Genomic DNA, 57,671 nt, shown 5'->3' with positions numbered 1-57,671 from the left:
TTATCTTTATAAGCTGAAACAATATCATTAGGGTTTTCTTCTGATGTTTTACGGATCAGTTTGAAAAGAGAAGTTGGTTGCTCAACGCCATCGATAACAAATTTACCATTAAAGATTTTGTGACGGCAGTGTTCTGAATTTACCTGAGAAAATCCAAATACTTCCGAGTCGGTAAGCGCTCTTCCAAGTCTTTGAGAAAGATTGTTAAGGTACTCTACTTCATCGTCACTTAATGACAAACCTTCCTGTTTGTTGTAAGCAGCAATGTCGGTAACCTCTATAATAGGTTCTGGTTTTATATTAATTGTATAAATTTCCTGATTAAGTTCCTTGTATTTTTGAGATAACATTGGATCGAAGTCAGAAAAATCTTCTTCAACTTTATGAAATTCTTCAATCCTGATGATGCCCTCGATGGCCATATTCTGTGTAATCTCTACAGCGTTTGTACTCCATGGAGTTACCATTGCAGCGCGAGGTCCAACAAAAAAATCTGTTAATACGGTTTCCTGGTTTAATTTTGCACCGCCAAACAGCCATTCTAGTTTTGTAATATCAGTATCGGATAAGTTTTGCGCGGTTTGTAAAGCGAAAACTGTATTGGATTGATTGGAGAAGAAATAAATCATTATAGTGTTTTGAGCCGCAAATTTAAGGTTAAAATTTTAAAACCACGAGGTTAGAATGTAATATATTCGCAGAAGCGTATGGGAAGTATTTTTAAATTTAAGCAGTTTGAGGTAAATCAGGCAGGTTGTGCTATGAAAATTAATACCGATGGGGTATTATTGGGGGCAATTGTTAAAAAAAATGACGCTAAACAAATACTTGATATTGGAACCGGAACAGGTGTTATTGCATTAATGCTGGCACAGCGGTTTCCGAATTCACTCGTTGATGCGGTAGAAATAGATGAATCTGCAGCGTTAACTGCTGCTGCTAATTTTAGTAATTCTGGTTTTTCTGCCAGGGTTAAGGCTCATCATTGCGCCATAGTATCGTATCATACTGATGTTAAGTATGATTTGATTGTTTCAAATCCTCCTTATTTTGTTAATGATCTTAAGAATCCGGAGCAGAGAAAGGGGATTGCAAGGCATGCTGACCAGGATTTTTTTGAGTTATTGTTATCGAAAACTTCGGCACTGTTAACTGATGATGGATGTATTTGGTTAATACTGCCGGTTAAGCAGGCAGAGTTTGTAGTGGCGCGGGCGGGGGCATTTAATCTATCGCTAGGTGAAAGAATAAATGTTTGCTCTGATGAAAGTAAGCCGGTTTTTCGCCATATCATCTGCCTTCAGCGCAAAGTAGATGAACCTAAAAACAGTAATTTCTTTATTTACAAGGCCGAAAAAGTATATACTGAAGATTATAGGCGATTGCTTAAAGATTTTCTTCTGGCCTTTTAACGGTATAAATCATTATCCATAGCTTTGTTTGGTAGATTATAAAGAACATATATTTTGACTAAAATAGGCCTAATTTCTGATACGCATGGATTTTTGGATCCAGCGGTTTTTAAACACTTTGCGGATTGCGATGAAATATGGCATGCAGGAGATTTTGGACCTAATGTTGCTGAAGAACTTGCAGCCTTTAAACCACTAAAGGGTGTTTATGGAAATATTGATGGCAAAGAGATTAGAAGTCATTACCCTGAACACTTGCGTTTTAACTGCGAAAGCCTTGATGTATGGATGACGCATATTGGTGGCTATCCAGGAAAATATGCTCCACAGGTAAAGAGTGAAATATACACTAAGCCCCCAAAATTATTTATCACCGGACATTCTCATATTTTAAAGGTAATGTTTGATAAGAAAATCGATTGTTTGCATATAAATCCAGGTGCGGCAGGAAATTCGGGCTGGCATAAAGTTAAAACATTAATTAGATTTTCTGTTTCGGATGAAAAAATCCATAACTTAGAGGTTATAGAAATAGGCGTTAGATAACGTATTAAATACACTAAGTATATGTCAGGTATTAAAACTTTAGGCCAATTCATAATAGAAAAACAGGCCGACTTTCCCTACGCAAAAGGAGAACTTTCCCGATTGCTTCGAGATATTGGCATAGCATCAAAAATAGTTAACCGGGAGGTTAATAAAGCAGGCCTGGTAGACATATTAGGGGCCGCCGGAACCATGAATATTCAGGGCGAAGGGCAGCAAAAGCTGGATGTGTTTGCTAATACCCAATTTATAAGCGCATTAACCAGTGGCGGTGAATGCTGTATTGTTGCCACTGAGGAAGAGGATGACTTTGTGAAAATTGATTCGCCAGTTTCTAAAAACGCCAAATATATAGTATGTATTGATCCCTTAGATGGTTCTTCTAATATAGATTGTAATGTCGCAGTAGGAACTATTTTTTCGATATACAGAAGAAAATCGACAAATGGGAAGGCTACTTTGCAAGATGTATTACAAAAGGGAACTGAGCAGGTAGCTGCAGGTTATGTAATTTATGGATCATCAACCATGTTGGTATACACTACAGGTAAAGGTGTAAACGGATTTACTTTAGACCCTTCTATTGGTGAGTTTTGCCTGTCTCATCCAAATATGAAGATACCGCCAAATGGAAACATTTATTCCTTAAATGAAGGTAACTACGTGCATTTTCCTGAAGGAGTAAAGAAATATTTAAAGTATGTTCAGGTTGAAGATAAAGCTACTAACAGGCCGTATACATCGAGATATATTGGATCGATGGTAGCAGATATCCATAGAAACTTAATTAAGGGAGGAATATACATATATCCAACCACTGCCAGATCTCCAAAGGGAAAGCTAAGGTTGTTGTATGAATGCAATCCAATGGCTTTTATAGTTGAACAAGCAGGAGGGATCGCTTCAGATGGATTTAACAGGATATTAGAGATAGAGCCCACTGAACTCCATCAGCGTACAGCTATATTTATCGGATCGGAGCATATGGTACATGTTGCTGAGTCATTAATGCTAGAATTCTCTTCTGAAAGAAAATCAGAATCTCGCTATATTTCTGGTACTGAGGCTAAACTAGAGCAAATGGGAATAGTAGGTGGTATAGATTAATTGAGGCATTTGTTTAATGGAAATATATTAATATTTAATATGTTTGTGTATAACGGTGCCTGATTCTAATTGTTTATTAATGATCTGGTACTGCTGTGTAACCAAATTAAACAATGAACATCTTGAAACCTAAATCCGTTAAATTCATTAAAGGCAGTTTTATACTTGCCTCCATATTTTTAAGTTCTTTAGTACAGGCTAAAGTAACATTGCCTTCTGTATTTAGTGATAACATGGTTTTTCAACAGAAAACCAATGTTGCAATTTGGGGTAATACCGATGCTGGAAAGATAGTAAAGGTTAATGCTACCTGGAATAATAAAACCTATACCGCCAAAGCCGATAGTGATGGAAAGTTTAAGGTTTTGCTACCTACACCTTCCTATGGAGGGCCATATAATGTCAGCATCTCTGATGGAGATGTTACTAAGTTAAGCAATGTGTTAATTGGCGACGTATGGGTGTGCTCTGGACAATCTAACATGGAGATGCCATTAGCAGGATGGGGTAAAATTAATAATTACGAACAAGAAATAAAAGAAGCAAATTATCCGAAAATCAGACTGTTACAAGCGGTTCATGTAACAAGTAATTCTTTGCTGGATGATGCTAAAGTTGATAATGGTGGTTGGCAGGAATGTTCTCCACAATATGTTGCAGGTTTTTCATCGGTGGCTTACTTTTTTGCACGTGAGATCAATAAAAAAACAGGCATTCCTATTGGTTTAATTCATACTTCCTGGGGTGGTACCATTGCTGAAGCCTGGACTAGCGCAACTACACTTAAAACTATCCCTGATTTTGTGGAGGCAGTAAATGTAATTGAAAATGCGAAAACTGACGGCTCTGGTTTTAAAAAGAAATTAAGCGCCTGGAATGAATTAGTAATAGCAAAGGATGCCGGAGTACAGGGAACGCCGCCATGGATTGCCAGTAATCTTGACCTTTCATCATGGAAAAGCATGGCTTTGCCTTCGTTATGGGAGCAGGCTGGGATGCCTGGCTTTGATGGGGTAGTTTGGTTCAGAAAAAATATAACTATTCCACAATCGTGGGCAGGCAAAGACATAAAACTTAATTTAGGTACTATAGACGATAATGACGTTACTTATTTTGATGGCGAAAAAATAGGACAAACAGAAGGATTTAATGTGCCACGTTCTTATACTATCCCCGCAAATAAAGTAAAAGCCGGTACATTTACTCTGGTAGTAAGAGTGTTTGATGGTGCTGGCGAAGGGGGTATTTATGGTAATAAAAATGTGCTGTCATTGGTGTCTGCAGGTGGGGAACATTTGTCGCTTGATGGTGAATGGCAGTATAAGGTTGGATTGAATTTGAAGGATGTACCTCCAATGCCGGTTCCAAATGATGGCCCTAATAGAACTACTGTGTTGTACAATGCAATGATTAACCCCTATTTACAATTTCCAATTAAAGGGGCCATTTGGTATCAGGGAGAAAGTAATGCAGGTCGTGCACATCAGTATCGTAAACTTTTCCCGGCTATGATTAATGATTGGAGAAAGAGCTGGAAACAACCTGATTTTCCATTCTATTTTGTTCAGTTAGCTAATTTTATGAAAGTTGATAATGATCCTGTATCTTCTGAGTGGGCTGAACTAAGAGATGCTCAGCGCGAAACCCTTTCACTTCCAAATACTGGCATGGCGGTTTCAATTGACATAGGTGATGCATTGGATATTCATCCAAAAAATAAACAGGATGTGGGAAAGAGGCTGGCTTTTATTGCGCTAGCTAAAAATTATGGTATTAAAATTCCTTATACAGGTCCGATATATCAATCGCAAAAAATTGCTGGAAATGCCATTGAATTAACTTTTAAAGCTACTGAAGGCGGTTTGAAAGCTAGCGATGGAGGAGAGTTAAAGGGCTTTGCTATTGCAGGTTCTGATCAAAAATTTCATTGGGCTAAAGCTGTGGTAAAAGGGAATCAGATTACTGTTAGCAGCTCAGAAGTAGCAAACCCCGTTTCTGTAAGATATGCATGGGCGAATAACCCGATCTGTAATTTTGTTAATGGGGCAGGTCTCCCGGCATCGCCTTTTAAAACTGATAACTGGCCTGATATTACATTAGGTAGAAAATAATTTAAGCAAATCCAAGAAAAGCGTCCCTGGGTTCTGAAATTATTTCAGAACCCAGGGACGCTTTTTTATTATAATAAAAAATAGGTTTTTTGCGTGAACTATGTATTTACATTCTTAGAGGTTTTTAAGCCTTTGTAATCTGTATGTAGTGATTTTTATAGCTTTCAGGCACCAGTTTCCCTAGTTTTTAGATTTTTTTTAAAATAATTTGATTATTTCAAATTAATATGTAACTATGTATGTACAAATGTTATTAGGCTATTGATGCTGAATAACATGATTAACCAAATAAAAAACCAGTCAAACTAAACCAATTACTATGTATCAAAGAAATTTTACTTATTTAAGAGTGAAATACCTTTGTTGTTTCTTACTGTTAACCATTGTAACCTTATCAACAATGGCGCAGTCAACAGTAACAATAACGGGTAAAGTAACAGATGCAGGGGGAGGGACGCTACCGGGTGTGAGTGTTATGTTAAAGGGAAGCAATAATGGTGTGGTAACTTCAGCAGATGGAGTATTCACAATTAATGCTAGTGAGGGAAAAGGGATTCTTGTTTTCTCTTTTGTAGGTTACAAAAAACAAGAGATTAATATTAATGGAAGGAAAACAGTTAATGTCACACTCGTTGAAGACAATAACGTTTTGGAAGATGTTGTTGTTGTGGCATATGGACAACAGAAAAAGGAAAGTATGGTTAGTTCTATTACTGCCATTAATCCAAAAGAACTAAAAGGTCCAACAAGTAATTTAACTACAATGCTTGCCGGAAGATTGTCTGGTGTAGTTGCTTATCAGAGAAGTGGAGAGCCAGGGGCAGATAATGCTCAGTTTTTCATCCGTGGAATTACCACCTTTGGCTCAGGTAAGGTTGATCCCTTAATCTTGATTGATGGCATGGAGTCTACATCCACTGACCTTGCAAGATTACAGCCTGATGATATTGCTGGATTCTCGGTTTTAAAGGATGCTGCTGCTTCTTCACTTTATGGCGCAAGAGGAGCAAATGGGGTAGTCCTTGTTACTACTAAATCAGGTGTTGATGCTACGATCAAATTTAATGTCAGATTTGAAAACTCATTATCAACCAATACCCAAAATTTCAAGCTTGCTGACAATATCACCTATATGAATATGGCAAACGAAGCAGTATTAACAAGAAACCCTCTTGGTGTACTCCCATATTCTCAAACGAAAATTGATAGGACAGCAGCCGGAATGAACCCAATGTTATATCCAAATAACAACTGGATAGATATGTTGATAAAAGACTATACGATGAATCAGCGGTTTAATATGAATATGACGGGTGGCGGAAAGGTCGCTCAATATTATATCGCAGGAACATTTAATCAAGACAACGGTGTGTTGAAGTCAGAGAGCGGGAACAATTTTGATAATAATGTAAATCTAAAAAGCTACCAGGTACGTTCAAATGTGAATGTAAAATTGACCCCTACTACGGAAGGAATAGTTAGGACTTCAGGAAGTTTTGATGATTATAATGGGCCGGTTGGTGGTTATGATCAAAATGGTAACAGGATTAATGGCGGATCAGTAGTGTTTGCAAGCGCTCTGGCTTCTAACCCGGTATCTTTTCCTGCAATTTTTCCTTCATCAGCCTTATCAAAAGTAAGCCACCCTTTATTTGGTAATGCTACTCTATCAGGAGAGGGGCCGGGATATGTAAATCCATACGCAAGAATGGTTTCTGGATTTCAGCAATACAATACTTCGACACTTAATGTTCAGCTGGAGATTAAGCAGGATCTTAAGTTTGTAACATCAGGACTAAGTGCAAGGCTAATGGCTTATACTCAGAGGTATTCATATTTTGATGTAAGCAGGGCGTATAATCCTTTCTACTATTCAGCAAGCCCAACAAGTGCTGATGGCAAGAAATACAACATAAGTCTGCTTAATGAAAAAGACGCTACAGAATACCTGAACTATCGCGAAGGAAATAAGGTGCTTAATACAACTACCTATATGGAAGCTGCGGTAAACTATAATAAAACGATTGGGCAAAAGCATGTAATTACCGGACTTTTGGTAACTATTTTAAGAAATTATCTTAATGCCAATGCCGGCGACCTACAGCAATCGCTTCCTTTTAGAAATCAAGGTCTTTCGGGTAGGTTTACTTACGGGTATGATAATAGATACATTCTTGAAGCAAATTTTGGTTATAATGGTTCTGAACGTTTTGCGCAGAATCACCGATATGGTTTTTTCCCTTCTATCGGACTTGCCTGGAATGCTTCTAATGAGAAATTCATGGCCTCTATTAGCAAGGTTGTTTCTAAACTAAAATTCAGGGCAACCTATGGTTTGGTAGGTAACGATCAGATCGGAGATAATGGCTCAAGATTTTTCTACTTATCCAATGTGAATCTGAGTGATCAAAATAGGGGAGCCTGGTTTGGTACCAATTATGGTTTTAACAGAAATGGAATATCCATATCAAGGTATGCAAATAATGATATTACCTGGGAAAAGGCAAAAACAACTAATTTGGGCATGGATTTAGGATTGTTTAATAACATGAACCTGATCGTAGATGTCTATAAGCAGCATCGCACCAATATCCTAATGACAAGAGCTTATATCCCTAATACAATGGGTTTAAGCGCCGGTATCCAGGCAAATGTTGGAGAGGTTAAAGGGCAGGGTATTGATGTATCATTAGATTATAATAAGAATTTTGGCGACCTGTGGCTGCAGGGCAGAGGTACATTTACTTATGCTACCAGTAAGGTTATTGTAAATGAAGAGCCTAAATATCCAGGTAACCTTTCCTATTTGTCTAAAGTAGGAAATCCACTTAGTCAGACTTATGGACTAATAGCTGAAAGACTTTTTGTTGATGATGAAGAAGTAAAAAACTCTCCCTACCAGAATTTTGGAGAGGTTAAGGGAGGAGATATTAAATACCGTGATGTAAATGGAGACGGGCAGATCACATCACTAGATATTGTTCCCTTAGGCTTGCCCACTACTCCTGAAATTATTTATGGTTTCGGTTTATCTATGGGTTATAAAAATTTTGATATCAGTGGATTTTTTCAAGGGTCCGGACGATCATCATTCTGGATTGATCCTGCCAGGATTACTCCATTTGCTTTTAACGGAGGCGCACAAAACGGATTGCTGGATGTAATTGCCAATAACTATTGGTCAGAAGATAATAGAAATATCCAGGCATTCTGGCCACGTTTAGATCAGAATATAAGTTCAAATAATACACAAATATCCAACTGGTGGATGAGGAACGGTTCTTTTCTAAGGTTAAAAACCGTTGAAATCGGTTATAACATACAAGAAAAAGCTTTGAAAAGGTTACATATCGGTGGTATTAGGTTGTATGCAAACGGTAGCAATCTGTTTGTTAAAAGCAGCTTTAAACTATGGGATCCGGAGCAAGGAAGTAACGGGTTAGGATATCCTGTACAGAAGGTATTCAACTTTGGGCTCAACGTACAGTTCTAATTTAAAAGGAATTAATATGAAAATATTTAAGATATATCTTATTTTATCAGTTGCAGCTTTAACGGTTGTAATGCCCTCATGTAAGAAAAGTTTTCTTGATGTAGTGCCTGATAATGTGGCAACCATTGATAATGCATTTGCCAATAGAAACGAGACAGAGAAATTTCTCTTTACCATTTACAATAATTTGCCTCAGGAAGGTCATCCTGAGACTAATCCAGGTATGAATACCGGTGATGAGTTCTGGATCTACTGGCCCATAAGTGGCGAGGATTATTGGTCGCTTGATCCATACAGCATTGCGAGAGGGCTTCAAAATAAGGTTTCACCAAAAATGAATTATTGGGATTCCTTTGATAGCAAATCTATGTGGCAGGGAATTAGAAACTGTAACATTCTACTAGAGAATATAGATAAACCTGTGGATCTTGAGCCTTATGTGAAAACCAGATGGATAGCTGAGGCTAAGTTCCTGAAAGCATATTTCCATTGGTACTTATTCAGGATGTATGGACCTATACCAATAATTGACAAGAATTTACCAATTACTGCTTCAATAGATGAAGTAAAAGTGACACGCCAGCCGGTTGATTCTGTTGTTAACTATATTTCTAAATTACTGGACGAGGCTGCAGGTGATGGTAATACTGGATTACCTGATAAAATTACAAGTTTGGCGACAGAGTTAGGAAGAGTAACCAGACCTGCAGCACTTGCCATTAAAGCCCGATTATTGGTTACTGCAGCCAGCCCTTTATTTAATGGAAACAGCGATTTTAGTAATTTCAAGAATACTGATGGTTCAGCTTTGTTTAACCCTACCTTCGATCAGAATAAGTGGGTTAAGGCAACCGCTGCATGTAAAGCGGCAATAGACGCGGCGAATACGGCTGGTATTAGTTTGTATCGATTTGTTCCGGGAGCAATTTCTGTGGATGAGGATACAAAAATTGAAATGAATATAAGAAATGCTGTATGTGAGAAATGGAATAGTGAGTTGATTTGGGGTAATACAGCTTACGGTGCACCAACAACGCCATTGCAATTGTATGCATGCCCTCAATTACAGTCAAATTTTGTGAATCTGAGTTTGAAAGGCCAACTGGCTCCAACAATGAAGATGGCTGAATTATTCTATACAAAAAATGGAGTACCAATAAATGAGGATAAAACCTGGGACTATACCAATAGGTTTAATTTAAGATCGACTACGGCAAACGATAAGTCACTTCAGGAAAATTACCAGACGGTAGGTTTACATTTCGACAGAGAACCACGTTTTTATGCCGATATGGCCTTTGATGGTTCAAAATGGTTTATGCAGGATGGTATGCATCTTATTCAAAGCAAATCGGAACAGCCTACTGGTAAAAAACAAAGTCGACTTTACTCTGTAACAGGCTACTACACAAAAAAACTAGTTAACTGGAATTTGGTAGAAACACAAACTGCAGTAAATGTTGAGTCTTATCCATGGCCAGTAATGAGGCTGGGTGATCTTTATATGCTTTATGCAGAAGCAGCAAATGAAACAGATGATCCTGCTACAGCATTAACTTATATGAATCTTATTAGAGATAGAGCAGGTTTGAAATCTGTAGAAAGTTCATGGACTAACTTTTCGAAAACTCCTACAAAATATACTACAAAGAATGGGCTCAGAGATATCATACAACAAGAAAGATTAATTGAAATGGCATTTGAAGGTAGTCGTTTCTGGGATTTAAAAAGATGGAAAAAAGCATCTCAGGTACTTAATCAACCAATATACGGATGGGATATCATCAGGGCAAGCTACGAAGATTATAATAGAAGAGTGCTGTTATTTAATCAATCTTTTGTTAGTCCAAGAGATTACTTCTGGCCTATTAGTGAAAATAATTTCCTCGCAAATCCCAAGTTGGTGCAAAATCTAGGATGGTAAATAATTGAAACGATCAATTTAAAATAGAGTTAAAGCTGATGAAAAGATTAATATATATATTGTTTGCAGGTGTAATTTTCTTTATCGCACCCGGATGCAAACAAACCGAGCTAACCACACTTGTTAGTGATGGTGTAGCTCCAGGGCCTATTACTAATGCGGTAGTCGAAAATTTAAGTGGTGCAGCCAAAATAACTTATAAGCTGCCACCTGATCAGGACTTGCTGTATGTGAAAGCCTTGTACACATCCAAACAAGGGGCTGTAAGAGAAACTAAGGTAAGTTACTACAACAATAACCTTACTGTTGAGGGTTTTGGTGATACCAGCGCATATGAGGTAAAACTATATGCCGTTGATAGGGGAGAGAACGTGTCACAACCATTATCTGTTACTGTAAAACCTAAAAAGGCTCCTTTTTTGATAGTTCGCGATAGTGTTAAAGTTGTTTCGGATTTTGGAGGTATAAGCGTTTCCTTTAAGAATAGTACAGAGAACAATATTGCAATTGTAGTTCTGGCAAACGATTCACTCGGAAACTTTACTCCAATAAATACAAATTACACAAATTTAAAGCAGAGTAGCTTTAGTGTTAGGGACTTAAAGTCGGTAGATACAAAGTTTGGTATCTATATCCGTGACAGATGGGGTAATATGTCAGATACTTTAATAACCACACTTAAGCCCTTATTTGAAGTGAAGCTAGACCGAACTAAAATGAAGGGTGTAAGTTTACCTACCGATGCTCCTTTAGGTTATAGCGGGGCCATTTCGTACTTGTTTGATGGTGATTTGGGAAATGGCGGGTATTATCACACCGGGGATGCTGCAAAAATGCCGCAGTGGTTTACTTACGATATGGGTGTGTCTGTTAAATTGAGCAGAATGACCTGGTTTATGAGACAGGGATTTTATTTTAACCTCCATAATCCAAGAAAAGTAGAAATATGGGGGTCAAATAACCCTAGTCCGGATGGAAGTTTCAATAATTGGGAACTAATAGCTACGCATGAACAGATAAAACCATCTGGATTACCTAACGGGCAGCTTTCTAATGCTGACAATGAGGCTGCAGCTGCCGGAGAAACAATTACATTTCCATTGAATGTACCGAAAGTGAGATATATCAGGTTTAAAACTTTAAGAAATTGGTCTGATGGAACGTATGTGAATTTTAATGAGATATATATGTGGGGAGCACCTGAATAATAGATGCAATAGAACTATAAATAATGATTAAAGAAATTATGAAAACTATAAAATATTTTACCGGTATTTTTCTTGCAACCACATGCTTGTTTGTTATTTCATGTACAAAAGAAGATGATTATAAAAAATATACAGCTGGTGGAGAAATTACTTACCCTGCCAGAATTGATTCTGTGATTGTTCAATCAGGAGACCAGCGGGTGCGATTAAGATTAGCCCTAAGCAGCGATCCTTCTATAGCCAAAATACGTGTATTTTGGAATAATCGCGCCGATTCTGCAGAAGCAAATGTGGTAAGAAAACAGGCAACAGATACTGTTGATATGATTATTGAAAACCTGAATGAAGGAGTGTATAATTTTGATGTGTATACTTATAACAGTAAAAATAATATATCAGTAGTTAGGCATGGCTCAGGAAATGTGTATGGCGAAAATTATGCAAGCACTTTAGCTAACCGTAATATTCAATCATTAACCCAGGCCGCTAACGGAAACGTGCTGATCAATTGGTTTTCGCCTTTAACGGGCGAAAAGGAAATAGAATTGAAATATAAAAACAGTAAGGGAGTAGAAGTAATACAAAAGGTATCAGGGGATGCAATGAGCACAGAAATTGCTGATTACATGGATAAGAGTTTACTCTCCTGGAGATCGGTTTTTCTGCCGGATAGCAATGCGTTTGATACATTTACTCAGGACTATTCAACTGTAGAGCTTCCTGAATATGAAAGGCAATTGCCAAAATCGGGATTCTCAGAAAAAATTCTTCCAACAGATGTTCTCGAAGGAGGGTTCGGTTGGTTAATGCCTTCATTATGGAATGATACCTATACAGGTAATGGCTTCGCAACTCAGCCAGGTAAACCACTACCCGTATCATTTACTTTTGATACCGGAGTTTCTAACAGAATAAACAGGTTTAAATACTGGATGCCTCAGGATAGGATTTTTAACCTTGAGGCCGTTAAGTCATTTGAAATCTGGGGAAGTAATAACCCTCCTGCGGATGGAAGCTGGGCAAGTTGGACATTGCTAAGGACTTGCGAAAGCATTAAGCCTTCAGGATCTCCGGTTGGGACAAATACCGACGAAGACGTTGCAGCAGCAGCAGCCGGGCAAGAGTTTATTATGCCCGCCGGGACTCCAAAAACTCGTTTTATACGTATTAAAGTACTTTCAAATTGGGGTAATGGTTCTTTTCAGGCTCTGGGTGAATTTACTTTTTACACTAAGGAACATTAATTTCTAACTAAATTGAACACTTTAATTACTACACACAAATAATCAACTCAATGAATGTAAAAAAAATAGCACTAGTATGCTTTGCCGGTTTAATTAGCACTCAGTTCACCTATAGCCAGCAGTTGCCAAATAAACAAAATACTAGCAAAGCACAGTCTGTTAAGATAATAGCAGACTCAGTAAAAACAATGGCCGAAAAATTAATTGAAAGCGGCTTTACTGCAGGCGATGGTTACGGAGAAGTGTGGATTCGCGATTTTAATACATTCATTGATTTATCGTGTAAGGTTAATGATAAGGCAATTATAAAAAAGCACCTGATAACATTTTTTCAGTTTCAGCAACCTGATGGAGGTATTTTAGACGGATATGTTCCTGTAAAAAATGGAAATGTGCCCTATAACTATTATCATTCCAAGCTTGCTCCAAATTATGCCGGTCATAAAAACACTGTAGAAACAGATCAGGAAACCTCGTTAATTCAGGCAGTTGCCAAATATATTAAGGGGACAGGTGATAAGACCATACTTACTGAAACCATTGATGGCGTAACTGTGCAAAAGCGTTTGGAGCAAGCGATGGATTTTTTGCTTAAACAACGTTTTGAGAAGAAATATGGATTGTTGTGGGGCGCAACAACTGCCGACTGGGGAGATGTTCAGCCTGAACATGACTGGGGTGTAGTATTAGACTCAAATTCACACAGAACAATTGATATTTATGATAATGCAATGTTTGTAATTGCCATTAATGACTTTGTAAATATGGCCAGCTTATCAACAAAGGATCAGCAATATTGGAAGGGAGTTAAAAGCAGTTTTGAAAAAAATATCAGAAAATATCTTTGGGACGATAAGCAGCAGAAATTTATCCCACATATTTATTTAAATGGCTCTCCATTTCCTGCGTCATTTAATGAATCAGAGATTTATTATCATGGCGGAACGGCTATTGCAATTGAAGCAGGTCTGTTAAGCAAGAAAGAAGTAAAAGCAGCCTACCAAAAGATGCAGGATAATGTTAAAAAAGCAAACGCATCTACAATTGGGCTAACTCTTTATCCGGTATATCCACAAGGCTATTTCAAAAATGCTGGTATGGGGCCATATTCTTACCAAAATGGCGGAGACTGGACATGGTTTGGCGGAAGAATGGTTTCACAACTTATTCGATATGACCTGTTAGATGAGGCAAATGAAGCAATAAAGCCAATGTTGCAAAGGGTGTTAAAGAATAAAGGATTTTATGAATGGTATACGCCTGACAACCAGCCAAAAGGATCATCTAGTTTTAGAGGAGAGGCAGGAGTTTTATGGTCGGCCATTACAGAGTTGCAACATAAAGTTAATAGGTAGATATGGAAGTAATTAAACTGAGAATAATTAGGACTGCTTTAACAGTTGTACTTTGTTTTATAATTACAACGGTTGCCAATGCACAAATGAAAGTGATTTGGGAAATAGGGAAGGCCGATAATAAAAGTGACGGAATGGCACTTGCACCATCCGGATATAAACATTTTTTGAATCATGATTTTGGATGGGAAGACCGTTTCTATCTGGTAGGAGTTTCCAGTACGGAAAAGGATTGGCCATATGTTTTGCCCGGAGCCCAGGATGGTTGGGGAGGTACCGGTGGAACATCTGGTTTAAGAACTAACAATGCAAACATACTTTTTGGTTTAGCAAATGTTCCAAAACAAGGCGATTGGAAATTTGTAGTAGATCTGGTTGGTTATCAAGGCAATTTACCACCACTATTTAAGGTTACTGTAAATGGAAAATCTTTTATCAGGCAATTGCCTAAAGCTGAAGCAAGTGATGTAGTATATGGAGAGTTGAAAGGAGCTAAAGAGTATAAGATTGAAATTCCACTTAAATCTGAGGCGATACGTAAAGGCGGAAATGAGATTCTGCTAACCTCACTTGATGGTTCGTGGATGGTGTTTGATCAAGTTAAATTAGAAGGGCCAAAAAGCGTAAAGCTAACTTCTGTTGATCGTGTTTTTTTAAGAAATGTAAAGGCTGCAAATTATGAGATAGAGGAGGGTGATAAAAGATTTCAACCTTTATTGGTAGATGCACAACACCTGTCAGGACAACCTGTACTTACTGTTAAGCTGGATGGAAAACAAATTTTTAAAGAGCATTTGGATACTGCCCGATATCAGTTTGAAGTGCCTATGCCTGCAGTAAAGTCAGAAAAAATAAGCAATTATGAGATTTTTAGTGATAATGTACTAATGGAACGCGGGACTGTTAAACGAGCTAAGCAGAAGTTATTTACATCGGTAGATTATGTAGATACCAAAATGGGGACTGCACATTCGCGCTGGATGATAGCACCAGGTCCCTGGATGCCTTTTAGCATGGTTAAATTAAGTCCTGATAATCAGAATGCAGGATGGTCTGGCGGTTATGATCCAACGTTTGAAAGTGTTGGCGTTTTTAGTCACATTCATGAATGGACTATGGCTGGACTGGGGATGTTGCCTGTTAACGGGCCTTTAAAAATTAAGGTTGGCGACCAACGAAAAAAAGAAGATGGCTACCGTTCTCAGATCGATAAATCAACTGAAGAAGCACCTCTTGGTTATTACAAGGTAATGTTAACTGATTATAATATTAAAGCAGAACTAACAGCAACTACCAGATGCGGATTTCAGCGTTATACTTATCCAAAAGCAGCAAATTCGAGAGTAATGATTGACTTGCAGATTCCGGCTGAATATGCATATCAATTAAAGGATGTTACTTTGCGCAAGGTTAGTAATTACCGTTTAGAAGGTGTAACAAGGCAGTTTACTCCAAACGCGTGGTCGGGTGATGTAAATCAGGATTATAAAATTCATTTTGTTATTGAATTTGATCAGCCAATTAAGAAGTTTGGAAGCTGGATTAACGACGATATCAGCGATAAAGATATTGTAAATGCGGGTTCAGTTAAAGATGCAGGTGCTTATGTCGAGTTTGATACCAGAGTTAATCAGGTGGTACAGGTACGTACGGGAATCTCTCTGGTAAGTTTAGAGAATGCATCTAAGAATTTAGAGGACGAAGTTGCAAAACCATATGGATGGAGTTTTGATAAAGTACGAAACGGGCAGCGTGATGTATGGAATAAGTTAATGAACAGGCTAACTATTAATACAAATGATAGACGTGAAAAAGTAAGGTTTTATAGTAACATGTACCGTGCTCTTGCAAGTCGAAATACCTGGAGTGATACTGATGGGCGCTGGGTTGATGCAACACAAAAAATTCAGCAGTTAAAGGATCCTAAAGCATTGGCGTTAGGTTGTGATGCATTTTGGAATACCTTTTGGAACCTAAATCAGTTCTGGAATCTTGTTACGCCAGAGTGGTCGTCTAAATGGGTTAAATCTCAGTTGGCGATGTACGATGCAAATGGCTGGCTGGCAAAAGGACCAGCCGGAATGAATTATGTCCCGGTAATGGTGGCTGAGCACGAGATTCCACTCATTGTGGGTGCCTATCAAATGGGTATTCGTGATTTCGACTCAGAAAAGGCCTTTAATGCGGTGTATAAAATGCAAACTACACCTGCTCAAAAAGTAGGGCTTGGGTTCGCTGGTAACAGAGATCTGGTAACTTACTTAAAACATAAATATGTTCCTTATGATGAAGGAAGGTTCTCAAATACGCTGGAATATTCATATGATGACTGGACAGTTTCTCAATTTGCAAAAGCGCTAGGTAAAAAGGATGCAGCAAATGAGTTTGCACTCCGCTCCAATTATTGGAAAAATGTGATAGATAAAGAAACAGGGTATGCACGTCTTCGTAAATCAGATGGTAGCTGGTTCCCTGATTTCGATCCCTTCAAATCCGGTGCTAATGAACATTATGTAGAAGGAAATGCCTGGCAACTAACTTATTTTGTTCCTCAGGATGTACCAGCTCTGGCAAAAGAAATTGGCGAAGATAAATTTATAGAGCGTTTGTCGTGGGGCTTTGGCGAAAGTAATAAACTGCGCTATAATGCCCCCGGCGATCAGTATTGGGATTATCCCGTTATTCAAGGTAATCAGCAATCTATGCATTTTGCCTTTTTATTTAACTGGGTAAAGAAACCATGGCTTACACAGCAATGGAGCCGGTCAATAATAGATCGTTATTACGGTTATGAACTTGCAAATGCCTACCTCGGCGATGAAGATCAGGGGCAAATGAGTGCATGGTTTATTATGGTTTCGCTAGGTCTTTTTCAAACTGATGGAGGATGCAGTACAGATCCGGTATATGAAATAGGTAGTCCGCTTTTTTCTAGTGTAACCATAGATTTAGGCAAACAGTATGGCCGTGGTAAAAGCTTTATTATCGAAGCTCCAAATGTTTCAAGAGCCAATAAATATGTTCAAAGCGCAACACTTAATGGTAAAACTTTGCAGTCTTTTAAATTTCCTGCAAGTGAATTATTAAAGGGAGGTAAGCTTGTGTTAAATATGGGGCCTCAACCAAATAAAAGCTGGGGACTTTAGTTATTATATGAAGTATCAAATTTTTAAAACATTAGTTATACTACTTACTTTTTCTGTATCGGTACATGCACAACAGAAAGAGCCTGTTGATTATGTGGATCCATTTATTGGAACTTCTAATTCCAGATGGATGCTTTTTCCAGGTGTTACCAGGCCAAATGGAATGGTTAAATTAAGTCCCGATAACCAGCGCGGAGTATGGCAAGGAGGTTATGAATATTCAATAGGAAGCATACATGGTTTTAGCCATTTACATGGATGGACAATGGCCGGATTGCTAACCATGCCTGCCAATGGCGACTTAACGCTAAGTGCAGGCTTACCAGATGATCCTTTTAAAGGTGCGGGCGCAGGCTATCATTCCCGCTTCCGGCACGAAGATGAAAAGGCATCGCCAGGCTATTACTCAGTATTTCTTTTAGATCCTAAGGTAAAGGCCGAACTTACATCTACTGAGAGGGTTGGCTACCAGCGATATACTTTTCAAAAGGATAGCACGAATAGGGTGATGGTAAGTTTAAGCATCCCTGCTGAATATGGATATGACCTTACAGATGCTGTAATCACTAAAGTAAGCAGCTCAGAAATACAAGGTTACGCGAAGTCGGCCTCCGCAAATTTTAATAACTATACACTTCATTTTGTTATGCAGTTTAGCAAACCTTTTCAAAAATTCCATGGCTGGGTTAATGGCAAAGAAATTGGTAATTACAATGAGGTAAAGGGAAGTAAGGATGTTGGTGCTTACCTAACCTTTCCAACATTAAAGGAGGAACAGGTAATCATCAGAACAGGGATTTCTTTTGTGAGCACTGATCAGGCAAGGAATAATTTGGAAACAGAATCTTCAGGATTTGACTGGGACTTTGATAAACTGGTTAAAGAAAACAGGACAATCTGGAACAATATTTTAAAAACAATAGAGGTTAGCGGAGGAACAGAAACAGATCAAGTAAAATTCTATACTAATTTTTACCGGTGTTTTACCGGTAAAATGATCATGAGCGATAATAATGGCAAGTATATGGATGCCTGCGAAAATGAGCAGCAGCTATCAGGAAAAAGAAAAGCAATGATTGGTGGAGATGCATATTGGAATACATTCTGGAACCTGAATTTGTTGTGGACATTAACTGCTCCTGATGTAGTTAGCGAAGTGGTAGATACCCAGCTTGAGATGTATGAAAAAACCGGATGGCTATCAAAAGGTCCTGCAGGTATAGAGTACTCCGGAATTATGGAGGGGTCACACGAAATGGCATTAATAACAAGTGCTTACTTAAAGGGCATTGTAAAAAAGGATGCTGATATTGCCTTTAAGGCCATGAAAAAGAATGTAGAAGTTGAGCCCGAAGGATTATGTGGTGGGTATCCTGGCAATCCAAAAATAAGCGACTATGCAAAATTTGGTTATGTTCCTTTAGAAAAAGGTGCTGCCTCTAAAACCCTAGATTATGCTTACGATGATTGGTGTGTAGCTCAAATGGCAAAGTTTCTGAAAAAGGAAAAGGATTACAAGTTTTTTATGAAGCGGTCAGAGAACTGGAGAAACGTGTTTGATCCAATTACTAAATATGTAAAACCTAGAAAACAAGATGGTACTTTCGATCCTGATTTTGATCTTTTTTCAGTAAAGCATTTTGTAGAAGGAAATTCCTGGCAATACTCTTTATATGTGCCCCATAATATCCCAGGTTTAGTAAAACTGGTTAATAAAGATGATTTCCTTAAAAGGATAACAACCGGATTTGAAAAATCTGAACCTGCAAAATTTGCTGCCCATGCACTGGACCGTACTGAAGGTCAGTCTGCCGAATATTACATTAACCACGGGAACGAGGTTAACATGCAAGCTGCCTACTTGTTTAATTATGCCGGTAAACCCAGCCTTACACAATATTATACCAGGAAATTGCTAAACACATTTTACGATGATTCTCCGTATGTTGGCTGGAATGGCGACGAGGATGAGGGACAGATGGGAGCCTGGTTTGTTACAAGCTCTATTGGTCTTTTTGAAATGAATGGTGGCACATCGCCAGATTTAAGAATAGACCTTACCAGCCCCATATTTAATGAAATAAGGATCAAGCTAAACTCCAGCTATTATCAGGGAAAAGAGTTTGTAATTAAAGCGCATAGCAATTCAGTACAGAATATTTATATCCAGTCTGCAAAACTTAATGGAGTCCTGTTAAAAGAGAACTACATTAGTTTTAAAGATATAGTTAAAGGAGGATTACTTGAATTAAATATGGCTTCTAAGCCAAATTAAGAGCTCCTTCTGCTTTCTACAGTATAAACAAAGCTGTCGGCCTTATAGTAACCCAGATTGTATTCAATCGGGCGATCTGCCTGATCAAAAACATACCGTTTGCGGAATAGTATAGGGCTGCCAGGTTCTGTTTCCAGTTTAGAGGCAATGAATTTATCAGCAGCCTTTGCGCTGATCTCTTCCTTAGATAATTCAGAAATGATATTGTAATCTGCTTCCAGTATATCATAAAGGGGCCTTTTAAAATCTTCCTCGCCAGTTAATCCTGTGCGGGGATGAAAGTAAGAAACAAAGTATACAAATGGACCTTCTGGTCGTCCTCTTAAACGTTCTAGCTTTAAAATCTTCTGATCAGTTTTGATATTAAAAAAGTTTGCAACTGTTTCTTCCGGATAAATCCAGCTTACATGCAGTTCAAAGTTTCTGATAGGAATACCTCTAGCTTTCATCTCTTGAGAAAAGCTTAGCCAGTTTACAGATTTAGAGCTAATCATGGCGTCTGCTACTTTGGTGCCAACACCTTTTTTACGAATTAATAATCCTTCATAAACCAGTTTATTTAATGCCTGACGAAGCGTAGTGCGCGAAATAGCCAGCTGATTGGCAAGGTCAATTTCATTTGGCAATAGTTTGCCATTTTGAAATTGAGGATCGGCTATCATTTTACGTAACAACTCTTCTGCCTGTATGTGCAGAGGAACCGGGCTTTTATGGTTGAGTGTTAATTTCATAGTAATATGCGGCTTTTAAAGTTGGCCTTTATGTATGTATTTCTCAATTGCAATATTATGAAAATATATTTGTATTGGATTATTAAATCATTATGTTTGTACATGTTTGATTCTTGCATAAAAGATTATTTATAGTGAATTGCCTTTTTTGGTGTATTAAGGTTGTTTTTAATAATATTTTATGTTCGTACATTCTTTTGATTCTTAATAAATAAATTGTTATTGAAAATATGATTGAAGCTTCTGAGGCTAGAGGAAATGATAAAATACAAACTAGCAAAACTATGAGCGAAGAAAAATGGAGAAATAGTATGCAGCCTTTGTTGCAGCAACATATATATGAAAACTCCACAGAAAAGAATGATTACAACCCAATACCTTATCACAAATTAGGGAAAGGTAAAATACACAATGGCTTTGGCACATTGGTGGCATGGATTATCGAACAGAAAAATGTACTTATAGACGGATATGGCGGTATATTTTTTAACGACATTCAGCAGGAAGTTCAAAAGAAGCTTGAAGAAAATGGTTTTTCTGTAAAATGGCACCATACAACAGACTACTTTAAAAGTGAGGATGAGGTAACAGAAATGGTTAAGCCATTTTTGGGTGGTGAAGAAGATGTGTGGGGTTTTAGAACTGAACTTGGTTTAAAAGATTTCTTTAATCTGGATGAGTTTTTAGCTCTAAAAAAAGACGATCAGGCAGATATTAATATCGTAATTGGTATTGGTGCCGGCTTACTCAATTGGGATGCTCCGGTTGTGTATTTTGATATTCCCAAAAATGAAATACAATACCGCATGCGGGCCGGATCAATTAGTAATCTTGGAAGCACTGCTCCCAACAAGGCATTTAAAATGTACAAGCGGTTCTATTTTGTTGATTGGGTAGTACTAAATCAGCATAGAACAGAAATACTTGAAAAAGTTGCTATAGTTGCCGATGGGCAAAGAGTGGGCAGGCCTAACTGGTTGTTTAAAGCCGACCTTACAGAAGGATTGAATAAACTTAGCCATTCTGTTTTGCGTGCCAGGCCGTGGTTTGAAAGCGGATCGTGGGGCGGACAGTGGATTAAAGACCATCTTAATGGCCTGAACACTAAAGAAGTTAATTATGCATGGTCATTTGAGTTAATTACACCAGAGAACGGTGTTGTGTTAGAGAGTGATGGGAATTTACTCGAAATCTCATTTGATCTTTTAATGACTATTGAATATAAAGCCATATTAGGAAAACATGCTGATCAGTTTGGCAGCTATTTCCCAATCAGGTTCGATTTTTTGGATACCTTTAAAGGAGGTAACCTGTCCATCCAGTGTCATCCATCTAAATCTTACATCAGAGAGAAATTTGGTGAAACCATTACTCAGGATGAAACCTACTATATTTTAGATTGCGAACCAGGAGCAAAAGTTTACCTGGGTTTTCAGGAAGATATAGAGCCTCAGGAGTTCAGAAAAGCCTTAGAAACTAGTCAGCTTAAAAAACAAGAGATTTTAGTTGAAAAATATGTGCGCAGTTTTCCTTCGCGTAAGCACGAATTATTTTTAATCCCTAATGGTACTGTGCACAGTTCCGGGGTAAACAATATGGTGCTCGAAATTAGTGCAACTCCATATATTTTTACCTTTAAAATGTACGATTGGTTAGCTCTGGACCTTAATGGGCAACCAAGGCCAATTAACATAGAGCACGCTTTCAATAATTTAAAATTCGAAAGAAAAGGAGAGCAGGTACCAAAAGAATTAATTGCTAAACAGGTATTGTTTGATCGGGGGGCTGATTGGGAAATATTGCATTTGCCAACGCATCAGGAACATTTTTACGATGTTCACCGTATAGAGTTCGATACAGAACTTGTTATTGAAACAGAAGACAGATGCCACGTATTGATGCTTGTAGAGGGGACTTCTATTTCGGTAGAAATTGAAGAAAATGAAACCAATACATTCCATTATGCCGAAACATTTATTATTCCTGCAGCTACCAAAAAATATAGACTAATAAACCATGGGCAAGGCAGGGCCAAAGTAATTAAAGCCTTTCTTAAACATGATATAGAAATATAAACCTAATCTTAAACTCAGCACCTAACCAACTATAAACCGAGCATTATGAACAACAGTTATAAAACCTATCTGGGCTTAATAACCCTGGTCGCATCTTTAGGAGGGCTACTTTTTGGCTTTGATATGGCGGTAATATCAGGAGTATTACCATTTGTAGAGAAGCAATTTAATTTAACCCCTTTACAAGAAGGATGGTTTGTATCGTCGGCATTGGTGGGTTGTATTGTTGGAGTTTCATTTTCCGGAGATTTAAGTGATAGGCTGGGGCGTAAAAAATTACTATTCCTTTCAGCCGTTTTGTTTCTTTTTTCGGCAATGGGCTGTTCTTTAGTAAGCTCTCTTAATTGGTTAATCGCCTCCAGGTTAGTAGGTGGTATTGGCGTTGGTATAGCATCTATTGTAGTACCATTATATCTTTCAGAAATATCGCCGGCAGCTATCAGAGGCAGATTGGTAACCTTTTATCAGCTGGCTATAACTGCAGGGATTTTAATGGCTTACATAACCAACTCATTGTTATTGAATTATTCGGAACACCACACTGCAATGTCAGGAATAATTGATCTTGTTTACATCAAAGAAATTTGGCGTGGTATGTTTAGTATAGGTGGTTTGCTTGCCTTACTGTTCTTAATAGGACTGTTTTTTGTGCCCGAAAGCCCACGCTGGCTAATAAGAAAAGGACGTAGTATGGAAGGGTTGGCCATTTTAAAAAAGATCAATAATGGAAAAGTAGAAGCTATAGAAGCAGCCTTAACGGGTGAGAAACATGACGAAAGTGGCTCTTATAAAGAATTACTATCACCTAAATTAAGAAAGGCCATGCTGCTCGGTATTTTACTGCCCTTGTTTTCACAATTTAGCGGTATCAATGCCATCATTTATTACGGTCCTTCCATCTTAAATGATGCCGGAATTGCATTAAGCAACTCATTTCTGGGGCAAATCATATTTGGTGTAGCCAACATGATATTTACCTTAATTGCCATTTGGAAAGTTGATGATTGGGGCCGACGACCGCTTTATCTGATCGGTACCGTTGGAGCAACCATAAGCTTATTAGTTACAGGTTTTATGTTTTACCTGGGTCTTACAACAAGTATATTCTTAATTATTAGCGTTACACTTTTTCTGGCCTGTTTTGCATTTTCAATAGGGCCATTAAAATTTGTAGTCGCGTCAGAGATATTTCCAACAAACATCAGAGGTAAGGCTTTGGGCGTTAGTATAATGGTGATGTGGGTGGCCGATACCATAATGGGGCAGCTTACACCAATACTATTAAAACAGGCCGGTACGCCGGCAACCTTCTGGGTATTTGCCTTTTTCTGTTTAATAGCCTTTTTTGTTGTATACAAGCTACTGCCAGAAACTAAGGGAAAATCATTAGAAGAAATTGAATCATTTTGGGATGAGAAAAGATCTTAACATCGTACTGGCAGCTTTTGTAGCTGTTGGCGTATTGTCTTCTTGCAAGGTTAAGAAAGAGAGCGTATTAAAATATGTGAATTCGGGTATTGGTACAGCTCATAGTCGCTGGTTCTTTTTTACCCCGGCAGCCTTACCTCATGGTATGGCAAAACTTGCGCCATCAACCAATGGCCATTACGGCAATAAATCAGGTTGGGAAGCAGTAGGTTACGATACCCGGCACTCCTCTATAGAAGGCTTTGTTCATTTCCATGAATGGCAAATTGGAGGAGTTTCATTTATGCCTGCCAATGGGCCTTTAAAAGTGAAGCCCGGCGATTTAGAAGGCAAGGAGGATGGTTATCGTTCTCATTTCGATCATAAAAATGAAATAGCTGAACCTGGTTATTATAAAGTGCTGCTAGATGATTATAACATAACTGCAGAACTTACAGCAACAGAACATGTTGGTTTTCATAGATATACATTTCCTGAAAATGATCAGTCGAGAGTTATTCTTGATATCGGAAATAAACAGGGCGAAAGCGATGAGGTAAGGGATGCTTCAGTGCGTATGATTGACGATACTCATTTTGAAGGCTTTGTAACCACATACCCCAAATACATTAAAACTTACGATCCGAAAGGTCAGATCACCATGTATTTCTGGGGCGAAACAAGTCAAAAGCCCACAAGCGTTGGTTCATTTAATACCCAGGGAGTTAATAAAAATAGTGCATCGGCAAAAGGCAAAGGAGCGGGTTTGTTTTTGGAGTACAACACAGCAAATAAGGCTGTTGTAGAAATGAAAGTTGGGTTGTCTTATACCTCAACAGAAAATGCTAAAAAGAACTTTGAAGCCGAAGCAACAGGCGTTTCATTTAGTCAGGCTAAGGTAAATGCACAAAAAGTGTGGGAGCGGGAATTGGGTAAAATTTATGTTGAAGGAGCCAATGAAGGTAATAAAGTAAAGTTCTATACGGGTTTGTTTCATGGGTTGTTGGGCAGAGGAACTGCAAGCGACGTAAGTGGAACATTTCCCCAATTTGGTGGAACAATAGGCCAGATGCCGCTGGATGAAAAAGGAAAACCCAAATATAATTTCTATAATACAGATGCCATATGGGGTGCTTTTTGGAACCTTACCCAACTGTGGGCACTTGCTTATCCCAACAGATACCAGGATTTTGTACAAACCCATTTAGAGGTTTACAAACACAGAGGCTGGTTTGGCGATGGCATTGCCAACGGTCAGTTTGCATCTGGTGTAGGAACAAATTTTATAGGATTAACCATTGCTGCTGCTTATAATTTAGGAATCAGAGATTACGATGTAGATTTAGCTTATAAGGCTGTAAGGGCAAATGATCTTGAATGGAAAAACAGAATTGAGGGCTCAGGTAAAATGGATACCAAGCAATTTGTTGAACGTGGATTTGTGCCCTTTGAACAAAAGGAAACTGATTCTTTAGCGTCTAATTTTTCGGCCTCGCATACGCTTGAATATAGTTTCAGTGCTTTTGCTGCGGCACAAATGGCCAAAGCTTTAGGTAAAAACCAAGACTATCAGGCATTGATTAACAAATCGAATGGATGGAAACTGCTTTTCAACCCTGAAAACAAATTAATACAGCCTAAAAAAGCTAACGGCTCATTTATAGATAAATTTGATCCTTACCAGCCATGGCGAGGTTTTCAGGAAGGTAACTCTTTTCAATATACTTTTTATATACCCCAAAATCCTGCTGGTTTAATAGCTAAAATGGGTAAAACCCAATTTAATGCCCGTTTAGATAGCATCTTTACCATTGCTCAAAAAAGCAGTTTTGGTGGTGGCAAAGAAATAGATGCCTTTGCAGGCGTAAAGTCAATTTATAACCATGGTAACCAGCCTAATTTACATGTTAGCTGGCTGTTTAATTTCTCTGGCAAGCCTTGGCTTACCCAAAAATGGACAAGAGCCATTTGCGACGAGTTTTATGGTAAAGAAACCATTCATGGTTATGGCTACGGGCAAGATGAAGATCAGGGGCAATTAGGTTCGTGGTATGTGATGTCGGCTTTAGGTTTGTTTGATGTAAAGGGCTTTACCGATCTCAGACCTATAATTGAATTGGGCAGTCCGCTTTTCGAAAAAGTAACAATTACCTTGGGAAGCAAAAAGAGTTTAATTATTGAAGCCAGGAATACATCAGCACAAAATGTTTATGTGCAATCGGCAGTATTTAATGGTAAGCCACTAAATAATTGTTGGCTGTACAGAGATGAGCTGATGAAAGGTGGCAAGATGGTATTGATAATGGGAGCAAAGCCAAATGAACAATGGGGGGTAGATATACCACCCCCATCAGATCAGTAATTTTAAAATGTAGTGGTATTGAGTATCGGATTTTTGCTTGCATTGACCTGGTAGGTAGTTAATTTACCTGCCTCGTTAACCTCAACAATTCTATATCCTTTGTATTGCGTGCCCCAATTACCACCAAAATGTGCATCAAAAAAATGAGGCAATTTGTTGGTGTAAAATACAGCATCCAGGCTATGGTCGTGCCCATGAAAAACGGCCTTTACATTATCGTAGCTATGCAACAGGCTTATTGTTTCGGGACAATCAACAAAGGGGCTTTCTGGTATCCAAAAATGTGGAGGTATATGTAAAACTATCAGTACTGTTTTTAAGTCTTTAAATTTTTCCAGCTCTCGTTTTAAAAAATCATTGTCGGGGCATATGTATTTTCCTTTTGTATCTGATGTATTGGCAAGGATAAAACCAACATCATTCTTTTTAAATGAGTAATTGTCTTCATAACCAAAAACAGATTTCCAAATGGAAGCATCGGCATGATCATGGTTGCCCGGTATAGCATAGAATGGAACTTTGAACTTATCAAAGTAATTCTTTTTTACTTCAGTAAGTAGCTCAGGCTGGTCATGAACCAAATCGCCATTAATGATTACAAAATCAAGTGGATTAGCATCATGTGCCTCATTAATCCATTGAACAAGGTTTTCGTGGTCTTTTTTATACTCCGTGTCAGGCTGTCCGTAATGACCGTCTGATGCAATGGCAAAGCGCAGTTTTGCCTTTGCACCCATAGGTAAACTGGTATGCATTTTTGGCGCTAAGGCCAAAACACTCTTTGAAAGGCCTGCTAGTAATATACTTGCAAGGCTGCCTTTAAGGAAAATTCTTCTGTCTGACATGGTGAAACTTTAGAGATATTATTAAAAATAGCAATAATATAATTCTTATTGTTAAGTAATTAATGTCTGAAGTTACCATTTGGTTAAATGGTTCTTCACAAGATTAGCATTTCTTCACACCTCCTTCACACCAAATACACAAACAGGTACCTTTTTGTGAAGGATGTGTGTAGAATGTGTGAATCATGTGAGGACTTGCTATAAGCAATTTATAGTTTTAATAGGATTTATATATCAACAAGGATATAAATATTAAATATTTGTTTAGTATTTGTATATTTATGACGTTTTGAAACAAGAGTTCTAAATAGTAAAACAAGAAATGGACAGAAAAGAATTTTTAAAAACAACAGGGCTGGCCGGTGGTACATTGCTTTTTGCCCGATACCCTGAATTAAATCCAGCAGATAAAAAAATCAGGATTGGAATGATCACTGATCTTCATCATGATATTATGCACGATGGAATTGATCGTTTGTCGGCATTTATCAAAGAAATGAATGCAGAAAAACCAGACTTTATTATACAAGGAGGCGATTTTTGTCTCCCTAAGCAAGCCAATGCTCCATTGTTAGACGTTTGGAACCAATTTAAAGGCGATAAATACCATGTTATTGGTAATCATGATAACGATGGTGGGTATACACGCGATCAGGTAGTTGAATTCTGGAAAGCCAATGCCAAGTATTATTCATTTGATAAAAATGGCTTTCATTTCGTAGTATTGGATGGAAATGAACACAATGAAAGCCCGGATCGTCCGAAAGGATATGCAAGATATATTTCTCAGGTACAATTAGAATGGTTGAAAAAAGATTTGGATGCAACTTCTTTTCCAACTGTTATCTTTTGCCATCAGGGAATAGACAATGATTCAGGTGGATTGGAAAATGGTACTTTGCTGCGTTATACTTTTGAGCAGGCCAACGAGAAAGCGGGCCGACAAAAAGTTATTCTGGTGATTAGTGGTCACCATCATCAGGACTATTACAATCATATTAATGATATCCATTACGTGCAGATCAATAGTGCATCTTACAGCTGGTTGGGCGATGATTATAAAGAGATTAGGTATTCTGCAGAGATTGATAAGGCTAAGCCTTACATCAAATATACAGCGCCATATAAAGATCCATTATGGGCAATGATTGAAATAGAACATAATGGCAAAATTAAAGTAAAAGGTAAAAAGTCTGTTTTTGTAGGTTCATCTCCGGAGAAACTGGGTGTAAAAATGGAGACTTACATTTATCCGATTGTGCCATTTATATCTGACAGGAAGTTAGGGTAACCTGACCTAAACTTTAGATCGTGAATTTTAAGGGAGAAAGGAAATAATGTCTACAACTTCAATAATATGTGGGTGTTGAGTTGATAGTCTGAGCATTATTGTTTCTCCTTTAATAAGCTTTTGCCCCTTGTTATCTACTTCTTTGTAAAGAGGTTTGTTGTTGAATTTGTATCTGACCACGGCGTAGTTTTTGTGACCATCAAAGAAATTAAAGTCATGCGTTCCTACTATATCTACTTTTGCAACCACCGTTTGGCCATGATTTGCCAGTTCATAAGAGTAATAAATTTTTTGAAGTTTAGATATTCCGAAAGCCGAAATACCAACGATAAGGATTATTACACCAGGGAATAAGATTCGGGTCCAATTCATGTTGCTGGTATCAAGCCATAAATTTTTTAGGGCAAGTAGACTGTATGTGCCTGCCATTAAAAGCGTAGGAGTGTGTATCTTAAAACTATTATACCATGGTTGAAAAACCGCAATATAAATACAAAGAAGAATTATGGCAGTAATTACGAAAGTCGAAATTGTTCTTGTTGTTGAAGGAACTGTGAGTTTTAGGTGTCCGATCATGTGAGGCGTTTATTTGGTTATTGCAATTTAATATTATTTTGTTAATTATTTTTTAACAAAGTCTTATTCATATTTGAGTGCTTCCACAGGGTTGGATGTAGTCATTTTATAAGTACGCAGCGCTACAGTGAATATAATAATGCCCATAGAACCTAATCCTGCAAATATAAAAGGCAACATTGGCAAATCTATTTTATAGGCAAATCCCTGCAACCATTTATTGAGTAAGATATATGCTAATGGCCAGGCAATTAAGTTGGCTACAATGATCATCTTTATAAAAGCCCGATTAAGTGTACTAATGAGTTCGATGGTGGTGGCGCCCAATACTTTTCTGATGGCCATTTCTTTGGTACGTTGAACAGCTACAAAGGAAATCAGTGCGAACAAGCCGAAGCAAGAAATAAATATAGCCACCGATGTAAAAAAACTCAATAAGACCGCTGTTTTTTCTTCAACAATATAGTAGTTGGCGATGTATTCGTCGTAATAGCTTGGTTCGTAAAATTGACCGGGAAAGGTTGAATTGAAATCTGCACCTATTTCTTTTACCGTTTCCTGCATGTTAAGAGGGTTAAGCTTAACAAATGCACTTTCATACTCTTCTTTGTTTGTATAAAATATGACCGGAGAGATATCACCGTGCAAGCTTAGGTTATTAAAGTCTTTTACTACTCCTATTATGCGTGCTAATGGTCTTCGGTTTAACTGAATATACTTTCCAAGAACATCCTCAGGGTTTTTAAAATGAAGTTTATGCAGCAGTGTTTCGTTTAATATATAGCCGCTAACTGTATCGCTTTTGGATAAGGGTTTTCCGGCAATCATCTTCAATCCAAACATTTTGAAATAATCTTCATCTGCAGGTTTATTGCAAAGCAGAAAATCTGTTTTCTGGGGAGAATTATTGAAATAGAAACTGGTGAAATTATTAGAACTGGTACTTGGCGGCGTATATGCATAGGTTACCATTTCTACCCCATTGCGTTGTAACAGCTTTTGTTTAAAAGTGTTGAACCTGGTTTTACTAATTGAGTCTGTTGGAATATTGATCTGTAAAACGGCATGATTATCAAACCCAAGGGATTTATTTTTGAAGTAATCGATTTGTTTCAGTACTACAAGGGTTCCAATAATAAAAATTAGAGTTACTGTAAACTGAAAGATCAGAAGGATACTTCTTAGGCTCCAGGCCCCTTTATTTCCCTGAGAAACTTTATTTTTCAGGGCATTTATTGGATTGTATCCTGATACAAAAACGGCAGGATACAGGCCAGCTAGGAAGCTTACAGCAAGCCAAAGTGCAAAAATAAAGATAAGTATAACGGGGAAGTCAATTATATTGAATGGGATTTGCTGACCCAGAAAATTTCCAACTACCGGTAGCGCAATCTCAGTAGCAATACACGCTATTGTTATGGCCACAAATGTAATTACAAAAGTTTCGGCGATAAAACGAACCAGAAGCTGTTTACGATTGCTGCCTAATACCTTGCGGATCCCAACTTCTTTTGAACGGCTAACTGCCTGCGCTGTTGCCATGTTGATGAAATTGATACAGGCAATCAATAAAATAAGTGATCCTAAGATCCTTAAGGAATTAATTTGTGATGAAGTATATCTTTTGGGCGAAAAATTGCCAAACTTGGCATCAAGATGTATTGAGGCGAATGATTGAAATAAATGCGTGTTGGCAAGCGGATCTTTTGGGTCGTAATATTTTTTAGTATATCCGTTAAGCTGTATTTGAAGTTGGTTAATATCCGTATTGGGTTTTACCATTACATAACAATTATGGCCCATATTTACCGAATTCCAACGAGTGCTTAAGGCATTTCCAAAGTTCTGATAAGAGATTACAAGATGAATTGGGAAATCAGTGTTTTTTGGAAGGTCTTTTATAATTCCGGTTACCTCATAAAAAGTTTCATCACCGCTAAACTTAAGTTTTTTGCCCATAGCGTTTTGCCAGCTTCCAAAATATTGCGTGGCTGTACTTTGCGTAAGTGCAACATGATTGGGGGCACCTAACGAAACAGGCTCGCCAACAATCCAGGGAAAATTAAAAATGTCGAAAAGGGCAGGGTCGGTATAAAATGCAGTTCCGTATTCTTTATGAAATTGTTTTGCAGATCCATCTTTTCCGGGAATCTCAACCAGATGATAACCCTGTACAAGATTTGCAACTTTCTCTAACTGAGGGAAGTCTGTGCGTAGTGCATTGGCCATGGGAACCGGGACTCCCATCATAGGTACTTTTCCATCTGTACCGTTACCCAGAGAGACTACTCTGAAAATCCTGTCGGCATTTGGGTGAAAATTATCTGCACTTAAATATTGACGTATAAAAAGAAATATAACGAGCGCACAGGTCATCCCTATGGACAGGCCAATTGTATTTATAATAGTATAAGCTCTGTGTTTCCAGAGATTTCTTAGGGCAATTTTAAGATTGATATAAAACATGTCCGACCATTTTTCTTTAAGCAGCGAAGCCTGTGCCAATTTATAAATTAATATTAATACTTTGTTTGTCAGTGTTTTGTGTGTTTGTATTTTTCTTTTCTGTTCGTAAACGAACAGGGATTGTCCCTAAGCGTACAATTTGTATATTTAGCCAAAGTATTTCGCCATGACCAAAATCTTTTCCATCATTTTCCTGCTAGCTACATTTTCATTGAGCTTAAATGCTCAACAGACCAATAAAGGTAAAGTCTCAGAAACGTTTATGAACCCACTGCGTAAGGGAGCAGATCCATTCGTTACAAAGCATAATGGTAAATATTATACAATATTTAATGAAAAAGGGGGATTTGCCGTTACTGAATCTAGATACCTGACCAAGTTTGAAAAAAAGGAAGTGGTATGGACTCCTACTGAAGGAAAGTGGAATAGTTATAACCTATGGGCGCCAGAAATTCATCATATTGATGGTAAATGGTACATTTACTATGCAGGCTCTGTTCATAAAGGGGCGCCTTATTATGCGCAACGGGCCGGAGTGCTTGAAAGTGATAGTCCATTTGGCCCTTATGAGGATAAAGGAAGGCTCTATACTGGTGATGACCCTGATCAGAAAAAAGACAATTGCTGGTCTATCGATATGACTGTTCTTGAGTTAAATGGTAAAAAATATGCCGTTTGGTCTGGCTGGGAAACACTTCATGACCATCATGATGTAGACCAGTATCTTTATATCGCTGAAATGAAAAATCCCTGGACACTAGGGAAACGTGTATTGTTATCGAAGCCGGAGCTTGACTGGGAAAAAGGCGATAATATTGTATTGCAGGAAGGGCCTCAAATTTTGAAACACAATAATGATGTATTTGTTATTTACTCTACCCGGGGCTCCTGGACGGAGCATTATAAATTAGGGCAACTTCGTTTAACAACAGGTAAAGATCCATTAAATCCTTCTTCGTGGATAAAATCTTCTAAACCTGTGTTTCAGGGTACTTCTACAGTGCATGGATTGGGTCATGCAAGTATGACAACTTCGCCTGATGATAGTGAATACTGGATTTATTATCATTCTAAAGCGGCATTGGATGGGGGATGGGACAATAGAGAGGTATACCTACAACGGTTTACTTTCGGGAAAGATGGCAATCCGGTGTTTGGTATACCTAAAGGGCGTGGTGAAATGAAAAGGCCTTCGGGTGAAGTTAAGACTGAACAGGCTGAGCCTGGAAGCTTGTAAATGGGCTTTTTCTCCTGCTATCAGTAATATTTTTCATGGTTGTTTCTCGGGTTTTACTTCAGTTTTGCTTGAATCAGGAACTAAGGTTGAATCAGGAGCTAAGGCTGGTATGGTATCAGGACGTTTCTTGTTTTTCTTTCTAAATAGATTATTCAGCTTTTCTCCGGCTTTATTAAGTGTTTTGTCTGTAACATTGTCTGCGGTTTTGCTTACAGCCTTATCTACAACTTTATCAGTCGATCTGTCAACTGAATTTCCTACAGCAGCTTTTGCTTTTGCTTTGAGTTTACTCAAAAACTGTGCTTGTGCCATCCCTCCTGCACCAAGGGTGAGGAAAAGGAAAAATAATACTTTTTTCATGGTTTACTTTTTTTATGGTAAAAGTAGTCTGGGTATAGGTGCCGGTCAATCATTAAAAAGGATGATTTTTTTGCTAAATTGGAGTTATGTTTCTGTCCGTAAACCATTTATCATAATCAATAGCGTAATCGCCTCCATAATTAATGCATATTTCTGTATGTGCTTTTATATCCTCGTGAGCAGTAAATGTCATCTGCTTTTGTTCCCTGTCAAGTAAATACACTGCATTAGGATATTGCTTGTGATTATACATAGATCCAAAGCCCATAGTAAGAGATAGCATATTTTCTCCTTTATTAAAATAGAAACTATAATCCATAAGAACGGTGAGGCTCAGCTCAGAGAATTCTTTAGTTGGGATAATAATAACCGGACAAACTTCTATAACTTCTCCTTTTGGAATGTTTGAAGTAGAAAATACGCCTCTGCCTTTACCTTTTATACTCTTTAGGTACAACTGTTTTGTTGGTGGAGTTTTCATTATTGATCTGAATTTGGAAAATAAACTTCACTATTATCTCCAGGTTCGCCGTTATAATTAATGGTTATCTCATGGCCCGGCTCAATTGTTTTATAAGCATAGATATTAATGGTGCTTCTCTTTTGTGAAAATGTGAAGATGGCATTTGCTTCTGGCGAATGATTATAAAACGAAGCATAGCCAAAACTGAAGGCTGCCTGTTTTTCGGGTTCACTTAATAAAAAGTAATAATGAAATAGTTTGGTAAACCTTAAGGTTTCCTTTTCATCATTTGTTAAGAAAACCACGGGTGCCTTTTCTATAATGCTCCCTTTCATTATTTTGTTTTTAGCAAATACACCACGCCCATGAAGTGGGCTTTCCTTTACCTCAATATGCTGTGGCTGATAAATGTTTTTATTGAATAACATTAGTTTTCTTTGCGTTGTGTATTGGCATTTTTAGCTTCTCTTTCTGCTGCAGCTTTTTGTTCTGCATCTTTTTTAGGATCAATATGCTGAGCAACTTTTGCGTCTTTAGCTGCTCTTTGAGCTGCAAGTCTGTCTGCTTCTTCCTTTTTAGGATCAATATGCTGAGCAACTTTTGCGTCTTTAGCTGCTCTTTGAGCTGCAAGTCTGTCTGCTTCCTCCTTTTTAGGATCAATATGCTGAGCAACTTTTGCGTCTTTAGCTGCTCTTTGAGCTGCAAGTCTGTCTGCTTCCTCCTTTTTAGGATCAATATGCTGAGCAACTTTTGCATCTTTAGCCGCTCTTTGAGCCGCAAGTCTGTCTGCTTCTTCCTTTTTAGGATCAACATGCTGGGCAAGCTTTGCATCTTTAGCTGCTCTTTGTGCTGCAAGTCTTTCTGCTTCCTCTTTTTTAAGATCCACAGCAGCTGCTTTGGGGTCTTTTGATGAGGCTGCTGCGCCGGTAGTTTGACTGCTGCCTGGATTAACCGTTTCTTTTTTAACTACGGTAGTTTGTGCTTTAACTGCTGTTATGAACAGTAATGAACCTAGGATTGAAATGATTCTTTTCATTTTTTTGAATTTATGAGTGAAAATTTGATCTATTTATTCTAACATTTTTTGCAATGCTTTAACATCAAAATTTTTGCTGAAGTTGTTTAGCATGCGTAGCGATGAGGGTATGGTAACATATCGAAATAGAACTGTTATCAGTTGTGGACTTGCGGCCCCTTTTGCGGAAGTTTTAAAATACTCTGGATTGTATCTGTACAGCCCTCCAAAGTTCTTTTCTTTGTCGTAAAATTTCCAGAATCGGTTGTAATTGGTTTGTTCCCGTAGTTTTGCATTATAGGTTTGGCTGTTGTCGGTACCTGGATTTACAATTGCCTGGGCCAATAACCATTCTTCATTGTGCTCGCTTAATGCTTTTTTTACTGTAGCTACTTTATCTGCAACATCCGTTTCCCAGGTACTGTAATTTTTAACACTTTTATCATGGTCTTCATTCAATTTTGCGACCAGTTTAGTAAAGTGAATTTTCTCCCTTTCATAATATTCCAACAAGCTTTGTAGATATTCTTTGCGGCTTACGGGCACCAATACAGGCAGGTTATTTTTCTTTACAAACCAATACCGATACACTGGATTACTACGGTTATTCGGTTTGATGTCTTTATCAGCAACATCCTGGAAATAATTGTTGTCGTTGTTGATAGCTCCAATAAGCTGCTCATTATTGCAGGTCATATAAGTAAACAGACTGATCAATTGTGCGTTTACATCAGCAGGTTTATGGTTTTTCCAATCCTGAAATTGCAGACCAAAATCATAACTGCCAAAGCTGCTACCATAAGGACTTGATAAAAATTTGTCTAAAGTTGTTAGTCGCAATTGGTTTACATACATCCGTAAAACGGTACTGTATTCGCTATTACGGGTTAATTTTCCTTTAGCACAGAAATATTCGTACAGTGCCGCCTGGAAAGTATACTGGCCTAATTTTGCACTACCCAAATATTGATTGCCTTCGGTAGAATAATAATTTTCCCAATTGCCGCCGGTGAAGTTGAAGCCCGTATGGGTTTGCTCCTCTATTCTTTCCAGATCACCCAATATTTTCTTAGCCATTGCTTTATCAGCGGTAGTAGTCATTTTATTAAAATATTCTGCTCTTGCAGCAGGCCAGGGGTATTGGGCTGCGGTAAGGTATTTTCCGGGTGTGGCATCTAAGTTTGCAGAGGTTTTACAGTCTTGTGCCATAGTGGTTTGTATTAGCGAAATAAAACAAAGCAATGCAATTGGTCCCTTTAGTTGATGTTTTATATTTTTCATTTTAATTGAATTTTTATTTGCCAAATCCACTGATGCCACCACTCATATTTCCTGAAATCAAACTCATACGACTATTAACACCAACATTTGTACTGCCGGCATTTGCTGATGCTTCGCCAGTGGCATACACATCTTCAATACCATTGCTGCTAATCTCCATACCCATTCCTGCTTTTACAGATGCGCCTACTTGCAGTGGGCCTTTGCCAACAGAAATTTCTTTGTCTATTATGGTGGCTTCTACAGTGGCTTTTACAAATTTATCTTTGCCGTTATTGTCTGCTTTGAAATTAAGATTACCACTTAGCCTGCCCGCATCAAATTCAATACGCATTTTACCGCATTCATCAATCTGTTTATACACACCGAAATCAAGTACCGATACATATGCGCAATGCATATCATCAAAATCGGCCAATTTGTAAGTCGAGTTTTTGTTCTCAGGGGTGGTGCATTTGCCATATTTATTAGTGGCCATATATCTTGTATTGCCCAGGGCTGCCAGCCATTCTTTTTTTGCCGCAATCTTCGTCGCTTCAAATACCGATGCTTCCTGTGTAAATTGTTTCCAATACAATTCTTCGGTAATTTTTAAGTACCACTGGTGTAAATAATTTTTGTAAGCTTCTTCTAATGGTTTATTATAATTGGTGTATACCCATTCACTATATTTTTGTTGCACTACACAGTTATCATAGCCAATGTTTTCTCCTTTTTTGGCCAGTTCTGTCTCCTGTTCGGCCTTGATACTATTTTGTTTTTCCAGGCTTTTACGTTGCACTTCATCCTTAGCCATGAAATCTTTTACCAGGTCGTCTATTTGTTTTTTCAGAGCTTTTAAACGATAGCCAGCGCCACCATCCTTGTTCATTTCCTGAAGGTTTTTTTCGGCAGTTTTCCGGTAAATATTTTCATTTTGTGTTGCAGTGGTGGTCATTTTACTTACATCGCCCTTAGCATTTTGGTATTGGTTATACAACTGCTGTCCCTTTTGAGCGGCAGCTTGCTGATAGGGCAGTAGTTCCTTTGCCAACGACATCAATTTCTCATTCACCTGTTTTTGAAACGCATCCCAGTCGGCACCAAGTTTTAATTCCTGTTCATAAGAATTGGGTACATCAGGGCGAACAAAATTTTGCAGCCCAAGCGGATTGGGATCAGGACGAAATGGTTTACGCATATCTTTGCCTTTTACAGAATAACCCAGCTTGCGCAACTGGTTCACTTTATCTAAAGAATAACTATAGGCCAGCGAATTTTTCATGTTCTCAATAGCTTTTGGTGTATTGCCTTTACTTTGCTCTATCAAACATTGCGTATAGCTGGCCTGCGGGTGATAAGCAAAAGCCTTTACCACTTTGTTTAACTGAGCATTTGCTTTATCTGTTTCGCCCAGGTAAAACCATGCCTGCCCCAAATTATTAAGTATAGTTGAGTTATCAGGGTATTGTTTATTAAGATATTCTAATAAGGGAATGGCACGATGCGGTGCACCACCCATGCTAAGCATAGCGGCAAAATTGCTAAGCATATCAGCATCTGAACCATTATCTGCACAAGCCCGCCCAATTAGGTACACCGCAAGTTCAAGTTGCCCTGACGACCAATAACCAACCGCTGCATTGCCAATGGCCATTGCATCGTATTTGTTGGTTTTAAAAACTGCATACATCTGCTGCCCGAATACTTTAGTATCATCTGCAACACCTTTTTGCACATAATCGACAAGCGATTTGACGTAAGTGGGAACCATAGCAGCAGTGAGTGTAATTTGCGGAATGGCTCCAATAAGTGCGGTGTTTTTTGAGGGCACACCAAATGCATCACCACCTATTGCAGCATTTATACCCGCTGCCGTAGTACCCGCAGGTATTGAAGGAACTTTTGATGATATGCCCAACTGCTCTATCATCTTTTTCTGCTCGGGTGTAAGCTTGTCTAATTGCTGTTGTGCCTGCTTTACTTTATCGTTTATTTCTTTTTTATTGGTTGGATTTTTAGACTGTGCAAAGGCCGCTGTAGTAATTAAAGTAGCAATCATTAATGTGGTTAGTCGTTTCATGAGTTAGAACTTTAGTTCAACATTTTTTTTAATGATTCCAGATCATAGTTTTTCAAAAAATTGTTGAATAATCTTTCTGAAAAGCCATGGTCGCCGCCGATTTCATAGCGGAACTGTACTTCTATTAAAATGGGACTGGTGGATGTTTGAGTGGTATTGGTTTTAAAATATGCCGAGTTTAATACATTTAAAGCAATTCTATACTCATCTTCTTTATCGTAAAATTTACCAATTTCATTTAAGCGTTCATAGGCATCGTAAGTAATGTTATTGGCTGCAACTACAGCCTGCTTTTGCAGCCATTCTTCTTTTTGTGTGGCCAATAGTTGTTTTACTTTTGCTTTTTTGTCTTCATAAAGCTTGGCGTAAGCTGTTTTATCTGCTTCTAAAACCGCTGCCCTTTTCTGTGCATTATCACTGGTGTTACCTGCATTCCTTTTGATGAGTTCATTCAGACTGTAATAGAAATTCGCCTTTTCAATTTCAAAATATTCCAGCAAATCTTCCAGGTATTGTTTTTTTGTAACCGGTATTAGCAAAGGAACTCCTTGTTTGGTAATTAAATAATGCCTGTCTATCCATTTATACCCTTTTGGGTTAGGTTTGTCATCTCTTGAACCCGACATAAAATTTTCGACATAACCACTGCCATTGTTCAACTTTAAAAAATCAGCATGCTTATTTTTATAATCATTGGACCTGCCGGTTAATAGCGTTCCCTCAGAAAAATACTGTGATATGTGGCTTGGATTGGTCTTCTTGTCCTTTTCATAATCAGGACCCTCTTTTGCGTCAATCGGGAGTTGATAACGCACTGACCTGTCTGTCAGATAAAACTCTCCAGCTCCCCGCAGGCCATCTGCTATCAAATATGGATTAACATTTACACGCAACACTGTACGGTATTCACCTACTGTTTTTACAATATGCTGTGTTACATGGCATACATTCTGATAAACGCCTAACTGGTAGTTATATCCGTTACGTACAATGTTTACGTAAGTATTTTTATCGCCTCCGCTAAAACTCACTCTTGCTACACAACCTGTAAGTTGAAAATTGGCCCGGCTTGCTTCTTCTAATTTTTCAAAAGCAATGAGCTGTTTGGTCATGGCTGCTTTATCTGGTGCAGGGCCTTTAAGGCTGCTGGGATATTTAGGATTGGTATGGTCGGTGTATTTTCCCGGCAAACCATCTGCATCTCCATTGCAGGGTACAGGTGTTTCTTGTGCCGTGGCTATTTTTTGTGCATACAGGCTACTGCAGAAAAGAAGAATTGATAAAATAATGATGGCCTTTTTCATAGTGCAATTATTTTATTCCGTTTGGTAGTTTAACTCCTTTTTCAGAAGGTGTTTCGTTGAGGTATGATATTTTACCGTCGCCATCTCTCTCTGTCTTTCCGTTGCGTTCCATTATAAGCGCAGTGTTATCTCCATTTTTTTCAACAGAAAAGGTGTAGGTATATTTCTCTAATTTTCTTGTACTGGTTTTTAATTTTTTACTCCAGGTATCATTAATAGCACGATTGCCCACATCACTATTACCGTTAGATGTTTTGCCCACTTTGCTCCATTCTTCATTTTGCCCACTTGTTGGATTAATGGTAAGTTGGTTTCCGTTTACTGCCCATGTTCCTGTTTCATAGCCCATCGTTTTGGTATCCGTAAAGTGCGATGCAAGGACATTTACAAATCGGTAAGTTCCATCTGTGTTGAATTGGTATTGCTTCGTGAAAAATCCACCAGTGTTCATTTGCATATTTCCTGATCCCATTTTTTCTGAACTGCTACCTTCCCATGTTTTTCCGACAAGTGGTGAAGAATTGTTATTGGTAGTTTGCTTGGAATTGTTTTGTTGTAAGGCTTCTGGTTTGCCTTCGCTGTTGATTTTTGTTCCCGGTGGTAGGTCAATTAGATGTTCAGTGCGCTTGGTATAAGTAGCTTGTTTTTGTTCCGTGCCTTCCCTTCCTGTCGACTTATCGAAATTTAGTATGAGCACATAATCTTTACTTCCCGAATAATATTTTGTTTCATACCGATAGGTAATCGTTTCTAATTTACCTGTTCCTGATTTTATCCTGGCTCCCCATTCAGTCGTCCTTCCACTTGCTGATTTGCTCCATTCTTCACTTTTGCCTTGTTTGGGTGTAATGGTCAACTGATTACCAGTTGCTGACCAGGTACCTGTTTCGTAACCAAACAAAATTGTCTTCATAAATACCGACCATGTTTTAAATAAAAACAGGTAGGTGCCATCAGCATTTAATTGGTATTCTTTTCTAAAATAGCCTGCGGTATATTGTGGATAGCCATTCGCATAACCAGATGTTTCCAGTAAATTAGCAGACCACACACCAACAAGTGAACCGCTGTTTGTATTTGCAGATGTATTAATGGTATTGCTTTGTTGAGTTGCAGTTTCATTTAGTTCCAGGCTATTTAGAAAAGCCAAAACTTCTTCCTGGTATATACTGGTATTGGTCATGATCACTACATCAGCCATTTTACCATTTCCGGTAGCGGTAATCAGCGTTACCAAGCCCTTCACCTTTCCATCGGTATAGTTTGCCTGGCCTGTAATCGCATCCCAGCCTTTTTCTACAAGCATATCAGACATGGTGGGAGCTTCTGTAACCTGTACCGTTTTTTTTACCAAGCTCTCCCAACTGTCGTTAAAATTATCTTTAGCCGATGCATTAGTAGCTCTTGATTTTGTAATTAACGCTATGGCATAGCCACCTGTTTTTTTATCAGTAACTGACAATTGTATACCGCCTTCATTTTCTGTTTTTTGCCAGCCTTTGGGTGTTGAGTAAGAAACAACATCAAAAGTTTGTTTTTGGGCGCAACAGATGCTGGTTATGAACAACATCAGGTTAAACAAAAAAAATACGCTTATAGATTTCATTGTATTTCGATTATGCATATAAAATTAGGCGGAACAATTACCTAGGGCAATCATTAAAAAAGATGATTTTTTAGATTTAGCCACTAACACAAAACATAACTGGTTATTTCAAAAAATCGCTGCCGAAGCCTGGTATAGATGGGCCTGCTGAATTGAATCCATTACTTACACTTATTTCAACTGAGCCTAAATCAGCACCCGCTTTACCTCCAAAAGGGCCACTTAACTCTGCGCCGGCTGCGCCTTTTACACTTAAATCAACAGGGTTCATGTTGCCATCAAACTTTACAGTGGTTTCTACCGATGCGCCTATTGATGCTTTAATTTTACCTATTTCAAATTCTTTATCCTTACCAGCCTTTGCAGAAATACTGTGGCCGGTGGTTTGCCAGGTTACTGGATCAACACTACGTTCATAGGCAAATGAACCCGCTTTAAAATCTGCGTAAACAGACCAGCCTTCACAGTTCATTTTAGCTCCGGTTACCATAAGGTCTATTCCAAAATCTACCTCGCAGTGTTCTCTTTCCCAGTCGTGTATTTTTCCTTTATAATTGTTGACGTCCATTTTGTCGCCACAAGGTTTTGACAATCCTCCATCCACATGCGTAGGGAAAAGCGGATATGCAAGGCTTTTGAGGTTATTTAAATAACCAACATAAGCTGCGTAGTTAACTGCCGTAGGATCTTGCAAGGATTGCATCACTATGGTGTTCCAAAAAAGATATTCCTGTAAGCGCTGGTTAAGCAGGTCTTCCATGTTATGGATATATTGATTATTTATTTCAGCCATTTTCTCCAGCCATTTTGCCTGCCTGTCTACTTTTAATTTACATAGCTCTTTTTCTATTTGCACAGCCCGTGCGTTTGCTGCATCTTGTCCTTCACCATCGTGCAGACCTTTCTTTTCTTTTTCCAGCGCATTTATTTTATTGTCAAAATCTGTTTTTAAAGACTGTTTCAATTCATTTTCGCTTTTTAACCTGTTACCTGTTTCCGTTTTCATCCGGCTGTAATATGATTTGCTGAATTGCGGGTTATCTATACTTGACAGCATAATGGCTCCTTGTGTCATAAAAGGATTGCTCATTGATGCTTTCATATCCTGTATAGATTTTGAAAAACCAGGCTTACCTGCATTGGCCATCATTTGCTGCATCTGCGCCATTTTTTTAACCTGGTTATTCTGTACCTGATTTTCATACTGTTTTGTCAGTTCCTTTTGCGTTTTATAGGTTGCGTTTATGGTGGCATCAAAGTCTCTAAAGTAAGTTTCAATCTCACCGTCGCGTTTTACTGCTTCTTCATACGATGCAGGAACTGCAGGTACAGTAAAGCGTTTGGTAACACTATGATCTTTATAAAATTGTTTAAAGCGCTTACGGATGTATTCAGTCAGATCTTTTTCCGGTGCTATCTTATTAAGCAGGTTAATGTTTTCGGCAGTAGCATCGCCATTGGCAATAGCTTTTTCCAGATATGTACCACAAAGGGTATTGTCTCCTTGTTTTTGTGCAATAAGCGCCATAGCCTTATATGCCTCGGTTTTGGTTGAATCTTTTGCTATGGCAGATAAAAGCAGCGGTTTGGCTTTGTCAACATACCCAAGGCTCAGATAAGCCTGACCAACGTTATTAAGTAATGTGCTGCTTTGTGGCACAAATTTTTGAGTATATAAAAGTAACGGTAAAGACTTATGTGCATATCCCGAAAGGGTAAGCAATGCACCGAGGTTATTGATAGAAACATAGTCATCTGGATTGGTAATGCAGGCATTGGCAAGCAGGTACAATGCCTTGTCTAGTTCATTGTGCGTCCAGAATACCATTGCATATTTTCCGGTTTCAGCGCCTTTGCCCAATAATTTCTGAACTGCTTTTACATTCTCAGGTTTCATTGCTGCTTCTGTTTGCGAAAAAATTGGTTTTAAATAAGCTATCAATTTTCCTTTATCCGAAGGGGTAGATGGTACAGCAAGTGAAGAGATATTTGCGGGAACTATATTAGGATCAGCCATTGGCATCATAGCTACACCTGATTTGCCCGGTTGCATATTTTTTTGAACAGTTTTCATAGTTTGTTGCAGCCCCATTTTTTCCATCATGGCCTGCTGTTCCGGAGTCATCTTTTTTTTCAATTCCTCCATTTTCTTCATGGCATCCTCTATGCTTTGCTTTTGTTGTCCTATCGCCATTATTGGCAACATTATCAGAATTGCTAATAAATTTTTCATCGTCCTGTTTTTTTATTGTTTTTGAATATTGACCTGTGGCTTTATTGATTTATTATTGCTCATTACTTTTCATTGCAGGGGGCTGCGATAGCCAAGGTTACTGTTATAGCCCTTATCTTTTCGATAGTAAATATGGCGTCCGATAAAATATGCATCAGTAACGGTAGCTGGATCTTTGTCTAAAAAGCCCGAAAATCCCAATTGCTTTATACGCCCGTTATCGTACTGTAAAAAGATGCTATAATTTTCTATGGTATATTTTCCTTTGCCTGGAGCATCATCAGGAAACTTGTGCGGATTTTTAAGATCAACTACAGATATTCCCCTGTCATCAAAACTGCCATCTTTATTAAACCATATTAAATATTGAGCTTCATTTTTTGTGGAAGGCATATTTGCAGAACTGGTAAACTTAAAAGGGTTTTGCATCAGATTTATCCAGCCAAAATCAAAATCCTGTTGCGTACCTCCGTGTCCAGGCATTGTATTATATATAAAAAAATTACAGTAGGCACCGGTACTTTTGTCTTCTTTGTAATAAGTAATTACATTATCATTCTTTATTAATTGATAGTCATCTGGAACCACATAGTTAACTATACCAAAATTTCCTTTTTGAGCAGCACAAAACAATGTTGAAACCATTAGCATAGCAGGAAGTAATACTTTTTTCATTTTCGGGTTACTTGTTTATTAATGTAAAATTAGGGCGACTTCAGTGCCAGCACAATCATCAAAAAAGATGATTTTCTCCATCAGTTTAGAAAAAAATCGTTAAAAAGGATGATAAGAAATGTGCGATCGCAATGTTTAATTTGCAGTGTAGAAAAATGTAAATTAGAGAATGAAAAAATTAGGGCTTATATTGATTATTCTCCTTATCGGCATTGCAGGGTGGGGGCAGTCGATAACAAAAAAGGACAGCCTGCTAAAATTATTGCCCAAAGCAAAAGAAGATACAACAAAAGTTCTGTTGTATATTGATATTGGGAATCTGTATGAGCTAGATAGTCCACAAACGGCCCAAAAATATTACCTAATGGCAGGCAATCTGAGTAAGCGCCTGGGTTACAAAAGAGGTATTATCAAATATATCTCAAATTATACAGCAATATTAAATGAGAAAGGTGGTTTTGAAAAATCATTGGTACTAAACAAACAAGCTTTTCAAATTGCCAGGGATATAAATGATAAGTTATATATAGCTAAAACGGCAGCCAACATTGGTAATAACTTTAATTATTTAAATGAATCTGATAGTGCCATTTATTATTACGAAACTGCCGGAAGATATTTTGAAGAGATAGGGAATAATTATCTACTTGCCAGAATGTATGAAATGGAGCAACTGGTTTATCAAAATATGGGGCGGTATAAAAAAGCGCTGCAATATGGTAAAATGGCAGTAAAGGAGTTGAGGGCTTCTAAAGATAGCGTTGATTTGGGCAGAAGCTTGCTTAATCTTGCCAATAGTTATCAAAGCAATTACTTTCCCGACTCTGCAATGAACTACTATAAGGAAGCGCTGGCAATTTCACAAAAAATAAAATATGTATCAGGTGAATCGGCCAGTCTTTTGGGTATTGGTAATATTTATTTTCATCGTTTTGATGCCGATCAAATGAAACCGTACTATGAGAAAGCGCTCGCATTAGCCAAAGAATCAGACGACCCGCGAGGCGAAGCAATAGCGACGAGAGGTATGGCACTTTATTATTTTTTAGTTAAAAATTTTGATAAAGCAAAAGCCTTTTCTGTAGCTTCTATAAAATTAGCAGATAGTGCAGCAACAAAGTATGATAAATTTGAATCTATGCAGGTATTATCTTCTGTGCTTTATGCACAGCATGATATTATAGCCGGAGAAAAAGTAAGAGACCAAATGCAGTTGTTGGAAAACGAAATAAGGGGTGATGAATTGCAGCAAAAAATTATTTCAATAGAAAAGAAATTTGAAACGCAAAAAAAAGAAGCGCAAATAAAACTGCAACAATCGCAGCTTCGCCAAAAAAACACCTTAAACTATATTTTAATTGGAAGCTCTATTGCTTTCCTGATCATCGCTTTGCTTGTTTATCGCAACTATAAGCACCGCCAAAACCTGCAACAGGCAAAGATAGATGAGTTAGAAACAGAAAAACAACTTACCGCTACTGAAGCAGTACTAAAGGGCGAAGAGCAGGAGCGTACCCGCCTTGCCAAAGATTTGCATGATGGGTTGGGAGGGATGCTAAGTGGCATTAAATTTTCATTAAGCACTATGAAGGAAAACTTAATAATGACTCCTGACAATGCACATGCTTTTGAGCGCAGCATTGATATGTTGGACAGCTCCATTCAGGAAATGCGTAGAGTGGCACATAACATGATGCCAGAAATACTGGTAAAATATGGGTTGGATACTGCCTTGAAAGAATTTTGTGCAGAGGTAGACCGTAGTAGTGTGCTACATGTAAACTATCAGTCGGTAGGGATGCTGGAAGCAGATATAACACAAACAACATCAGTTACCATTTATCGCATTATACAGGAGTTGCTCAATAATGCAATTAAACATGCCAATGCCAAAAATGTACTTGTACAGGTTCATCAATCTGAACAAGAAAAACTATTGGCCGTTACGGTAGAAGATGATGGAAATGGTTTTGACACCAGCCTGTTAAAACAAGCTAATGGAATGGGATGGTCGAATATTCAAAACCGGGTTGAGTTTTTAAAGGGAAAAATAGACGTGCAATCTGGCCCGGGCAAAGGCACTTCGGTAATGATAGAGATTAATATTTAATAACAAACAATGAAAGTAGGTGTTTTTGTAGTAGATGATCATTACATGGTGATAGAGGGTATTCGTTATTTACTTCAAAACGAAAAGACACTTGACTGGATGGGGCATGCCACCAATGCAGAATCTTGTTTAAGTTTTCTTAAGCTACACGAACCAGATGTGATATTAATGGATGTGAACCTTCCGGATAAAAGTGGAATAGATTTGTGTAAAGAAGTAAAGCAATTGTATCCTTCGGTAGCTGTGCTAGGGTTAAGTACATTTAACCAGCAGGCTATTATCAAAAACATGATAGACAATGGCGCACTAGGATACGTTTTAAAAAATGCCACAAAGGAGGAACTGATGGAAGCGATAAGTAGTGTGCTAAAGGGCAAAACATATTATAGTTTAGAAGTCCTGAGCTCGCTGAGGCAACCTGTGCCCAATCAGCTACTGATCACCCGAAGGGAAAAGGAGGTGTTGTTGCTGATAGCCGAAGGACTAACCAATGCTGAGATATCAGAAAAACTTTTCATCAGTATTCCAACAGTAAATACACATCGCAAAAGCCTGTTAGAAAAATTTGAGGTGAAAAATACAGCCATGCTAATTGGTAAGGCTATTAAGCTGGGGTTAGCTTAATCGTATCAAATGGGTATAAATACCTATATTTATTAGCAACCATCCTTATTGCACAGCAGCGGATTTCGTAGGAATTTTGAGAAAAAAAAGATTATGAAATCAAATTCGCTCAAGATGGTAAAACCATTTTTATTCCTGTTGATGCTGGCAGTTATAATGGTATCATGTAAAAAAGAAAATACTACGGAGGAACAACCTACACCGGAGACCCCGCAGATTACCAGCATCTCACCCAAAGATCCACAGCCCGACGATGTGGTTACAATTACCGGTACTGGTTTCGGCAACGTGGTTAAAGATCTGAAAGTAAGTGTTGGCAATACTGCCTTATCAGTCACATCGGTTAAAGATACCGAGATCAAATTTACTGTTCCTGCTACTCTGGTTTCTGGTACACTTGCAGTATCAATAAAAGGCGTTGCAGCTACAATTAAAGATCCTCTGGGGGCATCAATAACTGTAAAACCAAAAACAGCGGCCACACCAACCTTCACCGCAATGTCGCCAACCAATGGTAAAGTAGGCGATGTGATCACACTTACGGGTACCAACTTTAATCCTCAGATGAGTGAGAATAAGGTTTTTTTCGCCACTACTACAGGCGGTACTGTGGTATTAGCTACCGTAAAATCTGCAACTACTACACAACTTACGGTTGAAGTACCGGCCAGTGCAGTTACCGGAGGCGTTTCTATCACGGTAAGCGGTAACAATGCGGTTGTTGCCGAGGGTTTTAATACCACATTTACAGTGAACAGCACAAGCGGTAATGGCGGTAATACCGTATCTTACATTAATGCCTTATCAGGCAACTTAAGCTTTAGTAAAATAGCCACGGCTACTAAGGAGATTGGTGCAATGATAATTGACCGGCCTAATAACATGATCTACTATTCAGACTATACCATTCTGAACAGTACTGCCGGACAAAATACCATTTATAAGCTAAATCCAGCCGGGACTGGAGCGCCGGAAGTTTTAACTACCGATGCCAGGATAACCGGTATTGTTAAGCTAACTACCGATGCAGCCGGGAATGTTTATGCATTAAAATATGAAGGTACCGGACCAAGCATTTATTCTGTTTATAAGATCTCTGCCAATGGTGCTACAGTGGTAGAAGTACTAAAAAGTTTCGACATGAGTACCAGATATTCAACTAAGTATTTTTTCTTTATCAATTCGGCTGGCGAGATTTGCTTCAGACCAGGTTTAAAGATCAATACTTCAGGAGCTTTGGTAAGTACCGAAACCTCGTTGCTTTTAGGCGTGCAACAAAAAGACGGCGGAGCTTTTGTTGATGGCACAAATGCTTACTTGCTACAGTCAACTGCAAATAATGAACAGGTAAAAACCATCAAATTTATAAAATGGAATCTATCGACCAGTGCGGTAGCAGACGCCGGATTAACACCAACTAACATCTTTGGTACAGACGATGCTGGCTTTTATACCAGTACAGATAAGTTGTCGTACATTAAATACGCTTTTGATGCCAGTAAAAATATGTATGCAATTACCGATCATTCTTACCAAAGCGGTCAAACCAGCAAAACCTGGATTGTACGCAAAGTGGCCGCAGGTAGCAATGCCTCAACACTGTTAGGAACCTTCCTGATCAAATTCCCGGCTGTAGATCTTAATGATTACAATTCAGCTGTTGAATTTATTGCCGATGCTGCGGGTAACCTTTATTTTAAAGCTAACCAAAAAGATATTATCAAGATAAAACAGTAATAAAATTATACTAAAACAGCCATTTGCTTTGCCAGGTAAATGGCTGTTTGCTTTGATAAATATTTTGTATTATTAACAAATATTAAAACTATAATCTTTTGATTCGCTCGCACCTCTCACATCATCGTTCGCTTAGAATATTGATAGCGCTCATTTTATTGTTTGGCCCCATGGTAACGATGGCGCAGAATGCCGATGAGGGTAAAAAACTGCAAGCCAGGCTGTCTGTCGAACTCGACCCTCGAAAAAAAATGAGTTTATACCTTGATATGCTTAATGCCATTGGTGATTTTGATTCTACAGGTACAGAAAAGAACGCCGCGGCTGCCTATCAATTGGCCGATAAACTGAAAGACAAGAAGTCGAAGACAGAAGTTTACCGCCAGCATGCACTAATGTATATGTCATTTAATGATGTTCCTAAGGCAATGCCGCTTTTTAATAAAGCGCTGGAACTAGCCATTGCCAATAACGAAAAGATAATGGTTGGCGATATATACAACAATATATCCAATGCCTACGGGCAGGTTCATAATACCAAGCTTTCTGATGAGTTTATGCTTAAAGCTTTGAAAGAATATCAGATGGAGAATTCGGAAGCCGATGTGGCTATGGTTTATGCTAACATGGGTTCCAATTACAGTCGCAGGGGCGAATACACCAAAGCCATCGATTACTTGTTAAAGTCGTTAGCCATACGCGAGCGCTTACACAATGATAAAGGGGTAGGCTCTGTAGCTTTTAATATTACGCTTCCTTACAAATTTTTAAAACGTTACGATGAAGCCATAAAGTACAATCAGTTGGCTATTGAAAAGCTTACTTTAGTTAAAAATGAGGGAATGTTGGCATCTGCATATGCGGTTAAGGGCTCTATTTTCAGGTCGTTAAAAAAGTACGATGAGGCCCTGCTCTATATCAATAAAGCACTGCCTTTATTTGAGAAATATAAAAACATGGCCGGTATTCGTAATAGTTATGATAATATTGGCCTGCTATATTCCGAGAAGAAAGACTTTAACAATGCATTAAAGTACTTTTTAATGTCAAAGCAAGTGTCTGTGAACCTTAATGACCCGCAGGGTATTGTTTCAGCAGATGTAAATATTGTTCAGTCGGCTTTGGACCTGGGCGACCTGCCAAAGGCTGGTTCAACCTTAAATGAAGCAGAGCCATTGGCTAAAAAGTATGCGTTTAAAGAAGACCTGGCTGAGTTGTTAAAACTAAGGCACAGTTATGCCATAGCCATGAATGACCGTGCCGGTGCCGAGAGGTCACTTCAAAGTTATTTGGCATTAAAAGACAGCCTAAGCAACAGCGACATAAACAAGCAGATCAGCGAATTGCAAACTCGTTACGAAACAGAAAAAAAAGACAACCAGATTGCCTTGCTAAATAATGAAAAGCACATTAACCTGCTGCAGTTAAAAAATCAAAATCTGGCTTTAGCGCAAAAACAATCACAGCTGGCACAAAAAGATCAATACCTGCAGATTAATCAATTAGAAATTAATAACCAGCGTCAGGCCAATGACCAGAAGGCTCAAAGTATCAAAACCCTTCAAAAGCAAAGCCGGATTCGGGAGCTTGAACTGTCTAATAGAGATTTGCAGCTCAAACAACGCAATATACTTATAACGGCTTTTTGTGTTTTACTGGCAGCGGGCGCAGTCTTGGCCTATGCTTACTATAATCGGTACAAAGTGAAACAGGAAGCCAGGTTACAAGCAGCAATACACAAACAGCAGGAGATAGAGACCCGATCTTTGTTTGAAGGAGAGCAAAAAGAACGCATCAGGATTGCACGCGATTTACATGATAGTATTGGGCAAATGCTTTCTGTTGTTAAAATGAATTTATCCAATGCCCCACAAAGTGAAAGTACCGGTGCTACCTTGAATCTGGTAGATAATACCATAACCGAGGTGAGGAATATTTCGCATAACCTGATACCGGAAGAATTGAACTTCGGTTTGTTTGCTGCTTTAGAGGATATGTGCGATAAAATAAATAGCAGTAATACTACCCAGGTAACCATTAATGTTCCAGACGAATTAAGGGAGCACCAGTTCGAAAAAACCAACGAACTATCTATTTACCGCATTGTGCAGGAGGTGCTAAGCAATATGGTTAAACACGCACGAGCCAGCCACATTGAGGTAGAGGCGACCCCGCATGGCGATGGTTTTAATTTAATGATAAAAGACAATGGAAAAGGTTTTGATACCAGTCAGATCAACAAGTCTAAAGGTTTGGGATGGAAAAACATCGCAGCGCGCGTGAATATGCTGGATGGAAAAATGGAGGTTCGGTCTGAATTGTTAACAGGGACACAAATAGAAATTATAATACCCAAGGCATGACAGAAATTATAAATATATTGATTGCAGACGACCACCAGATGATAGTTGATGGTTTGAGAAGCATGTTGGCCAGTCATGAGCAATATCAGATAATAGGAGAAGCCAACAACGGACAGGTAGCTTACGAAATGCTTGCCGCTAATCCTGATAAGTACCAATTATTGCTTACCGATATCAGCATGCCCTTATTAAGTGGAACGCAACTGTGTAAAATGGTTAAAAGTCAATTTCCGCACATACAGGTACTAATATTATCTATGTACAATAATGTTCCGGCAGTTAAGGAGGCGGTAATGGCCGAGGCCGATGGCTATATCCTAAAAAATGCCGGAAAGACCGAATTGTTGCAGGCACTGCATAGAATCACCAATGGCGGTACATATTTCTCGCAGGATATTGTACCCATTATTTACAATCAGTACCACAAACAGAAAATACAGGATGAGCAGCTGGCCCAATTAAGTATCCGCGAAAAGGAAGTGCTTAGCCTGATCGTTAAAGAATGCACCAGCGAGGAGATTGCCGAAAAATTATTTATTAGTAAAAAAACAGTCGACAATCATCGCCAGCACCTGCTGGAGAAAACCAAATGTAAAAGTACCGTTGGATTGGTTAAATTTGCTATTAAAAGTGGCCTTGAATAGGCGTGGAGAATGATTATATTTGATCAATCTCAAGATTAAATGATAAGCAACCACGAAAGTTATGACTTATTTGGCAAGACACTATTAGAAGTTTTAGTGCTAAAGCCGCCCTTTGCTTTTGAAATGCCTACAGTAGAAAATGCTTGTTTTCATTATGTGCTGGAAAATGAAATGCAATACAAAATTGATGAGAAACAAGTAAATATTGGAGCCAAAGAATCAGTATTACTCAATTGCAGAACCGTTGGTAATAACATGAGTAGTATTAATACAACAAATCAAAACAAGCTTATTATTGTGCATTTTCATCCAGATATTTTAAAGAAAATTTATGATAGGGAAATGCCAATGCTATTGCAAAAACCAAAAAATGCAATCTCGAATAAAACCAGTGAAAGAATAAACAACGACTTTTTAATTCAGAAATACATAGAAGGACTTTTGTTCTATTTCGAAAACCCATCTTTGGTAAACGAAGATATTTTGATCTTGAAATTAAAGGAAATTATCATTTTGCTTTCGCAAACTAAAAATGCCGAAGCCATCCAAATGATTTTATCTCAATTGTTTTCTCCTACAATCTATTCTTTCAAACAAATTATAGATGCCAATCTTTTTTCGACTATCACGCTCGATGAATTAGCAGATTATTGTAATCTTAGTTTATCATCATTTAAAAGAGAGTTTGCAAAACATTATAATGATACTCCTGCCAATTATCTCAAAACCAAACGACTGGAAAAAGCCTCAGAATTGTTAATGGTTTCTAATATGAGGATCACAGATATTGCTTTTGAATGTGGCTTTAATGAATTGGCAAATTTTACCAAAAGCTTTCATGGCAAATATGGCGTTACGCCAAGCAATTATAGGTTGAACCAAATTGCCAAATAATTGAACCGATTCACAAAAAGCTTTTCTTTTTTCTATCCAATATTTGCATTGTCAATAATGACATAGCATTTAAAAAATAGAAAACATGGGACTATCACCTCTAGGAATTTTTCATACCTTAATTGGTATTACGGCCATTGTTGCAGCTATAGTATCGTATACTAAATACGGTAAGATCAATTTAGCTGAACTATCAGGCAAAACATATGCTTATAGCACAATCATTACTTCGTTAACTGCGTTGGGTATTTCAAAGCATGGAGGCTTTAACCCGGGTCATGTGTTTTCGTTATTTATTTTGATTTTGGTAATTGTTGCTTATTTACTTTATGCAAGGAAAAAGGGAAATAATAGTAGCCGATATGTAGAAAATTTCCTGCTGTCGTTTAGTTTTTTTCTGTCGTGGGTGCCTACTATTAATGAAACCTTTACCCGCGTGCCACTTGCACAGCCCTTAGCAAAAAGCCCGAGCGACCCTATAATAGCTCAAACACTATTGTTTCTATTGGTTTTGTTTATTGCTGGTTCTATCTTTCAGTTTTTGAAACAAAAGAAAATGAATACGGTAAATCCTTAAGCTATTTTGTGGCTAATAGAGCCTAGCTGAAGCCTGGATAAGTTCTTTAGCGTAGCTTACGCACAATGATCATTTTAAAAACATAAAAAGCGCATAATGTGTATTGTTATGCATAATGCGTTAATATGTGTTGTAAAACTAAGAAGCGCATTTAAATTCCATTTATATTTAATTATAGAATAGATCAATAAAAAAAATGAATGGAATTTGGCTTGGTGTCAGGTTTGGGAAATACAAATTTTTCGGCCTATAATATAGTCGTTTTTGGATGCATGCTAATACGGGCTTGGTACGGCCCTCGTTCGACCAGAGTCGAATGTGTAGCGAACTAAGGTGGCGCCAGGCCCGAAGGAGCTGAACCTGCCAAAAAGGCTTTGCTCCGGAATGAAGTTAACCACGATATATTATACAGCTTGTCACATTTATAACCCATTTGGTCACATTTTCTACTACGCCTTGCCTAGCTAAACTATATTGCTTCACATTTAAAAATTAATACTAACTGGGGTTAAGTTCCTTAATTAAAATGATGAAATTATATTTATTTATTTCCTTCTTCTGTTTAAGTAGCAGATTATTTGGTCAAACTACTCCTGATTCTACTCAAGTTACAGAATTCACCACGGAAAATGTCAAGTTTAAAAGTGCCGGTATCACCCTTTCGGGAACCATCTTCAAACCGAAACATCCACAGGCCTCTTTAGTTCTGGTACATGGCTCTGGCCAGGAAAAAAGAATGATAAAAATGGCTACTTTTTTAGCAACAAAAGGCATCGCTGTATTGACTTACGATAAACGAGGGGCAGGGGAATCGGGCGGGATCTATGCAGGGCCAGAAGTTGCCACAAACAACATTGACCATAACTGTGGTGGTAAAGATTGAGTTGAATTTCACTGTTGGTAGCCACATATGGAATAATCACCAATAAAATGTTACGTTCTTTTCTTAAATTAGTTTGAACTTAGATATAATCTAATAATTGCGCTTTTATGGACATAACTTACAAAAGTATTATTATCAGAGAATCTTTGGTTTTTACAGCTGTCTTATTATTGTCTCTTTTTGCATTTCTATTCACGTATGCATACAATTGGTACTATAATCAAAGAATTAATAAATTATCCTCAATCTCCCTCTCTAATATGATAACTGCCGATAGCTTGTCCAATTTCTATCAGAAGAAAGAATCGAAGCAAATCTGGTTTTTTAATAAATTAGGTGTACTCACTCCACATAGTACACCAGAAGAAGTTTTTAAAAGACTATATGCTGTATCACAAGTTGACAGTGTTGGACATAAATGGAACGGAAGTTGGAAGTATATGATTCCTTTTTTAAAAAGTATTGGTTTCGATTCTCATAAGCGGTTTAAAAAATTTATAGATGAGAATAATATATCAAATGAGGATGTATCTAATTTAAGTAGGTCGGTAGAATTGACCCGATTAAATCAAGAGATTGATGTTGAAAAAAATAAAGCTCTAGATAAGATTTTTAGCTACAATGAAAAAATTAAGCTTTTCTGGCTTGTTTTTGTATGCTTATTTGTTTTTGCATTCTTTATAAGATTTATTTTATAGTATTAATCACTACTAGAGAAGTTACTTCTCTAGTAGTGATTTCGCTATCTTTAAATATTCTAACCAAATATTTAGTTAAATGACCAACACCTGTATATTGTGTCCAAATGAATTAGATGGTTCTGATGAACATATAATACCCCAAAGCATTAATGGTCAATTACTATGTCAGAGAGAAAATCACATTGGGAAAAAGTATACCAGACCAAAGAACCAAATGAAGTGAGCTGGGTGCAAAAATTGATCTGGAATTGTATACTTTTACATCGTGAAATTCTTAGCGTTATTTCTGGCCATTGTTGTCATCACACTTACCATCACACCTTGCTGTGCACTGGAAGGAGCTGAAATACATGCGCATGAAACAACCCAAAAGGGAAAACACGAATGCAACGAAAAGTCGGATGAATGTTGTAAAGACTGTTCTCCGTTTTATGTTTGCGGAACCTGTGTCGGTTTTACTTTTGCCAGCCAATCTTTACTCACTTTTGCTGTTCAGTTAAAACCTGTTCAGCACAATACCGCTTATATCCCGGTTGAATTGCCGATTATTCCTTCCGTCATCTGGCAACCACCCAAACTCATTTAATTTCTTTTGAAAAGTCTGTTCAGACTCCTTTTAATGAAATTATTTAACTACAAAATACATCATGAAGAAATTGATTATGCTTGTCGTTGTGCTATTGTGTACAGCAGCTGCATTTGCTCAAAATACATATAAAGCCGTCGTTAAAGACGCAAAAACAAATCTGCCGCTCACTGGAGCAACTATAAAAGTCCTGGGAACGGCACTTAGAACTACATCAGACCAAACAGGATCAGTTATCATTACTGGCATACCTTCAGGCAAACAGGTGATCCAGTACAGCTATGTTGGCTTTCTGACCAAAACAGACACCTTAACTTTTCCACTTGGAGAAACTACACCTGTTACCATTTTACTTGAGACTTCTGAAAAAGATGAGGAACTAGAAGAAGTAGTAGTTTCCGCTACCAGGAGCAGTCGTACCATAGACAACATCCCAACACGTGTGGAGGTTATTGCAGGTGAAGAACTGGACGAAAAAGGAAACATGAAACCCGGAGATATCCGCATGATGCTGGCCGAAAGTACGGGCATACAAACGCAGCAGACTTCTGCTACCAGCGGTAATTCCAGCATACGTATACAGGGATTGGATGGGAAATATACCCAGATCATCCGGGATGGTTTTCCGCTATATTCAGGCTTTTCAGGAGGCTTGGGATTATTACAGATCGCGCCATTGGATTTACAACAGGTTGAGGTGATCAAAGGTTCATCTTCAACATTGTACGGTGGTGGTGCCATTGCAGGTCTGGTCAACTTAGTATCTAAAAAGCCAGCAGAAGAGCGTCAGCTTAATTTCTTACTGAACGGAACTTCTGCATTGGGACTGGATGCAAGTGTCTTTTATGCGCAGAAGTTCGACAAAATCGGCATTACTGTTTACGGAGCCTATAACAAAGGAACCGCTTACGATCCTTCAGATATCGGTTTAACTGCGATTCCTAAGTTTGACCGCTTTACCTTGAACCCGAAGCTGTTTTTCTATTTCAATGAAGCTACCACACTTTCTGCAGGGATCAACGCGACTACTGAAAAACGGATTGGCGGGGACCTGGAATATGTAAAAGGAAAAGAAAGTGCTGCGCATTCTTATTTTGAGCGAAACAAAACCGGGCGTTACAGTTCACAAGTTGAACTGGATCATAAACTCAGTGACAACGAAAAGCTGGTGATTCGCAATTCAGTAAGCTATTATGACCGGAGCATCGGTCTGCCTGGTTATCTGTTCTCAGGTGTACAGGTATCTACATACAGCGAGGCAAACTACAGCCGCAATGGTGAAAAAGCAGATTGGGTAGCGGGAATTAATTTCCTGACTGACAATTTCAAAGAAGACCAGAACAGCACTACCGCATTGAGAAGCTATAACTACAATACTATTGGTGCTTTTGCGCAGAATACCTGGAATTTATCTGAAAAATTCAGCATTGAATCCGGTATTCGTGGAGATTATCACAATGAATACGGCTTTTTCTTCTTACCGAAGATCTCGGGTCTTTGGAAGATCAATGAACATTTTTCCACTCGACTGGGTGGTGGATTAGGCTATAAAGCACCAACGGTATTTACAGAAGATGCCGAGCGCATCCAGTTCAGAAATGTGTTACCGATTGATGTTGCCAACACGAAAGCTGAGCGTTCTTATGGAGCTAACTACGATGTGAATTACCGCACCAGCTTATTTGATGGTAAAATTGGTTTCAGTATCAACCAGATGTTCTTTTATACACGCATCAATAATCCAATCCTGCTTACCTCCGTGTCAGGTGGTAATTTAGGTTATGTTCAGCCAAATGGCAACCTGGACACCAAAGGAATGGAAACTAATGCGAAGATTACCTTTAGCGATTTCAAGTTGTTTGTTGGCTATACTTATGCCGATGTGAACCAGCATACCGGTGGAACTAGTATTGCTTACCCATTGGTTTCTAAACATCGGTTAAACAATGTGCTGATGTATGAATTGGAAGATCAGTGGAAAATCGGCTTAGAGGCATATTACTTTAGTAAACAAAAATTAAATGATGGAGCTGTAGGTAAAAGTTACTGGACCACGGGATTCATGGCAGAAAAGCTATGGGAACGCTTTTCGGTCTTTGTGAACTTTGAAAACTTTGGTGACACCCGGCAGACCAAATTCGATAGCATCTATACCGGCAGTATTACCAGCCCTGTATTCAGGGATATTTATGCTCCCGTTGATGGCTTTGTAATTAATGGCGGTATTAAAATTAGATTATAAGTGATGGCCTGAAATGGCATAACTTGACACACAGAAAGCTGGGACAACCCAGCTTTCTGTGTGATGATTCTATGATTCGTCCAAATAAAAAATCAAATTTATTTTTGCATTCTCCGATTAATATCGTAATATTACGATATTGAATTATGGGACTTACCAAATCAGAAATATTCACCGACGAGCAGAATCAGCTTTCCACTTTGCTGAAAGCAATTGCACACCCTGCACGTATTGCCATCCTGCAAAGAATCATTATATCAAACACTTGCATTTGTGGCGATTTGGTAGGTGAACTTGGCCTGGCTCAAGCGACTATTTCACAACACTTAAAGGAACTAAAAACAGCTGGGATCATACAAGGTACAATTGAGGGTGTTAGTGTTTGTTACTGCATCAATCCTAAAACCTGGAAATTACTGGAAGATCAACTTGGAGGATTTTTGGCTTCTTACAAAGGCGAAACTACCTGCTGTTGACCTTTTTTTATTTACATCAATCGT

Annotated in this window: 43 protein-coding genes (1 of these 43 only partly in view); 28 read left to right on the top strand and 15 right to left on the bottom strand. The window is 38.2% G+C overall.

Going from position 1 to position 57,671, the window contains the following annotated elements; all coding sequences use genetic code 11:
- A protein-coding gene (gene purL, locus CPT03_RS10900) for a phosphoribosylformylglycinamidine synthase (protein WP_099438887.1) crosses the window boundary here: on the bottom strand, positions 1 to 629 show its beginning. The gene continues 3,037 nt to the left of window position 1, outside the view; 629 of the gene's 3,666 nt are visible here — the first part of the coding sequence; it begins with the start codon at positions 627 to 629; the stop codon falls past the left edge of the window.
- A gap of 78 nt (positions 630 to 707) precedes the next feature.
- Between purL and CPT03_RS10895 the strand changes: the two genes are divergently transcribed.
- From CPT03_RS10895 to CPT03_RS10845, 11 genes are all read left to right on the top strand, one after another.
- Positions 708 to 1,412 (top strand): tRNA1(Val) (adenine(37)-N6)-methyltransferase, encoded by a 705-nt coding sequence (locus tag CPT03_RS10895; RefSeq protein WP_099438886.1) that lies wholly within the window; start codon positions 708 to 710, stop codon positions 1,410 to 1,412.
- 54 nt (positions 1,413 to 1,466) lie between these two features.
- Positions 1,467 to 1,958 carry a metallophosphoesterase family protein gene (locus tag CPT03_RS10890; protein WP_099438885.1) on the top strand — a complete coding sequence of 164 codons (492 nt, stop codon included), beginning with the start codon at positions 1,467 to 1,469 and terminating at the stop codon, positions 1,956 to 1,958.
- A 21-nt stretch (positions 1,959 to 1,979) separates the two neighbouring features.
- On the top strand, positions 1,980 to 3,065 hold the full coding sequence (gene fbp, locus CPT03_RS10885) for a class 1 fructose-bisphosphatase (RefSeq protein WP_099438884.1): 1,086 nt from the start codon (positions 1,980 to 1,982) through the stop codon (positions 3,063 to 3,065).
- Between the two features lie 113 nt (positions 3,066 to 3,178).
- Positions 3,179 to 5,176 (top strand): sialate O-acetylesterase, encoded by a 1,998-nt coding sequence (locus CPT03_RS10880; RefSeq protein ID WP_099438883.1) that lies wholly within the window; start codon positions 3,179 to 3,181, stop codon positions 5,174 to 5,176.
- Positions 5,177 to 5,495: 319 nt separating this feature from the next.
- The gene (locus CPT03_RS10875) at positions 5,496 to 8,669 is read left to right on the top strand and encodes a SusC/RagA family TonB-linked outer membrane protein (protein ID WP_172954166.1); all 3,174 of its coding nucleotides are present in this window, start codon (positions 5,496 to 5,498) and stop codon (positions 8,667 to 8,669) included.
- 16 nt (positions 8,670 to 8,685) lie between these two features.
- Positions 8,686 to 10,593: a RagB/SusD family nutrient uptake outer membrane protein gene (locus CPT03_RS10870; protein ID WP_099438881.1), complete on the top strand. Its 1,908-nt coding sequence runs from the start codon at positions 8,686 to 8,688 to the stop codon at positions 10,591 to 10,593.
- Between the two features lie 38 nt (positions 10,594 to 10,631).
- Positions 10,632 to 11,801: a DUF5000 domain-containing lipoprotein gene (locus CPT03_RS10865; protein ID WP_099438880.1), complete on the top strand. Its 1,170-nt coding sequence runs from the start codon at positions 10,632 to 10,634 to the stop codon at positions 11,799 to 11,801.
- 38 nt (positions 11,802 to 11,839) lie between these two features.
- On the top strand, positions 11,840 to 13,045 hold the full coding sequence (locus tag CPT03_RS10860; RefSeq protein WP_172954165.1) for a DUF4998 domain-containing protein: 1,206 nt from the start codon (positions 11,840 to 11,842) through the stop codon (positions 13,043 to 13,045).
- 50 nt (positions 13,046 to 13,095) lie between these two features.
- Positions 13,096 to 14,400: a hypothetical protein gene (locus tag CPT03_RS10855; RefSeq protein WP_099438878.1), complete on the top strand. Its 1,305-nt coding sequence runs from the start codon at positions 13,096 to 13,098 to the stop codon at positions 14,398 to 14,400.
- Positions 14,401 to 14,402: 2 nt separating this feature from the next.
- Complete coding sequence (locus tag CPT03_RS10850; protein ID WP_099438877.1) at positions 14,403 to 17,546, top strand: GH92 family glycosyl hydrolase; 3,144 nt, start codon at positions 14,403 to 14,405, stop codon at positions 17,544 to 17,546.
- A 7-nt stretch (positions 17,547 to 17,553) separates the two neighbouring features.
- Positions 17,554 to 19,821, top strand: coding sequence for a GH92 family glycosyl hydrolase (locus tag CPT03_RS10845; protein WP_099438876.1), 2,268 nt, complete (start codon positions 17,554 to 17,556; stop codon positions 19,819 to 19,821).
- Here the strand turns inward: CPT03_RS10845 and CPT03_RS10840 are convergent.
- Positions 19,818 to 20,552 (bottom strand): GntR family transcriptional regulator, encoded by a 735-nt coding sequence (locus tag CPT03_RS10840; RefSeq protein ID WP_099438875.1) that lies wholly within the window; start codon positions 20,550 to 20,552, stop codon positions 19,818 to 19,820. The two genes, CPT03_RS10845 and CPT03_RS10840, sit on opposite strands and share 4 nt — an antisense overlap.
- A 284-nt stretch (positions 20,553 to 20,836) precedes the next feature.
- On the opposite strand from CPT03_RS10840, the gene CPT03_RS10835 reads away from it, so the two are divergent.
- Genes CPT03_RS10835 through CPT03_RS10825 form a run of 3 tightly spaced genes read left to right on the top strand, consistent with a single transcriptional unit; the run spans position 20,837 to position 26,396 of the window.
- Entirely contained in the window at positions 20,837 to 22,627 is a 1,791-nt protein-coding gene (locus CPT03_RS10835; protein WP_099441079.1) for a class I mannose-6-phosphate isomerase, read from the top strand.
- 45 nt (positions 22,628 to 22,672) lie between these two features.
- Positions 22,673 to 24,055 carry a sugar porter family MFS transporter gene (locus tag CPT03_RS10830; protein ID WP_099438874.1) on the top strand — a complete coding sequence of 461 codons (1,383 nt, stop codon included), beginning with the start codon at positions 22,673 to 22,675 and terminating at the stop codon, positions 24,053 to 24,055.
- The gene (locus CPT03_RS10825) at positions 24,039 to 26,396 is read left to right on the top strand and encodes a GH92 family glycosyl hydrolase (RefSeq protein ID WP_099438873.1); all 2,358 of its coding nucleotides are present in this window, start codon (positions 24,039 to 24,041) and stop codon (positions 26,394 to 26,396) included. The genes CPT03_RS10830 and CPT03_RS10825 overlap by 17 nt, the downstream gene beginning before the upstream one ends.
- A 2-nt stretch (positions 26,397 to 26,398) precedes the next feature.
- Here the strand turns inward: CPT03_RS10825 and CPT03_RS10820 are convergent, their stop codons facing one another.
- Positions 26,399 to 27,241 (bottom strand): metallophosphoesterase family protein, encoded by an 843-nt coding sequence (locus CPT03_RS10820; RefSeq protein WP_099438872.1) that lies wholly within the window; start codon positions 27,239 to 27,241, stop codon positions 26,399 to 26,401.
- Between the two features lie 322 nt (positions 27,242 to 27,563).
- Between CPT03_RS10820 and CPT03_RS10815 the strand changes: the two genes are divergently transcribed.
- Complete coding sequence (locus tag CPT03_RS10815) at positions 27,564 to 28,532, top strand: metallophosphoesterase family protein (RefSeq protein WP_099438871.1); 969 nt, start codon at positions 27,564 to 27,566, stop codon at positions 28,530 to 28,532.
- A gap of 27 nt (positions 28,533 to 28,559) precedes the next feature.
- On the opposite strand, the gene CPT03_RS10810 is transcribed toward CPT03_RS10815, so the two are convergent.
- Complete coding sequence (locus tag CPT03_RS10810; protein WP_099438870.1) at positions 28,560 to 29,108, bottom strand: hypothetical protein; 549 nt, start codon at positions 29,106 to 29,108, stop codon at positions 28,560 to 28,562.
- Positions 29,109 to 29,171: 63 nt separating this feature from the next.
- Positions 29,172 to 31,574, bottom strand: a complete 2,403-nt coding sequence (locus CPT03_RS10805) for an ABC transporter permease (RefSeq protein WP_157766411.1) — start codon at positions 31,572 to 31,574, stop codon at positions 29,172 to 29,174.
- Positions 31,575 to 31,740: 166 nt separating this feature from the next.
- Here CPT03_RS10805 and CPT03_RS10800 point away from each other — a divergent pair, with 166 nt between their 5' ends.
- A complete protein-coding gene (locus tag CPT03_RS10800; protein ID WP_099438868.1) occupies positions 31,741 to 32,811 on the top strand; it encodes a family 43 glycosylhydrolase in 1,071 nt (356 codons plus the stop codon).
- 33 nt (positions 32,812 to 32,844) lie between these two features.
- Here the strand turns inward: CPT03_RS10800 and CPT03_RS10795 are convergent, their stop codons facing one another.
- The 10 genes from CPT03_RS10795 to CPT03_RS10750 all read right to left on the bottom strand — a co-directional run bounded on the left by CPT03_RS10795 (position 32,845) and on the right by CPT03_RS10750 (position 43,810).
- The gene (locus CPT03_RS10795) at positions 32,845 to 33,171 is read right to left on the bottom strand and encodes a hypothetical protein (protein ID WP_099438867.1); all 327 of its coding nucleotides are present in this window, start codon (positions 33,169 to 33,171) and stop codon (positions 32,845 to 32,847) included.
- Between the two features lie 73 nt (positions 33,172 to 33,244).
- On the bottom strand, positions 33,245 to 33,652 hold the full coding sequence (locus CPT03_RS10790) for an SET domain-containing protein (protein WP_099438866.1): 408 nt from the start codon (positions 33,650 to 33,652) through the stop codon (positions 33,245 to 33,247).
- Positions 33,652 to 34,062: an SET domain-containing protein-lysine N-methyltransferase gene (locus CPT03_RS10785; protein WP_099438865.1), complete on the bottom strand. Its 411-nt coding sequence runs from the start codon at positions 34,060 to 34,062 to the stop codon at positions 33,652 to 33,654. Before CPT03_RS10785 ends, CPT03_RS10790 begins: the two co-directional genes overlap by 1 nt.
- Positions 34,062 to 34,670, bottom strand: a complete 609-nt coding sequence (locus CPT03_RS10780) for a hypothetical protein (RefSeq protein ID WP_099438864.1) — start codon at positions 34,668 to 34,670, stop codon at positions 34,062 to 34,064. Before CPT03_RS10780 ends, CPT03_RS10785 begins: the two co-directional genes overlap by 1 nt.
- Positions 34,671 to 34,703: 33 nt before the next feature.
- Entirely contained in the window at positions 34,704 to 35,930 is a 1,227-nt protein-coding gene (locus CPT03_RS10775) for a hypothetical protein (protein WP_157766410.1), read from the bottom strand.
- Positions 35,931 to 35,943: 13 nt separating this feature from the next.
- Positions 35,944 to 37,992, bottom strand: a complete 2,049-nt coding sequence (locus tag CPT03_RS10770; RefSeq protein ID WP_099438862.1) for a tetratricopeptide repeat protein — start codon at positions 37,990 to 37,992, stop codon at positions 35,944 to 35,946.
- 11 nt (positions 37,993 to 38,003) lie between these two features.
- A complete protein-coding gene (locus CPT03_RS10765) occupies positions 38,004 to 39,296 on the bottom strand; it encodes a hypothetical protein (RefSeq protein WP_099438861.1) in 1,293 nt (430 codons plus the stop codon).
- A 7-nt stretch (positions 39,297 to 39,303) separates the two neighbouring features.
- Positions 39,304 to 40,902 carry a lipocalin family protein gene (locus CPT03_RS10760; RefSeq protein ID WP_099438860.1) on the bottom strand — a complete coding sequence of 533 codons (1,599 nt, stop codon included), beginning with the start codon at positions 40,900 to 40,902 and terminating at the stop codon, positions 39,304 to 39,306.
- Between the two features lie 103 nt (positions 40,903 to 41,005).
- Complete coding sequence (locus CPT03_RS10755) at positions 41,006 to 43,135, bottom strand: tetratricopeptide repeat protein (protein WP_157766409.1); 2,130 nt, start codon at positions 43,133 to 43,135, stop codon at positions 41,006 to 41,008.
- Positions 43,136 to 43,204: 69 nt separating this feature from the next.
- Positions 43,205 to 43,810 carry a hypothetical protein gene (locus CPT03_RS10750; protein WP_099438858.1) on the bottom strand — a complete coding sequence of 202 codons (606 nt, stop codon included), beginning with the start codon at positions 43,808 to 43,810 and terminating at the stop codon, positions 43,205 to 43,207.
- Between the two features lie 169 nt (positions 43,811 to 43,979).
- On the opposite strand from CPT03_RS10750, the gene CPT03_RS10745 reads away from it, so the two are divergent.
- The 12 genes from CPT03_RS10745 to CPT03_RS10690 all read left to right on the top strand — a co-directional run bounded on the left by CPT03_RS10745 (position 43,980) and on the right by CPT03_RS10690 (position 57,647).
- A complete protein-coding gene (locus CPT03_RS10745) occupies positions 43,980 to 45,920 on the top strand; it encodes a sensor histidine kinase (RefSeq protein WP_099438857.1) in 1,941 nt (646 codons plus the stop codon).
- Positions 45,921 to 45,929: 9 nt separating this feature from the next.
- Positions 45,930 to 46,544, top strand: a complete 615-nt coding sequence (locus CPT03_RS10740) for a response regulator (protein WP_099438856.1) — start codon at positions 45,930 to 45,932, stop codon at positions 46,542 to 46,544.
- A 114-nt stretch (positions 46,545 to 46,658) separates the two neighbouring features.
- On the top strand, positions 46,659 to 48,281 hold the full coding sequence (locus CPT03_RS10735; RefSeq protein ID WP_172954164.1) for an IPT/TIG domain-containing protein: 1,623 nt from the start codon (positions 46,659 to 46,661) through the stop codon (positions 48,279 to 48,281).
- A 251-nt stretch (positions 48,282 to 48,532) separates the two neighbouring features.
- Complete coding sequence (locus tag CPT03_RS10730) at positions 48,533 to 50,644, top strand: tetratricopeptide repeat protein (protein WP_216641635.1); 2,112 nt, start codon at positions 48,533 to 48,535, stop codon at positions 50,642 to 50,644.
- Positions 50,641 to 51,288, top strand: a complete 648-nt coding sequence (locus tag CPT03_RS10725) for a response regulator transcription factor (protein ID WP_099438853.1) — start codon at positions 50,641 to 50,643, stop codon at positions 51,286 to 51,288. Before CPT03_RS10730 ends, CPT03_RS10725 begins: the two co-directional genes overlap by 4 nt.
- A gap of 39 nt (positions 51,289 to 51,327) precedes the next feature.
- Positions 51,328 to 52,182: a helix-turn-helix domain-containing protein gene (locus tag CPT03_RS10720; RefSeq protein ID WP_099438852.1), complete on the top strand. Its 855-nt coding sequence runs from the start codon at positions 51,328 to 51,330 to the stop codon at positions 52,180 to 52,182.
- Between the two features lie 85 nt (positions 52,183 to 52,267).
- Positions 52,268 to 52,759, top strand: coding sequence for a hypothetical protein (locus CPT03_RS10715; RefSeq protein ID WP_099438851.1), 492 nt, complete (start codon positions 52,268 to 52,270; stop codon positions 52,757 to 52,759).
- 526 nt (positions 52,760 to 53,285) lie between these two features.
- On the top strand, positions 53,286 to 53,642 hold the full coding sequence (locus CPT03_RS10710; protein WP_216641634.1) for an alpha/beta hydrolase family protein: 357 nt from the start codon (positions 53,286 to 53,288) through the stop codon (positions 53,640 to 53,642).
- 260 nt (positions 53,643 to 53,902) lie between these two features.
- Positions 53,903 to 54,340: a hypothetical protein gene (locus CPT03_RS10705; RefSeq protein WP_157766407.1), complete on the top strand. Its 438-nt coding sequence runs from the start codon at positions 53,903 to 53,905 to the stop codon at positions 54,338 to 54,340.
- Positions 54,341 to 54,608: 268 nt separating this feature from the next.
- On the top strand, positions 54,609 to 54,929 hold the full coding sequence (locus tag CPT03_RS10700; protein WP_099438848.1) for a hypothetical protein: 321 nt from the start codon (positions 54,609 to 54,611) through the stop codon (positions 54,927 to 54,929).
- Between the two features lie 61 nt (positions 54,930 to 54,990).
- Positions 54,991 to 57,171 carry a TonB-dependent receptor gene (locus CPT03_RS10695; RefSeq protein WP_099438847.1) on the top strand — a complete coding sequence of 727 codons (2,181 nt, stop codon included), beginning with the start codon at positions 54,991 to 54,993 and terminating at the stop codon, positions 57,169 to 57,171.
- A 146-nt stretch (positions 57,172 to 57,317) separates the two neighbouring features.
- The gene (locus CPT03_RS10690) at positions 57,318 to 57,647 is read left to right on the top strand and encodes an ArsR/SmtB family transcription factor (protein WP_099438846.1); all 330 of its coding nucleotides are present in this window, start codon (positions 57,318 to 57,320) and stop codon (positions 57,645 to 57,647) included.
- Positions 57,648 to 57,671: the final 24 nt, after the last annotated feature.

Source organism: Pedobacter ginsengisoli (assembly GCF_002736205.1).
Classification (GTDB): domain Bacteria; phylum Bacteroidota; class Bacteroidia; order Sphingobacteriales; family Sphingobacteriaceae; genus Pedobacter; species Pedobacter ginsengisoli_A.
This window is presented reverse-complemented; position numbering and strand designations above follow the sequence as displayed.

Coding starts and splice junctions, on each gene's coding strand:
- CPT03_RS10895 (WP_099438886.1), top strand. CDS start 708: ATGGGAAGTATTTTTAAATTTAAGCAGTTTGAGGTAAATCAGGCAGGT.
- fbp (WP_099438884.1), top strand. CDS start 1,980: ATGTCAGGTATTAAAACTTTAGGCCAATTCATAATAGAAAAACAGGCC.
- CPT03_RS10880 (WP_099438883.1), top strand. CDS start 3,179: ATGAACATCTTGAAACCTAAATCCGTTAAATTCATTAAAGGCAGTTTT.
- CPT03_RS10875 (WP_172954166.1), top strand. CDS start 5,496: ATGTATCAAAGAAATTTTACTTATTTAAGAGTGAAATACCTTTGTTGT.
- CPT03_RS10870 (WP_099438881.1), top strand. CDS start 8,686: ATGAAAATATTTAAGATATATCTTATTTTATCAGTTGCAGCTTTAACG.
- CPT03_RS10865 (WP_099438880.1), top strand. CDS start 10,632: ATGAAAAGATTAATATATATATTGTTTGCAGGTGTAATTTTCTTTATC.
- CPT03_RS10860 (WP_172954165.1), top strand. CDS start 11,840: ATGAAAACTATAAAATATTTTACCGGTATTTTTCTTGCAACCACATGC.
- CPT03_RS10855 (WP_099438878.1), top strand. CDS start 13,096: ATGAATGTAAAAAAAATAGCACTAGTATGCTTTGCCGGTTTAATTAGC.
- CPT03_RS10850 (WP_099438877.1), top strand. CDS start 14,403: ATGGAAGTAATTAAACTGAGAATAATTAGGACTGCTTTAACAGTTGTA.
- CPT03_RS10845 (WP_099438876.1), top strand. CDS start 17,554: ATGAAGTATCAAATTTTTAAAACATTAGTTATACTACTTACTTTTTCT.
- CPT03_RS10840 (WP_099438875.1), bottom strand. CDS start 20,552: ATGAAATTAACACTCAACCATAAAAGCCCGGTTCCTCTGCACATACAG.
- CPT03_RS10835 (WP_099441079.1), top strand. CDS start 20,837: ATGAGCGAAGAAAAATGGAGAAATAGTATGCAGCCTTTGTTGCAGCAA.
- CPT03_RS10830 (WP_099438874.1), top strand. CDS start 22,673: ATGAACAACAGTTATAAAACCTATCTGGGCTTAATAACCCTGGTCGCA.
- CPT03_RS10825 (WP_099438873.1), top strand. CDS start 24,039: ATGAGAAAAGATCTTAACATCGTACTGGCAGCTTTTGTAGCTGTTGGC.
- CPT03_RS10820 (WP_099438872.1), bottom strand. CDS start 27,241: ATGTCAGACAGAAGAATTTTCCTTAAAGGCAGCCTTGCAAGTATATTA.
- CPT03_RS10815 (WP_099438871.1), top strand. CDS start 27,564: ATGGACAGAAAAGAATTTTTAAAAACAACAGGGCTGGCCGGTGGTACA.
- CPT03_RS10810 (WP_099438870.1), bottom strand. CDS start 29,108: ATGATCGGACACCTAAAACTCACAGTTCCTTCAACAACAAGAACAATT.
- CPT03_RS10805 (WP_157766411.1), bottom strand. CDS start 31,574: ATGTTTTATATCAATCTTAAAATTGCCCTAAGAAATCTCTGGAAACAC.
- CPT03_RS10800 (WP_099438868.1), top strand. CDS start 31,741: ATGACCAAAATCTTTTCCATCATTTTCCTGCTAGCTACATTTTCATTG.
- CPT03_RS10795 (WP_099438867.1), bottom strand. CDS start 33,171: ATGAAAAAAGTATTATTTTTCCTTTTCCTCACCCTTGGTGCAGGAGGG.
- CPT03_RS10790 (WP_099438866.1), bottom strand. CDS start 33,652: ATGAAAACTCCACCAACAAAACAGTTGTACCTAAAGAGTATAAAAGGT.
- CPT03_RS10785 (WP_099438865.1), bottom strand. CDS start 34,062: ATGTTATTCAATAAAAACATTTATCAGCCACAGCATATTGAGGTAAAG.
- CPT03_RS10780 (WP_099438864.1), bottom strand. CDS start 34,670: ATGAAAAGAATCATTTCAATCCTAGGTTCATTACTGTTCATAACAGCA.
- CPT03_RS10775 (WP_157766410.1), bottom strand. CDS start 35,930: ATGAAAAATATAAAACATCAACTAAAGGGACCAATTGCATTGCTTTGT.
- CPT03_RS10770 (WP_099438862.1), bottom strand. CDS start 37,992: ATGAAACGACTAACCACATTAATGATTGCTACTTTAATTACTACAGCG.
- CPT03_RS10765 (WP_099438861.1), bottom strand. CDS start 39,296: ATGAAAAAGGCCATCATTATTTTATCAATTCTTCTTTTCTGCAGTAGC.
- CPT03_RS10760 (WP_099438860.1), bottom strand. CDS start 40,902: ATGAAATCTATAAGCGTATTTTTTTTGTTTAACCTGATGTTGTTCATA.
- CPT03_RS10755 (WP_157766409.1), bottom strand. CDS start 43,135: ATGAAAAATTTATTAGCAATTCTGATAATGTTGCCAATAATGGCGATA.
- CPT03_RS10750 (WP_099438858.1), bottom strand. CDS start 43,810: ATGAAAAAAGTATTACTTCCTGCTATGCTAATGGTTTCAACATTGTTT.
- CPT03_RS10745 (WP_099438857.1), top strand. CDS start 43,980: ATGAAAAAATTAGGGCTTATATTGATTATTCTCCTTATCGGCATTGCA.
- CPT03_RS10740 (WP_099438856.1), top strand. CDS start 45,930: ATGAAAGTAGGTGTTTTTGTAGTAGATGATCATTACATGGTGATAGAG.
- CPT03_RS10735 (WP_172954164.1), top strand. CDS start 46,659: ATGGTAAAACCATTTTTATTCCTGTTGATGCTGGCAGTTATAATGGTA.
- CPT03_RS10730 (WP_216641635.1), top strand. CDS start 48,533: ATGAGTTTATACCTTGATATGCTTAATGCCATTGGTGATTTTGATTCT.
- CPT03_RS10725 (WP_099438853.1), top strand. CDS start 50,641: ATGACAGAAATTATAAATATATTGATTGCAGACGACCACCAGATGATA.
- CPT03_RS10720 (WP_099438852.1), top strand. CDS start 51,328: ATGATAAGCAACCACGAAAGTTATGACTTATTTGGCAAGACACTATTA.
- CPT03_RS10715 (WP_099438851.1), top strand. CDS start 52,268: ATGGGACTATCACCTCTAGGAATTTTTCATACCTTAATTGGTATTACG.
- CPT03_RS10710 (WP_216641634.1), top strand. CDS start 53,286: ATGATGAAATTATATTTATTTATTTCCTTCTTCTGTTTAAGTAGCAGA.
- CPT03_RS10705 (WP_157766407.1), top strand. CDS start 53,903: ATGATAACTGCCGATAGCTTGTCCAATTTCTATCAGAAGAAAGAATCG.
- CPT03_RS10695 (WP_099438847.1), top strand. CDS start 54,991: ATGAAGAAATTGATTATGCTTGTCGTTGTGCTATTGTGTACAGCAGCT.
- CPT03_RS10690 (WP_099438846.1), top strand. CDS start 57,318: ATGGGACTTACCAAATCAGAAATATTCACCGACGAGCAGAATCAGCTT.